55 protein-coding genes (1 of these 55 cut by a window edge) are annotated in these 55834 nt (G+C 60.5%); 31 read left to right on the top strand and 24 right to left on the bottom strand.

Annotation, left to right across the window (positions count from 1 at the left end):
* Window positions 1-105: 105 nt before the first annotated feature.
* The 5 genes from ACCC96_RS17505 to pedF all read right to left on the bottom strand — a co-directional run bounded on the left by ACCC96_RS17505 (window position 106) and on the right by pedF (window position 5107).
* Window positions 106-1881: a PQQ-dependent methanol/ethanol family dehydrogenase gene (locus ACCC96_RS17505; protein WP_413696420.1), complete on the bottom strand. Its 1776-nt coding sequence runs from the start codon at window positions 1879-1881 to the stop codon at window positions 106-108.
* 185 nt (window positions 1882-2066) lie between these two features.
* Window positions 2067-3002 (bottom strand): quinoprotein relay system zinc metallohydrolase 1, encoded by a 936-nt coding sequence (locus ACCC96_RS17510; protein WP_413696421.1) that lies wholly within the window; start codon window positions 3000-3002, stop codon window positions 2067-2069.
* 15 nt (window positions 3003-3017) lie between these two features.
* A complete protein-coding gene (locus ACCC96_RS17515) occupies window positions 3018-3767 on the bottom strand; it encodes a quinoprotein dehydrogenase-associated SoxYZ-like carrier (protein WP_413696422.1) in 750 nt (249 codons plus the stop codon).
* Complete coding sequence (locus tag ACCC96_RS17520) at window positions 3764-4642, bottom strand: substrate-binding periplasmic protein (protein ID WP_413696423.1); 879 nt, start codon at window positions 4640-4642, stop codon at window positions 3764-3766. The genes ACCC96_RS17515 and ACCC96_RS17520 overlap by 4 nt, the downstream gene beginning before the upstream one ends.
* Before the next feature lie 3 nt (window positions 4643-4645).
* On the bottom strand, window positions 4646-5107 hold the full coding sequence (gene pedF, locus ACCC96_RS17525) for a cytochrome c-550 PedF (RefSeq protein ID WP_007937645.1): 462 nt from the start codon (window positions 5105-5107) through the stop codon (window positions 4646-4648).
* A 252-nt stretch (window positions 5108-5359) separates the two neighbouring features.
* Between pedF and ACCC96_RS17530 the strand changes: the two genes are divergently transcribed.
* The 6 genes from ACCC96_RS17530 to ACCC96_RS17555 all read left to right on the top strand — a co-directional run bounded on the left by ACCC96_RS17530 (window position 5360) and on the right by ACCC96_RS17555 (window position 10507).
* Window positions 5360-6544: an ABC transporter substrate-binding protein gene (locus tag ACCC96_RS17530; protein ID WP_413696424.1), complete on the top strand. Its 1185-nt coding sequence runs from the start codon at window positions 5360-5362 to the stop codon at window positions 6542-6544.
* Between the two features lie 33 nt (window positions 6545-6577).
* On the top strand, window positions 6578-7537 hold the full coding sequence (locus ACCC96_RS17535; protein ID WP_413696425.1) for a YVTN family beta-propeller repeat protein: 960 nt from the start codon (window positions 6578-6580) through the stop codon (window positions 7535-7537).
* Window positions 7534-8277, top strand: coding sequence for an ABC transporter ATP-binding protein (locus ACCC96_RS17540; protein WP_413696426.1), 744 nt, complete (start codon window positions 7534-7536; stop codon window positions 8275-8277). The genes ACCC96_RS17535 and ACCC96_RS17540 overlap by 4 nt, the downstream gene beginning before the upstream one ends.
* Window positions 8274-9065, top strand: a complete 792-nt coding sequence (locus ACCC96_RS17545; protein ID WP_096480057.1) for an ABC transporter permease — start codon at window positions 8274-8276, stop codon at window positions 9063-9065. Before ACCC96_RS17540 ends, ACCC96_RS17545 begins: the two co-directional genes overlap by 4 nt.
* Window positions 9066-9226: 161 nt before the next feature.
* Window positions 9227-9784, top strand: coding sequence for a PQQ-dependent catabolism-associated CXXCW motif protein (locus ACCC96_RS17550; protein WP_258668759.1), 558 nt, complete (start codon window positions 9227-9229; stop codon window positions 9782-9784).
* Between the two features lie 57 nt (window positions 9785-9841).
* Window positions 9842-10507 (top strand): response regulator, encoded by a 666-nt coding sequence (locus tag ACCC96_RS17555; protein ID WP_413696427.1) that lies wholly within the window; start codon window positions 9842-9844, stop codon window positions 10505-10507.
* A 150-nt stretch (window positions 10508-10657) separates the two neighbouring features.
* Here the strand turns inward: ACCC96_RS17555 and nahK are convergent, their stop codons facing one another.
* From nahK to ACCC96_RS17580, 5 genes are all read right to left on the bottom strand, one after another.
* Window positions 10658-13255 carry a hybrid sensor histidine kinase/response regulator NahK/ErcS' gene (nahK, locus tag ACCC96_RS17560; protein WP_413696507.1) on the bottom strand — a complete coding sequence of 866 codons (2598 nt, stop codon included), beginning with the start codon at window positions 13253-13255 and terminating at the stop codon, window positions 10658-10660.
* Window positions 13224-14387, bottom strand: coding sequence for a nitric oxide-sensing protein NosP (gene nosP / locus ACCC96_RS17565; protein WP_413696428.1), 1164 nt, complete (start codon window positions 14385-14387; stop codon window positions 13224-13226). The genes nahK and nosP overlap by 32 nt, the downstream gene beginning before the upstream one ends.
* Window positions 14388-14704: 317 nt before the next feature.
* Window positions 14705-15889 carry a porin gene (locus ACCC96_RS17570; RefSeq protein WP_230172475.1) on the bottom strand — a complete coding sequence of 395 codons (1185 nt, stop codon included), beginning with the start codon at window positions 15887-15889 and terminating at the stop codon, window positions 14705-14707.
* Window positions 15890-16097: 208 nt separating this feature from the next.
* Window positions 16098-16904, bottom strand: a complete 807-nt coding sequence (locus ACCC96_RS17575; protein WP_413696429.1) for a sulfite exporter TauE/SafE family protein — start codon at window positions 16902-16904, stop codon at window positions 16098-16100.
* Window positions 16905-16946: 42 nt separating this feature from the next.
* Window positions 16947-17282 carry an ArsR/SmtB family transcription factor gene (locus ACCC96_RS17580; RefSeq protein ID WP_026331709.1) on the bottom strand — a complete coding sequence of 112 codons (336 nt, stop codon included), beginning with the start codon at window positions 17280-17282 and terminating at the stop codon, window positions 16947-16949.
* Between the two features lie 103 nt (window positions 17283-17385).
* Between ACCC96_RS17580 and ACCC96_RS17585 the strand changes: the two genes are divergently transcribed.
* A complete protein-coding gene (locus tag ACCC96_RS17585; RefSeq protein WP_413696430.1) occupies window positions 17386-18249 on the top strand; it encodes an MBL fold metallo-hydrolase in 864 nt (287 codons plus the stop codon).
* Between the two features lie 114 nt (window positions 18250-18363).
* On the opposite strand, the gene bkdR is transcribed toward ACCC96_RS17585, so the two are convergent.
* A complete protein-coding gene (bkdR, locus tag ACCC96_RS17590) occupies window positions 18364-18852 on the bottom strand; it encodes a Bkd operon transcriptional regulator BkdR (protein WP_017339472.1) in 489 nt (162 codons plus the stop codon).
* Window positions 18853-19037: 185 nt separating this feature from the next.
* Between bkdR and ACCC96_RS17595 the strand changes: the two genes are divergently transcribed.
* The 6 genes from ACCC96_RS17595 to ACCC96_RS17620 all read left to right on the top strand — a co-directional run bounded on the left by ACCC96_RS17595 (window position 19038) and on the right by ACCC96_RS17620 (window position 25811).
* Window positions 19038-20273, top strand: coding sequence for a 3-methyl-2-oxobutanoate dehydrogenase (2-methylpropanoyl-transferring) subunit alpha (locus ACCC96_RS17595; protein ID WP_018929723.1), 1236 nt, complete (start codon window positions 19038-19040; stop codon window positions 20271-20273).
* Between the two features lies 1 nt (window position 20274).
* A complete protein-coding gene (locus ACCC96_RS17600; RefSeq protein ID WP_019648882.1) occupies window positions 20275-21333 on the top strand; it encodes an alpha-ketoacid dehydrogenase subunit beta in 1059 nt (352 codons plus the stop codon).
* Window positions 21334-22608, top strand: coding sequence for a dihydrolipoamide acetyltransferase family protein (locus ACCC96_RS17605; RefSeq protein ID WP_258668767.1), 1275 nt, complete (start codon window positions 21334-21336; stop codon window positions 22606-22608).
* Between the two features lie 7 nt (window positions 22609-22615).
* Window positions 22616-23998 carry a dihydrolipoyl dehydrogenase gene (gene lpdA / locus ACCC96_RS17610; RefSeq protein WP_413696431.1) on the top strand — a complete coding sequence of 461 codons (1383 nt, stop codon included), beginning with the start codon at window positions 22616-22618 and terminating at the stop codon, window positions 23996-23998.
* A 316-nt stretch (window positions 23999-24314) separates the two neighbouring features.
* Window positions 24315-25334 carry a branched-chain amino acid aminotransferase gene (locus ACCC96_RS17615; RefSeq protein ID WP_018929727.1) on the top strand — a complete coding sequence of 340 codons (1020 nt, stop codon included), beginning with the start codon at window positions 24315-24317 and terminating at the stop codon, window positions 25332-25334.
* A 135-nt stretch (window positions 25335-25469) separates the two neighbouring features.
* A complete protein-coding gene (locus tag ACCC96_RS17620) occupies window positions 25470-25811 on the top strand; it encodes a hypothetical protein (RefSeq protein WP_413696432.1) in 342 nt (113 codons plus the stop codon).
* On the opposite strand, the gene ACCC96_RS17625 is transcribed toward ACCC96_RS17620, so the two are convergent.
* Window positions 25801-26727 carry a LysR substrate-binding domain-containing protein gene (locus ACCC96_RS17625; RefSeq protein WP_413696433.1) on the bottom strand — a complete coding sequence of 309 codons (927 nt, stop codon included), beginning with the start codon at window positions 26725-26727 and terminating at the stop codon, window positions 25801-25803. The two genes, ACCC96_RS17620 and ACCC96_RS17625, sit on opposite strands and share 11 nt — an antisense overlap.
* 105 nt (window positions 26728-26832) lie before the next feature.
* Between ACCC96_RS17625 and ACCC96_RS17630 the strand changes: the two genes are divergently transcribed.
* Complete coding sequence (locus ACCC96_RS17630; RefSeq protein WP_258668773.1) at window positions 26833-27441, top strand: LysE family translocator; 609 nt, start codon at window positions 26833-26835, stop codon at window positions 27439-27441.
* Here the strand turns inward: ACCC96_RS17630 and ACCC96_RS17635 are convergent.
* Window positions 27438-28202, bottom strand: a complete 765-nt coding sequence (locus ACCC96_RS17635) for an ArsR/SmtB family transcription factor (protein WP_413696434.1) — start codon at window positions 28200-28202, stop codon at window positions 27438-27440. The two genes, ACCC96_RS17630 and ACCC96_RS17635, sit on opposite strands and share 4 nt — an antisense overlap.
* An 81-nt stretch (window positions 28203-28283) precedes the next feature.
* On the opposite strand from ACCC96_RS17635, the gene ACCC96_RS17640 reads away from it, so the two are divergent.
* Window positions 28284-29387: a cytochrome P450 gene (locus tag ACCC96_RS17640; RefSeq protein ID WP_413696435.1), complete on the top strand. Its 1104-nt coding sequence runs from the start codon at window positions 28284-28286 to the stop codon at window positions 29385-29387.
* A gap of 8 nt (window positions 29388-29395) precedes the next feature.
* Here ACCC96_RS17640 and dmeF read toward each other — a convergent pair whose 3' ends face one another.
* Window positions 29396-30322: a CDF family Co(II)/Ni(II) efflux transporter DmeF gene (gene dmeF, locus ACCC96_RS17645; protein WP_413696436.1), complete on the bottom strand. Its 927-nt coding sequence runs from the start codon at window positions 30320-30322 to the stop codon at window positions 29396-29398.
* An 11-nt stretch (window positions 30323-30333) separates the two neighbouring features.
* Window positions 30334-30609: a metal/formaldehyde-sensitive transcriptional repressor gene (locus tag ACCC96_RS17650; protein ID WP_019648873.1), complete on the bottom strand. Its 276-nt coding sequence runs from the start codon at window positions 30607-30609 to the stop codon at window positions 30334-30336.
* Window positions 30610-30860: 251 nt separating this feature from the next.
* Here ACCC96_RS17650 and ACCC96_RS17655 point away from each other — a divergent pair, with 251 nt between their 5' ends.
* The gene (locus ACCC96_RS17655) at window positions 30861-31196 is read left to right on the top strand and encodes a hypothetical protein (protein WP_413696437.1); all 336 of its coding nucleotides are present in this window, start codon (window positions 30861-30863) and stop codon (window positions 31194-31196) included.
* 248 nt (window positions 31197-31444) lie between these two features.
* Here the strand turns inward: ACCC96_RS17655 and ACCC96_RS17660 are convergent, their stop codons facing one another.
* The gene (locus ACCC96_RS17660; RefSeq protein ID WP_018929733.1) at window positions 31445-31783 is read right to left on the bottom strand and encodes an FKBP-type peptidyl-prolyl cis-trans isomerase; all 339 of its coding nucleotides are present in this window, start codon (window positions 31781-31783) and stop codon (window positions 31445-31447) included.
* A 96-nt stretch (window positions 31784-31879) separates the two neighbouring features.
* Window positions 31880-32344 (bottom strand): hypothetical protein, encoded by a 465-nt coding sequence (locus ACCC96_RS17665; protein ID WP_019648870.1) that lies wholly within the window; start codon window positions 32342-32344, stop codon window positions 31880-31882.
* 815 nt (window positions 32345-33159) lie between these two features.
* On the opposite strand from ACCC96_RS17665, the gene ACCC96_RS17670 reads away from it, so the two are divergent.
* The 4 genes from ACCC96_RS17670 (at window position 33160) to ACCC96_RS17685 (ending at window position 37179) form a co-directional block, all read left to right on the top strand.
* Complete coding sequence (locus tag ACCC96_RS17670; protein ID WP_413696438.1) at window positions 33160-33621, top strand: hypothetical protein; 462 nt, start codon at window positions 33160-33162, stop codon at window positions 33619-33621.
* Window positions 33622-33832: 211 nt separating this feature from the next.
* Complete coding sequence (locus ACCC96_RS17675; RefSeq protein ID WP_413696439.1) at window positions 33833-34906, top strand: diguanylate cyclase domain-containing protein; 1074 nt, start codon at window positions 33833-33835, stop codon at window positions 34904-34906.
* A gap of 171 nt (window positions 34907-35077) precedes the next feature.
* Entirely contained in the window at window positions 35078-36370 is a 1293-nt protein-coding gene (locus ACCC96_RS17680; protein ID WP_413696440.1) for an MFS transporter, read from the top strand.
* A gap of 32 nt (window positions 36371-36402) precedes the next feature.
* Window positions 36403-37179, top strand: a complete 777-nt coding sequence (locus tag ACCC96_RS17685) for a substrate-binding domain-containing protein (protein ID WP_413696441.1) — start codon at window positions 36403-36405, stop codon at window positions 37177-37179.
* Here ACCC96_RS17685 and ACCC96_RS17690 read toward each other — a convergent pair.
* A complete protein-coding gene (locus ACCC96_RS17690; protein ID WP_413696442.1) occupies window positions 37169-38083 on the bottom strand; it encodes a LysR family transcriptional regulator in 915 nt (304 codons plus the stop codon). The genes ACCC96_RS17685 and ACCC96_RS17690 overlap by 11 nt on opposite strands.
* A 193-nt stretch (window positions 38084-38276) precedes the next feature.
* Between ACCC96_RS17690 and ACCC96_RS17695 the strand changes: the two genes are divergently transcribed.
* Window positions 38277-40085, top strand: a complete 1809-nt coding sequence (locus tag ACCC96_RS17695) for a monovalent cation:proton antiporter-2 (CPA2) family protein (RefSeq protein ID WP_019648866.1) — start codon at window positions 38277-38279, stop codon at window positions 40083-40085.
* A gap of 83 nt (window positions 40086-40168) precedes the next feature.
* On the opposite strand, the gene ACCC96_RS17700 is transcribed toward ACCC96_RS17695, so the two are convergent.
* Entirely contained in the window at window positions 40169-40741 is a 573-nt protein-coding gene (locus tag ACCC96_RS17700; RefSeq protein ID WP_413696443.1) for a cytochrome b, read from the bottom strand.
* Between the two features lie 331 nt (window positions 40742-41072).
* On the opposite strand from ACCC96_RS17700, the gene ACCC96_RS17705 reads away from it, so the two are divergent.
* Window positions 41073-41735: a response regulator gene (locus tag ACCC96_RS17705; protein WP_413696444.1), complete on the top strand. Its 663-nt coding sequence runs from the start codon at window positions 41073-41075 to the stop codon at window positions 41733-41735.
* On the top strand, window positions 41732-43108 hold the full coding sequence (locus ACCC96_RS17710) for an ATP-binding protein (RefSeq protein ID WP_413696445.1): 1377 nt from the start codon (window positions 41732-41734) through the stop codon (window positions 43106-43108). Before ACCC96_RS17705 ends, ACCC96_RS17710 begins: the two co-directional genes overlap by 4 nt.
* Window positions 43109-43343: 235 nt before the next feature.
* On the opposite strand, the gene ACCC96_RS17715 is transcribed toward ACCC96_RS17710, so the two are convergent.
* Window positions 43344-44240 (bottom strand): LysR family transcriptional regulator, encoded by an 897-nt coding sequence (locus ACCC96_RS17715; protein ID WP_018929748.1) that lies wholly within the window; start codon window positions 44238-44240, stop codon window positions 43344-43346.
* A gap of 133 nt (window positions 44241-44373) precedes the next feature.
* Between ACCC96_RS17715 and ACCC96_RS17720 the strand changes: the two genes are divergently transcribed.
* Window positions 44374-46020, top strand: a complete 1647-nt coding sequence (locus tag ACCC96_RS17720; RefSeq protein ID WP_413696446.1) for a GMC family oxidoreductase — start codon at window positions 44374-44376, stop codon at window positions 46018-46020.
* Window positions 46021-46246: 226 nt separating this feature from the next.
* Window positions 46247-47869 (top strand): MFS transporter, encoded by a 1623-nt coding sequence (locus ACCC96_RS17725; RefSeq protein ID WP_258612254.1) that lies wholly within the window; start codon window positions 46247-46249, stop codon window positions 47867-47869.
* 66 nt (window positions 47870-47935) lie between these two features.
* Here the strand turns inward: ACCC96_RS17725 and ACCC96_RS17730 are convergent, their stop codons facing one another.
* Window positions 47936-48298 (bottom strand): DUF427 domain-containing protein, encoded by a 363-nt coding sequence (locus ACCC96_RS17730; protein WP_413696447.1) that lies wholly within the window; start codon window positions 48296-48298, stop codon window positions 47936-47938.
* Window positions 48299-48529: 231 nt separating this feature from the next.
* Between ACCC96_RS17730 and ACCC96_RS17735 the strand changes: the two genes are divergently transcribed.
* From ACCC96_RS17735 to ACCC96_RS17750, 4 genes are all read left to right on the top strand, one after another.
* Window positions 48530-50479 (top strand): DNA topoisomerase III, encoded by a 1950-nt coding sequence (locus ACCC96_RS17735; RefSeq protein ID WP_413696448.1) that lies wholly within the window; start codon window positions 48530-48532, stop codon window positions 50477-50479.
* 62 nt (window positions 50480-50541) lie between these two features.
* Window positions 50542-51081, top strand: a complete 540-nt coding sequence (locus ACCC96_RS17740; RefSeq protein WP_413696449.1) for a GNAT family N-acetyltransferase — start codon at window positions 50542-50544, stop codon at window positions 51079-51081.
* A 571-nt stretch (window positions 51082-51652) separates the two neighbouring features.
* A complete protein-coding gene (locus ACCC96_RS17745; RefSeq protein WP_413696450.1) occupies window positions 51653-51982 on the top strand; it encodes a hypothetical protein in 330 nt (109 codons plus the stop codon).
* Between the two features lie 152 nt (window positions 51983-52134).
* Entirely contained in the window at window positions 52135-52437 is a 303-nt protein-coding gene (locus ACCC96_RS17750; protein ID WP_413696451.1) for a hypothetical protein, read from the top strand.
* Between the two features lies 1 nt (window position 52438).
* On the opposite strand, the gene cynR is transcribed toward ACCC96_RS17750, so the two are convergent.
* Window positions 52439-53323 (bottom strand): transcriptional regulator CynR, encoded by an 885-nt coding sequence (gene cynR / locus ACCC96_RS17755; RefSeq protein WP_413696452.1) that lies wholly within the window; start codon window positions 53321-53323, stop codon window positions 52439-52441.
* A 118-nt stretch (window positions 53324-53441) separates the two neighbouring features.
* Between cynR and cynS the strand changes: the two genes are divergently transcribed.
* The gene (cynS, locus tag ACCC96_RS17760) at window positions 53442-53909 is read left to right on the top strand and encodes a cyanase (RefSeq protein ID WP_305480705.1); all 468 of its coding nucleotides are present in this window, start codon (window positions 53442-53444) and stop codon (window positions 53907-53909) included.
* Window positions 53910-54115: 206 nt separating this feature from the next.
* Complete coding sequence (locus ACCC96_RS17765; protein WP_018929758.1) at window positions 54116-54775, top strand: carbonic anhydrase; 660 nt, start codon at window positions 54116-54118, stop codon at window positions 54773-54775.
* Window positions 54776-54893: 118 nt separating this feature from the next.
* Here ACCC96_RS17765 and ACCC96_RS17770 read toward each other — a convergent pair whose 3' ends face one another.
* Window positions 54894-55244, bottom strand: a complete 351-nt coding sequence (locus ACCC96_RS17770; protein WP_413696453.1) for a BON domain-containing protein — start codon at window positions 55242-55244, stop codon at window positions 54894-54896.
* Window positions 55245-55392: 148 nt separating this feature from the next.
* Window positions 55393-55834: the 3' portion of an aldehyde dehydrogenase family protein gene (locus ACCC96_RS17775; RefSeq protein ID WP_413696454.1), read on the bottom strand. Its footprint extends 1061 nt past the window's final position; only the last 442 of its 1503 coding nucleotides appear in the window; the start codon falls outside the window, past its right edge; the stop codon is at window positions 55393-55395.

A 55834-nucleotide genomic window follows, 5' to 3' on the forward strand; every position in this document is an offset into this window, starting at 1 on the left:
GGGGGGGGGCGGGGCGGCGGCCGGCCCCCCCCCCCCCCCCCCCCCCCCCCCCCCCCCCCCCCCCCCACAGGTCATTCATCGCCACTCAGTTTGTGGTTGCCAGGGTTAGTGCTTGGCAACCAGATCCTTCGGCAGCTTGAAGGTCCACAGCATGCCGCCCTGGTTGAAGTCCTTGACGCGCTTGGCCACTTCCCCGCCCCACAGCGGTACCGCGCCGCCCCAGCCGGAGAGCACCGAAACGTATTGTTCGCCGTCCATTTCCCAGGTGATGGGCGAGCCGAGCACACCGGAGCCGGTCTGGAATTCCCAGACTTTCTCGCCGGTCTTGGCATTGAACGCCTGCAGGAAGCCTTCAGGCGTGCCGGTGAATACCAGGTTGCCCTTGGTGGTCAGCACCCCGCCCCACAGCGGCGCGAAGTTCTTGTGGCGCCAGACTTCCTTGCCGGTTTTCGGGTCGATGGCGCGCAGCACGCCGATGTAATCTTCGTTCAATGGTTTGATGGTGAAACCGGCGCCGAGGAACGCCGCGCCTTTCTTGTAGGCGATGCCTTCGTTCCAGATGTCCATGCCCCACTCGTTGGACGGCACATAGAACAGGCCGGTGTCGCGGTTGTAGGCCATCGGCATCCAGTTTTTCGCGCCGAGGAACGCCGGCGCTACAAACACCGAGCTGCCTTTGGCCTCGGAACCCGGCGCACCCGGACGGCTGGCCTCGTTGTAGATCGGCCGGCCGTTTTTATCCAGGCCGCTGGCCCAGGTGATCTTGTCCACGAACGGGAAGCCGCGGATGAATTTGCCGTTGGTGCGATCCAGCACGTAGAAGAAACCGTTACGGTCCGCGGTGGCTGCGGCTTTGATTTCCTTGCCGCCTTCGTTGTAGTTGAACGACACCAATTCGTTCACACCGTCATAGTCCCAGCCATCGTGCGGGGTGCTCTGGAAGTGCCATTTGATCGTGCCGTCGTCCGGGTTCAGCGCCAGGCGCGAGGACGAGTAAAGGTTGTCGCCCGGACGCAGGTGCGAGTTCCACGGTGCCGGGTTGCCGGTGCCGAACAGCAGCAGATTGGTTTCCGGGTCGTAGTAGCCGCCCAGCCACGGTGCCGCGCCGCCGGTTTTCCACAGATCGCCCGGCCAGGTCTTGCCCGCTTCGCCGCCGGAGATGCCGTTCTCTACGGCCTTGCCGTCTTTGTAGACGTAACCCATGTGGCCTTCGACCGTTGGCCGGGTCCACAGCAGATCACCGTTTTTCGGGTCGTAGGCTTCGATCTTGCCCACCACCCCGAACTCGCCACCCGCCACGCCAGTGATCAGTTTGCCGTTGATCACCAGAGGCGCGGCGCTGATGGAGTAGCCTTCCTTGTGGTCGGCGACTTTCTTGCTCCATACCACTTTGCCGGTGTCTTTATTCAGGGCCACGAGCTTGGCGTCGAGGGTGCCGAAGATCACCAGGTCGCCATACAGCGCCACGCCACGGTTGATCACGTCACAGCACGGACGGATGTCATCCGGCAGGCGCGCGTCGTATTGCCAGAGCTTGCGCCCGGTGCGCGCATCCACCGCGAACACCCGTGAGTAGGAGCCGGTCATGTACATCACGCCGTCCTTGATCATCGGCTGCGCTTGCTGACCGCGCTGTTTTTCACCGCCGAACGAAAAGGCCCAGACCGGGCGCAGGTCTTTCACGTTGTCGACATTGAGGGTTTCCAGCGGGCTGTAGCGCTGACCCTGGACGCCCAGGCCATTGGTGACGACCTGTTCCGGATTCTTCGGATCCTGGAGGATGTCTTGATCGGAGACTGCGGCCATTGCCTGGCCGGACAACAGCATGGCACTGAGCAGCACGCTCAAGACGAAGGGTTGGCGACGTGCGGGTTGGGTCATGACGGCTACCTCTGCGGTTTTTGTTATACCCGGGAAATTTTCCCGGTCTGGTGCAGATTCTTGGGCGCCGCCGCCCTTGCAACAATTGCCCGCAATGCGGAGATTTCTAGTTCCTTGGTAGCGGGTCGGAGGAGATGGACACTGGATGATGATCGTTCCCACGCAGAGCGTGGGAACGATCAGAGTCAGCGCGTGCCGGAATCGACTCGGCTCATCTGCGCGCGCTCATAGCGCGGGTACAAATGGCTGACGCTACGGATCAGTTCATAGCGGCTCAGGCTGATCCCGGCGAAACGTTCAGGGATGGGGCTGCGGATCATCTCGGCCATGTCGCTGCCGTTCGCCGCACCATCGCGCATGAGTTGATCGAGCCAGGAGAGGTAATCGCGCATCTGCTCGAACGGTTTGCTGTCCGTTGCCACGGGGCCATGACCGGGGACGATCAGCGTCCACGGCAGGCCCTGAAGCGTGGCGATATCCGCCAGCCACACCGACAACCCCGGGCTGTTCGGCGTGGTCAGGGCCCGTTGATAAAACACCAGATCCCCGGCAAACAGCACGCCGGTTTTCTGGTCGAGAATAGCCAGATCCGCGCCGGTGTGCCCACCCAGACTCAGCAGCCGCAGATCGTGGTTCCCAAAACTTTGCACGCCAGGCCTCAGCGTCTGCGTCGGCAACACCACTTCGGTGCCGCGCATCCAGTCACCCACCAGCCGATACATGTTCTCGGCCATCGCATCACCCTGTTGATGCAACAGCTCGGTGGTGCCGGCCAGTGCGCCGATCGGCACGTCGGTGAAGGCCTGACTGCCCAGCACATGGTCGGGATGGTGATGGGTCAGCAACACCTGGATCACCGGCTTATCGGTGGTTGCGGCAATCGCTTGGCGCAGGGCCTCGCCGTAGCGCTTCGATGGCCCGGTATCGATCACCACCACCCCTTGCCCGGTGACGATGAACGCGGTGTTGACGATGTTGCCGCCGTTGTTCTTGGCGAAATTGTCGGTGCTGCCCTCCAGCAGCCAGGTGTCTTCGGCAATCTGTCGGGGCTTGAGTGCGTAATCGGGATCGGCCAGGGTCGGCAGGCTCACACAGATGAACAACAACAGCATCCAGCGCATCACACGCTCCTTGGGTCAGGGTATGGCCGCATCGAATTGATTGCCGCTGTTGTCGCGCAGTATCAGACGCGTCTGCCCGGCACCTTCGATGTCGAAAGCCAGGTTGGGGTTTTCGCTGACCGCCGGGAACAGCTCCAGACGCGCCAGTACCCGGTCGTCTGAGTCCCGCAGCTCGGCCTGGTTGAGGAAAAATTCCGGGATGCCGCTGACCATGCCGTTGTCCATCGGATGCGCCACTTGCAAACGCACGCGACTGAACTCACCACGGGGATAACGACCGCCAAGCACTTCGCCGATGTGTTCTTCCCAGCCCGGCTGGGTGCGCACCACGCTCGGCGCCGTGCAACCGCCGCCCGCCGCATCGATCAAGGTCGAACCGACATGCCACAGCCCGTCGCGGGTCAACACTGCCGCACGCAACGGCGTGGCCTGTTCAACGCGGATGCGGATCGACAGCCAGGGCAGCACACCGGTCAAAGGCTCGAAGTCGACGATTTTCGGCAGCGGATTGAGTTCGGCCCAGGCAAGGATTCGCACCACTTCGCCCTTGAACGCCCGAGCGTCGATTTCCAGCGGCACTTGCCGGGCGTCTTCGGCGAACGGCGGTGCCAGCAGCTTGACCCGCTCGTCGAACACGAACGGTGCGTCGCCAAGCATCTGCTTGTGATAGAACGCCCACATCACCGACGGCACCGGATCGACCTCAATCGCCTGCGCGGCCAAGGGCAACCAACAGGCCAACAGCCAACGCGCGCGCCAGTTCATTGTTGATACATCTCGGGCACGTCATAGCGCAGGCCGTAATGGGCATAAATGCTTTTGACCGTGCCCTCGCGAATCAACGCCTCCAGCGCCTCTTCCACGGCATAGGCCAGTTGCCGGTTGCTTTCATGCACCGCCATGCCGATCTCCCAGCGTTGCTTGCCCATGTTCGGGTAGGCGTTTTCCGCCAGCGCCACTTGCGGGTCGGCGGCCTGATGAACTTGCCAGTCGATCTCGCCGCGCATCGCCATCACCGCGTCGACTTCACCCGCCTTCATCGCGGTAAACGCCTGGGGCACGCCGGGGTAATGGTGGGTCTTGGCGGCTAGCATGCCGTTGAACACCGAGGTCAGGTAAAACGACGGCACACTGTCGACTTCGACGCCGATCGGGTGCTGCTGGAACACCGCGACGCTGGCCACCGAGTCCAGTCGGCGACGGTCATACGCCACTTGCCATTGTTCGGTCTGGTACGGCCCGAACATCACCACATGGCCGTTCTCCAGTTCGCCCAGCTCATTGCGCTTCTGTGAGTAATCGCGGTCGTAGGGCACGCGCATCATCAGGTCGGCCAGTTGCTGATTGTGCAGCTGACTGGCCCGCCAGATGTAATCGCGCAGGTCGTCGTCGAGCTTCTCCCCGGCGGGTGCCCAGATCAGTTTCAGGCGTACCCCCATGGCCTTGGCCAAGGCTTGGGCGAGTTCGACATCGACCCCGCGAGGCTGGCCGGCGTCCTCGAAACTGTAGGGCGCGAAGTCCTTGTAGACCGCGACTTTCAGCTCGGCGGCGGCGATCATTTCGTCATAGGTCCGGACCTGTGCCTGCGCTGCCTGGCAGCACAACCACACAGCGCTGATCAACACCGCGAGCAGGCGCATGGGTCACTCCTCGACGTGCACGCTGTCCAGGTAGGTGCGTACCGCCCACAAGGCTTCCTGGCTCAAGTAGTCGGCCATCTTCGGCATGTACACCCGGCCATCACGCACGGCACCATTACGCACCCGTTCGACGAACCACTCATCACCAGCCTCGCCGACATCGAGCATGCGCAAGTCAGGGGCAATGCCGCCGGACTTGGCTTCGAGGCCATGACAGGCCGCGCAATTCTGGTTGTAGGCCGAAGAACCGATCTCCAACGCTTTATCGTGCTCCGGGGAGGAACGGTACGGGTTCACCGCCGCCCAACCATCGGCATTGACCTGCACGCCGGCATCCTTGATCGGGGTCAGTCCCTTGGTTTCGACGGCCTGGGGTACCACGTTGCCGTGGGCCCAGACGGAACCTGCGCTGATGAAGCCGGCCAGCAGTCCGGCAACGAGCAAGGCGTTGCGTTTTGTTGTCATTGTTATGCCCTCAAGATTGCACGCAAAACCTCTTTACAGAGGCTATGGCAGCCATCTTAGGAATCCCGTCGCGCCGACCCTATGCTGCTTTGGTGGCCGCGGCCTACTTCCTTGGTAGTAGGGCTTGTGGTGAACCACCCAGGTACGTTTCGCACGCCGTTACTACCTTGGTACTGGCCCATCGATACTTTCTGCATATTTCCCCACCCGTCCAGGGTTCCTATGCTGGCGCTACCTGTGAAGGAGTGCCTTATGTGCCAGCTCGCCCCTTATGCCTTGATCTACCTGCTGGCGATTGCCTGCGCCGCCGGGCTGGCGACCCAGAGTCAGGCGGCGGATGCACCGTTGCAAGTGCGGATCGGCTATCTGGGGTATCGCCCCGATCCCGGGCCGTTGCTGTCAAACGTCATTCCCGAGCCAACCGATGCCGGCCTGCGGGGCGCGGAACTGGCGATCATCGACAGCAACAGTACCGGGCGTTTCCTCAATCACAGCTACAGCCTGGTCAGCGCCAGCGTCGACAATCCGGATGCGCTGATCGACGCGGCCAATGCCCAACACGAACAAGGCCTGCGCCTGTTTGTGGTGAATGCGCCGGCAGAAAACCTGCGCCGACTCAGTGCCGTGCTACCCGACAGCCTGCTGTTCAATGCCGGCAGCCCCGATGACAGCCTGCGCACTACCGATTGCCTGCCGAACGTGCTGCACAGCCTGCCGAGCCGGGCGATGCTGGCCGATGCGCTGGCGCAATTTCTGGTGTTGCGCAAATGGCAACGGGCGCTGCTGATCGTCGGCCCGACCGCCGACGATCAAGCCTATGCCGCCGCCCTGCGCCGGGCGGCGAAACGCTTCGGTCTGCAACTGGTGGCGGAGAAAGCCTGGAGCTTCGATAACGATCAACGGCGCAGCGCTCAGGCCGACATGCCGCTGTTCACCCAAACCGCCGAGTACGACGTGGTGCTGGTCGCCGATGAACGCGGCGACTTCGGCGAATACGTGCCCTACCAGACCTGGTACCCACGGCCGGTCGCCGGCACCCAGGGCCTGACCCCGGTGGGCTGGCACAAGACCGTGGAAACCTATGGCGCCGCGCAGTTGCAAAAACGCTTTGAAGCCCTGGCCGGGCGCTGGATGAACGATCGGGATTTCGCCGCGTGGATGGCGGTGCGCAGCATCGCCAGCGCGGTGGGCAAACTGCGCCAGGTCGATGCCATGGCGATTCGTACGCTCGAAATCAGCGAGCAATTGCCGCTGGACGGCTTCAAGGGCCGCAAGCTCAGTTACCGGCCGTGGAACGGTCAGTTGCGCCAGCCGATCCCCATCGTGCAACCCAGGGCGCTGGTCAGCACCTCGCCGCAAGACGGTTTCCTGCACCCCTTCAACGAAATGGACAGCCTGGGTTACGACAAAGCCGAGGTCAGCTGCCGCTTCCCCTGAAAGCCCTACCACCACAACAACAAGGAATCTGCCATGCGCCGCACCCTGCTTTCATGCGCTCTACTGCTCGCCGCCGGGCATGCGGCGGCCAGCACTGCCTGGGTCTCCAACGAAAAGGACAACAGCCTGAGCCTGATCGACATGCAGACCCTGCAGGTCACCGAAACCCTGCCCGTCGGCCAGCGCCCGCGCGGCCTGTTGCTGTCCCACGACAACAAGCTGCTGTACATCTGCGCCAGTGATTCGGACCGGGTCCAGGTGATGGACGTCGCCACGCGCAAGATCATCAAGGAACTGCCCTCGGGCAAAGACCCTGAACAATTCGCCCTGCACCCTAATAATCGCTGGTTGTATGTTTCCAACGAAGACGATGCGCTGGTAACCGTGATCGACACCGATACCTCCAAAGTGCTCGGGCAGATCAACGTTGGCGTCGAGCCCGAAGGCATGGCCGTCAGCCCCGATGGCAAATGGGCGGTGAACACCAGCGAAACCACCAACATGCTGCACTGGATCGACACCGGCACCCAGACCCTGGCCGACAACACCCTGGTGGATCAACGACCGCGTTTCGTCGAATTCAATCCCGATGGCTCGCAGCTCTGGGCCTCGGCGGAAATCGGCGGCACGGTGACGATTCTCGATGTCGCCAGCCGCAAGATCCTCAAGACCCTGAGCTTTCAGATCAAAGGCGTGCACCCGGACAAAGTCCAGCCTGTCGGCATCAAACTCAGCGCCGACGGCAAGTATGGCTTCGTCGCCCTCGGCCCGGCCAACCATGTGGCGGTGATCGACGCCAAGACCTTCGAAATCGTTGATTACCTGCTGGTGGGCCGACGGGTCTGGCAGATGGCGTTCACCCCGGATCAACGACAATTGCTGGCCACCAATGGCGTCAGTGGCGATGTGTCGGTGATCGATGTCGACACCCTCAAAGTCAGCAAATCGGTGAAGGTCGGGCGCTATCCATGGGGCGTGGTGGTGACACCATGAACGCCCTTGAGGTCAGCGACCTGAGTTTCGCCTACGGCCCGCGCGAGGCCTTGCGCCAGGTGAGTTTCAGCCTGGCACCGGGGCGTTTTGCGGCGCTGCTTGGGCCGAATGGCGCGGGCAAATCAACCCTGATTGCCCTGCTCACCCGTCTCTATGATCTGCAACGCGGTGATATCCGGGTCGGCGGCTGCTCGTTGCGCGACGCCGCACGCCCGGCGCTCAAGCAATTAGGGGTGGTGTTTCAGCAAAGCACGCTGGATCTGGACCTCAGCGTCGAGCAGAACCTGCGTTATCACGCCGCGCTGCATGGTCTGTCCCGACGCCAGACCGGGCTGCGGGTCGACGCGGAGCTGGCGCGTCAGGCCCTGACCGAGCGCCGTCGCGAGCGGGTCCGCGAACTCAATGGAGGCCATCGTCGGCGGGTGGAAATCGCCCGCGCGTTGCTGCACGAACCACGCCTGTTGTTGCTTGACGAGGCCAGCGTCGGCCTCGACCCGGCCAGTCGCCTGGCGCTCAACCAGCACATCCGCAGCTTGTGCCGCGAGCAAACCATCAGCGTGCTCTGGACCACTCATTTGCTGGATGAAGTGCAACCCAGCGACGACTTGCTGATCCTGCATCAAGGCCGTTTGGTGGCCAGCGGACAAGCTGATGCGCTGAGCCTGGAACATGGCGGCGACCTCGATTCGGCCTTCGCTCGCCTGACCACCTCGGTCTCTTCAGAGGCAGTCATCCGATGAACGCTTACTGGCAATGTTTCAGCGGTATCGTGCTGCGCGAATGGCTGCGCTTCGTGTTGCAGCGCACGCGGTTTCTCAGTGCGCTGGTGCGGCCGTTGCTGTGGCTGCTGGTGTTCGCTGCCGGGTTCCGCGCGGCACTGGGCATCGCCATCATCGAGCCCTACGACACCTACATTCCCTATGAGGTTTACATCATCCCGGGCCTTGCCTGCATGATCCTGCTGTTCAACGGCATGCAAGGTTCGCTGTCGATGGTGTATGACCGGGAGATGGGCAGCATGCGCGTGCTGCTGACCAGCCCCCTGCCCCGGACCTTTCTGCTGTGCAGCAAATTACTGGCGACGTCGCTGATTTCGTTGTTGCAGGTGTACGCCTTCCTCGCGATTGCCTGGCTGTACGGCGTGCAACCGCCGGCCATGGGCCTGTTGCTGGCGTTGCCGGCGTTGCTGCTGGTGGCGTTGATGCTCAGTGCGCTGGGCCTGTTGCTGTCCAACGCCATCCGACAACTGGAGAACTTTGCCGGGGTGATGAATTTCGTGATCTTCCCGCTGTTTTTCCTGTCGTCGGCGCTGTATCCGCTGTGGAAAATGCGCGACTCCAGCGAGTGGCTGTATTGGCTGTGCGCCTTGAACCCGTTCACCCATGCGGTGGAGCTGGTGCGATTCGCGCTGTACGAACGCTTCAACCCGTTGGCGCTGGCGGTGTGCGCGGGGCTGACGCTGGTGTTCGCCCTGCTCGCCGTGCTCACCTTCAACCCGCAACACGCCGCCTTACGCAAAACCGGCTGACAACACTATCCGGATCGTTCCCACGCTCTGCGTGGGAACGATCAGCACCCGGCAAACCAGGGCAAATTACTACTTTGGTACTGGTTTACCTGTCTATCGTCGCATTCACAACGCACCGCTACTGGCATGTAATGGGTCCATAACTATAAGGACTGACCCCCATGCCGCGTGCCCGACGTGTTCTGTTGCGCCCTTCTCTCGCTGCGCTGTCGCTGAGCCTGTTGCTTGGCACCGCGCAGGCCGAAACAGCGCTGTTCTCCGCCGACGGTTATCGCATCGGCCTGTACCGCAGCCCGACCCCGACTCAGCTCCAGGGCGCGAACATCATCGACACGCCCGCCCTGCAAGACCTGCTCAAGCAGACGCCCCGGCCGGTGCTGATCGATGTCTACCGTCGGCAATGGCTACAGGGCCGTTTCATCGAAGACCAGCCCCACGAAAACCTGCCCGGCAGCCATTGGTTGGCCAATACCGGTGACGGCGATCTGACGCCCGACTGGCAAGACTATTTTGCGCGTAACCTGAACACATTGACCGCTGGCGATCACACGCAACCGTTGGTCTTTTACTGCCGCTCCGATTGCTGGTTGAGCTGGAACGCGGTAAAACGCGCTGCTTCCATGGGCTATAAAACACTGTATTGGTACCGCGACGGACTGGATGCCTGGCAAGCGGCGAATCTGCCCGTGACGCAGGCGAAGCCCGAGCCTTTTCCCTGACTTGAGCACTTGCGTGTTGTTGCCACACCCTGAAAAAAAATAATGAGGTGAAAGGCCATGTACAAAATTCTGATTGCCGACGATCACCCGCTGTTTCGCGAAGCCATTCATAACGTCATCAGCGACGGTTTCCCCGGCAGCGAGGTCATGGAAACCGCCGACCTCGACAGCGCCCTGGCCCTGACCCAGGAACACGACGACCTGGACCTGATCCTGCTCGACCTGAACATGCCCGGCATGCACGGCCTCAATGGCCTGATCAACCTGCGCAACGAGGCGCCGACCATTCCGGTGGTGATCGTCTCGGCCGAACAGGACAAGCAGATCGTGCTGCAAGCCATCACCTATGGCGCGGTGGGGTTCATCACCAAGTCCTCGCCACGGGTGCAGATGACCGAAGCCATCCAGCAGATTCTCAATGGCAATGTGTACCTGCCGCCGGACATCATCCGCACGCAAAAAAACGGCGCCAGCCGGCGCATGAGCGAGACCCCGAGCTTCCCGCCGGAGCTGCTCCAGGCGCTGACCCGCAAACAGCTGCTGGTGCTTGAACGCATGACCAAGGGCGAGTCGAACAAACAGATCGCCTACACCCTGGAAATCGCCGAAACCACGGTCAAGGCCCACGTCTCGGCGATCTTGCGCAAACTCAATGTGCACAACCGGGTGCAGGCAATATTGAGTGCCGGGGATATTGATTTCGGGTCGTATTTGCGGCGGTAACCGCCTCAACCCGGTCTGAAAGCTGACCTGTGGCGAGGGAGCTTGCTCCCGCTCGGCTGCGAAGCAGTCGTCAATCCAGGCGACTCGGTGGTTTGTAAAGGGCCGCTTCGCGCCCCAGCGGGAGCAAGCTCCCTCGCCACAGGTTAGGTGTTATCTGGATGGGCCGAGCAAATGACTCATCGCCGTCTTGAGCTTCATCGGCCGCACTGGTTTGTGCATCAGGGTGTGGCCCAGTTCGCGGATCTGTTGTTTGAGCTCATTGCTGTAGTTGGCGGTAATCATCATCGCCGGGATCGCCGAGGCGCGACGGGCGTTGATGCGGGCCACGGCGTCGACACCGTTCTGCTCGTCATCCAGGTGATAGTCGGCGATCAGCAGGTCGGCTTCGGCGTGATAGTTGTCCACTTGCCGCGCCAGGTCCTCCTCCGACAGCGCCGTGACCACCCGGCAACCCCAACCTTCAAGCAAAGTGCGCATCCCGGCACAAATCGCCGCGTCGTTGTCCAGCACCCACACCCGAGCACCGCGCAGGCGCTCGAGCATCGGTTCACTCATCAGCAAACTCGGCAACGCCTTCGGCGCCGTGGCACTCAACGGCACTTCGACGGAAAACATCGAGCCCTTGCCCGGCCATGACCGCACGTGAATCCGGTGGCCGAGAATACGCGCGATCTTCTCGACAATCGCCAGGCCCAGCCCCAAGCCGCGATCTTGATCGGGGCGCTGTACGTCACCGCGTTTGAACTCCTGAAAAATCTCCTCCAGACGGTTCTCGGCAATGCCCATGCCGCTGTCCCAGACTTCAATCGTCAGCCGCTGGTGATGACGCCGACAACCGAGCACCACCCGCCCGCTGTAGGTATAGCGAATGGCGTTGCTCAGCAGGTTGCGCAGAATCCGCGCGAGCAACTGAATGTCGCTGCGCACCAGCGCCGAACACGGGATGAAATGCAGTTCGAGGCCTTCGCTGCGGGCCACTTGGGTGTATTCGGCGGCGAGGTTTTCCAGCAATTCGCTGAGGGCGAACGGCGCAATGTCGGCCTTGATCACCCCGGCATCCAGTTTGGAGATGTCCACCAGTGTGCCCAGCAGGTTTTCCACGTCTTCCAGGGAATTGCTGACATTGCGCACCAGATTTTCGTTGGCCACTGGCTCCCGGCGCTCCAGCAACGCGCTGGTAAACAATCGCGCGGCGTTGAGCGGTTGCAGCAGGTCGTGGCTGACGGCGGCGAGAAATTTGGTCTTCGACAGGTTGGCCTGCTCGGCCTCGAGCTTGGCCTCGCGCAAGCGTGATTCCACGCGGCGGCGCTCGTCGATTTCGCGCAGCAATTGGTCATTGAGGGTGGTCAGTTCGGTGGTGCGTTCACGCACCCGCAACTCAAGGTTCTGATAGGCCTGATGCAGCGCCTCGGCGGTGCGGCGACGCTCGGTGATGTCGCGGATCAACACGAAAATCCCCACCACTTCCCCGCTGGCCAGGCGATTGGGCACGTAGGAGCGCAGCATGTAGCGCTCCTGATTGTTGATGTTGGTTTCGGCAAACTCAAACGTCACGCTTTCGCCGGCCAGGGCACGGGCTACATAGGCCTCAAGGCGCTGATAGTGCTGCTCGCTGTGCACTTCGCGCAGGCTCTGCCCGAGCATTACGCCCCGGGGCCAGCAGTACCATTCTTCGTAGACTTTGTTGGTGAATTCATAGACCAGATCGGCATTCAGGTAGGCGATCAGCGCCGGCACATGGTCGGTGATCAAGCGAATCCAGCGCTCGCTTTCGCTGAGGGCTTCGGCGTGCTGGTAGCGTTCGGTGATGTCAGTGAAGGTGTTGACGAAGCCGCCGGTGGGCAACGGATGGGTGCGGATTTCCAGGACCCGGCCATCGTAGAGGCGTTGCTCGCATTCCTGCATGTATCGCCCGTTGGCATCGCGACTGGCCGGGGTCAGCAGGTTCAATTCGCTGTCGGCGATCACTTCGGCGAACGGCCGATGAGCCGCCACCGGGGCCAGGCCGCTGAGTTCCAGGAAACGCCGGTTCCACAACTCCAGAATGCCCTCGGCGTTGACCATCGCCACCCCTTGGGACAGGTTGTCGACCGCCCGCTGCAACAGATGCGACTTTTGCGCCACGGCCTGCTCGCGGCGCAAGGTTTCGCTGAGTTTGACGTCGGTAATGTCGGTGAACAGGATCACCCGCCCGCCTTCCTGGGTCGGCCGCTCGCTGACTTGCAGCCAGCGGCCATTGTGCAGGCGATAGAGCAGGCTTTCGTCGACATGCGACCGGGGTTCTTCACTGAACAGCCCGGTAGAAGTCATCAACCGTTTGACCTCACTCAGGCGCATGCCCGCGTTGATCCGTACTCGGCTGTTACCCCAAAACGCCTTGAAACGGCTGTTGGACAGCACGATCCGCTGCTCGGCGTCGAACAGCACAAAGGCGTCGGAAATGCTTTCGATGGCGTCGATCAAGTGTTGATGGGCGGTTTCGGCCCGTAGCCGCGCTTCGCTGAGCAAATGGTTGCCAGCCTTGAGTTCGGCCATGGCCTGGTTCAGGGCGTCGGTGCGCTCACGCACCTGTTCGGCCAGCACCACCGAATGCTGGAACGCCGCATACGGGTCGTTGCCCCGGGTGATTCCGGACTCGATGCGTTCGATCAGCGCGTCATTGATGCGCTGCAATTTCTGGTTTTCGTGCCGCAGGCTGGCGATTTGCGCCTGAAGGTCAGCGCTGTCCAGGGGCGCGTCCTCGGGCAATGGCAACCCCGGTGAAGGTCTGGTTGATGTGCATGCCATTGAACTGTTCTCCGTAGGTGTTGAAACCCATCACCCGCTGGTCCCGCAAAAACGCGCCGATTTGCTCGAGACTGCCGGCGTCTTCCAGTTCCAGGCGCCGGAGAAAACAGTCGCAGCCGATGGTCAGCAACAAGTCCCCGAGACGCTCGCGCAAGCCCTCGAACAGGCCTTGTAGATTCGGCAGCATCGGGCCGGGCTGCATGACGGTGAGGACGATGCCGTTTTCCACCGCACAGTAGAAACTCAGGCTCAGGTCTGGATGAACCTGCTGGATCGCCCGCACGTAATACTGATCGTTGATCCGCACCGCCAACGGGTGTGCGGCAAAGGTCCGGTAATCGAGGTCGGCCACCGCCACGCCGATATGCCGGGCGTACTCCTCGGCGGCCGGTTCGGCGTTGAGCTCGAATACCCGGCGCGAAGTGCTGTCGGCAGCGGTGACCACCAGTTTTTCGGCCCTGGGCAGGATGTGGTGGGTGGTGAAGACTTCGAAGTCCAGCCAGGTATTGACCAGCACCACCACCGCCGCGCCGCTGTGAAACTCGCCGCCGAAATAAACATGGGTGTGGGTCAGGTAATTGTCGTCGCCAGCCGAACCGCCGAAATGCGGAATATCGCCCAAAGCCGCGCTCAAGGCAGCGAGCACCATTTCTTCACGACTGGACAAGCCATCGAGCAGGGTCAGGGCAAAGCTGTTGCCCTTGATCGGCGCCAGGGTATTGCTGCGACAACCGCTGACCAGGCGCTCGACCATTTGCTGGGCATCGATCAGGCTGAAGTGCTCCATCTCGTCGATCAGTTCGATGGCGATGGAAAAGTGCCGATGATCGAAACCCACCGCCGTCACGCAGCTGCGGCCATAGCCTTGGGGGGTGATTTCGCCGGCACTGGTGCAGCCCACCAGCCGAATGCCGCCGAAGCTCTGCTGCAACGCCTGCCCCAGCGCCTGCAAGTCGTACTCGGCGGAACAGAAGAACAGCACGAAGCCCAAATGCGGGTGCAAGAGTTGTCGCGCCAGATCCTGCGCCGCTTGCTGGGCATCGATGGCCTGGGACATGGCACTGACCACACCGTCGCTCTGAACCTGCTGCATCGTCGCCCCCCGCCTGTATGAGCTTCGAGTGTACGAAGCCTGCGGGTGGTGACGAATGCTACTTGGGTAGCGGGTGGGTGGTTCGATGGGATGAGAATGGTGGTCTGATTAATGGCGGACTAGCGCAATTGTGGCGAGGGAGCTTGCTCCCGCTGGACTGCGAAGCAGTCCCCGAATACTGGCCGATGCGCGACCAGGATCGGGGCCGCTTCGCGACCCAACGGGGGCAAGCCCCCTCGCCACAGCAAGCTCCCTCTCCACAGCAAGCTCCCTCTCCACAGAAAGCGCTCTCGCCACAAGGAGTGGTTAGTCAGCCCCTACCAGGTCAACACCGCCCCCACCGCAAAGGTATCGGTGTTCTCATTCTGGGCGCTGGTGTCGTGGCCGTTGATTTCGAACTGGTTGTACTCGGCCACCAGCTTGAGGTTGTCGTTGACGTCATGGAACAGCGCAACGCCGCGAGTCTCATAATCAGCGCCGCTGCCGACCACGCCGTTACCGTCGTCCTTGGTCTTGCCGTAAGACAAGGCCAGGCGGTTTTTGCCCAGTTTGTAGGAGCCCTGCAACAGGTAACCGTTGCTGTCGACATTACGCAGGGTCGGTTCACCGGCATTGTTGGTGAAGAACGGGTTAATGCCTTTGGCCTGGAAACCGGAGCCGGTCAGCGACAGCCCGCCCATCTTCGCCTGCACACCGTAACCGACACCTTTGGAGGTGACGGACTCGACGTTGGAGTCGGTGTTGTCCGAGGTCTGGTAGCTGCCGTTGAGCCAGCTGTAAATCTTCGCTCCGCCGAGGTCGAACTGATAGGTGATCTCGCTCTCGGTACGCGGGTTCTTCTGGTAGGCCTTGCCGGTTGCGCTGCTGTCGTTGGTGTCGACCGGGTCCATGATCCCCACCGCGACCCGCAAGCCGTCCATCATTGGGGTGCGATAGGTAATCTGCGACGTCGGGAACGGGTACGGATAGCCGCTGCCGATATTGCCGAACGACACCCCGCCGCCGTCCACCAGGCCCAACGTATCGCTGACCTGACCGTAGCCGGCGAGCAGTTCGTCGAGCAGGATGTTGGAGCGGGCAAACAGGCCGAAGTCCTTGCCAATCAGCACCTCGCCCCACTCCGGGTTGGCCACCGTGCCGTAGAACTGCCGCACGTCGATGGCGGTGTCGGTGCCGTTGGTTTCGCTGTCGTTGATGGTCACCCAGAACGAGGCCCGGGCGCCGAGCTTGAGGTCATCGACCTGCTTGCCCATGTTGAAACCCAGATAGTTAGGTAAAAAGCCCATCTTCACCCGCGCCTGGCGCCGGTCGTACTGATCGCCGGCCCGGTCCACGTTGCTGTTGACGTAGAAGGCATTGATGTAGCCATCGGTGGAGAATGTTGTCTGGTCCTTGTCGTACAGCATGATCTCGGCCTGGGCCATTGAGCTCAGGCCCAGGGATGACAGACTAACGATGAAAGCCGGCAAGAAACGATGCTTGAAATTCTTATTGTTGTGCATGACGCGCTCCGCTACGGGGACTTGATGTCGGAGGCGATTATCGAAAGCGGACAGGCGGCGTCATACGCTGCCTTGGGGGCGGTTGTCAGGTGCTTTGGGGTGGCCGGTAGCGCGCGGCAAATTCGGTGTAAGACCGCCCGTCGGCCAGGCCCGGAACTTAGGACGTAAGCCTGTGGACCCGACTGGCGTCCACAGGAACTGGTGGCCGCTAGGCGAGCGCTCTAAACAGCATGTAAACGGCGATCACCACACAGACGCTGGCAAAGCCCATCTGCAGCCCCCGGGCCGGCACCCGCGCGCAGAGTTTTCGACCGAGGATCATCCCGACAATGCTGGCGACAATGAACGACACGCCCAAACCATCGATCCGCACCCCGGCGTGAAACGCGCCAATCACCCCGATCACCGAGATCAGGCTGATCACCATCAACGACGTGGCGACGATCCCGCGCATCTGCACATCGGTCAGTTGTTTGAACGCAGGCACTATCAGAAAACCGCCACCGACCCCGAGCAGCCCCGAGACCACACCGGTCACCGCGCCGAGTGCGGCGAGGGTCGCGGTGCATTTGGCGGTCCAGGAAAAACGCCCGGTCTGCTGATCGAGCATGCAGTTTTTCTGGCCCCAGTTGGCGTGGCCGTGATCGCTCGGGCCGGCGTCGAGCTTTTCCGGGCGCAGCATCCGCCAAGCCACCATGACCATCAGCAGGCTGAACAGAATCATCAGGATCTTTTCCGGTAACTGATGCGCGAAGTAGATGCCCACCGGCGAAAACACCGCGCCGAGCAAAGCAATCAACAACGCCGCGCGATAGCGCACCAGGCCATGGCGCAAACCGTCGATCGCACCAACCGCCGCCGCACTGCCCACCGCGAACAACGCGACGGGCGCCGCTTGGGTCATGCTCAGACCCAGCCCGAGTACCAAAGCCGGCACCGCAAGAATACCGCCACCGGCTCCGGTCAAGCCGAGCACCAGGCCCATGACCAGGCCAAAAAAACTTGCCAACAACATAGAGTTTTCTCTTCAGTCGTTCCTGTCGACACGGCGCCGGGTTCAGCCCCAGCTTTTCAGCACCGCTCCGCAGTACAGCCCGGACAGCGTCTTCATCACCTGAATCACTTCGTGACTGGCTAAACCATAGAATATGTACTTGCCTTCACGACGGGTCGCGACCAATCCCTCGTCGCGCAGGATGCCCAGCTGTTGGGACAGTGTGGGCTGGCGCACGCCGGTCATTTTCTCCAGCTCGCCGACGTTGCGCTCGCCCTGGGTCAGCTGGCAGAGAATCAGTAAGCGGTCCTCGTTGGCCAGGGCCTTGAGCAGTGCGCACGCCTTGGAGGCCGAGGCCCGGAGCTGGGCGACTTCACATTCGGTCAGACTGGATTGCATTTGCAGGATGCCTTCAACGTCACTTAAGCTGCGGACATTATGTTTAAACATAAAGTGTTGCAACCGGTTATTTCCCTCCTGCCCTTTGCCCAGGTTCCTGCCCATGTCTGCGCTGATTGAAGCCTTCCTCGACCCCGCATCCAAGACCTACAGCTACGTGATCTACGAGCACGATGGCGGGCAATGCGCGATTGTCGACCCGGTGCTCGATTACAACGCCGCCGCCGGGCGCACTTCGACCGTCCAGGCCGACAAGATTATCGACTTCGTTCGCCAACACCAGTTGCAGGTGCAATGGCTGCTGGAAACCCATGCGCATGCCGACCACCTGTCGGCCGCGCCGTACCTGCGTCAGGAACTGGGGGGCAAGATTGCGATTGGTCAGTCGATCAGCCAGGTTCAGGGCGTGTTCAAGACACTGTTCAATCTTGAACCGGGATTCAGGGTCGACGGTTCGCAGTTCGATCACCTGTTCGCGCCGGACGAGTCATTCCGCATCGGCAACCTCAAGGCCACGGCCCTGCATGTGCCAGGGCATACTCCGGCAGACATGGCTTATTTGATCGACGGCGATGTGATTCTGGTGGGCGACACGTTGTTCATGCCGGACGTCGGCACCGCGCGCTGCGACTTCCCCGGCGGCAACGCCAATCAGATGTTTGCCTCGATCCGTAAGCTGCTGGCCTTCCCCGCCAGCGTGCGCCTCTTCGTCTGCCACGATTACCCGCCCGAGGGCCGTGCCCCGCAATGCCAGAGTACGGTTGGCGAGCAGCGCAAAAGCAATATCCATATTCACGACGGCGTCGACGAAGCCTCCTTCGTCACGATGCGCACCCAGCGTGACGCCGGTTTGTGCATGCCGACGCTGTTGCTGCCGGCGATTCAGGTGAATGTGCGGGCAGGGAATCTGCCGCCGGCGGAAGATAATGGCGTGACCTACCTGAAAATCCCGATTAATAAGCTGTAAATCAAGATCAAAAGATCGCAGCCTTCGGCAGCTCCTACGGGGTCGGGTGCATCCGCAAGATCACGGTGCACACGGTCAATGTAGGAGCTGGCGAAGCCTGCGATCTTTTGATCTTCAATTGGCCAGGGTCAGGCCATTCGCCGGCAACGGCAGCGCCGTTTTGTACCTGACCTGCTTGAGCGCAAAGCTCGAACGAATGTTCGCCACCCCCGGCACCTTGGTCAGAAAGTCCATCATGAAGCGCTCCAGCGACTGGATGGTCGGCACCAACACGCGGATCAAATAGTCCGGGTCGCCGGCCATCAAATAGCACTCCATCACTTCAGGGCGATCCGAAATCGCCTCTTCGAAATGCTGCAACGCCTCTTCCACCTGCTTCTCCAGGCTGACGTGAATGAACACATTCACATGCAGCCCCAGCAAGTCGGCATCCAGCAACGTCACCTGCTCGCGAATCAGCCCTAATTCTTCCATCGCCTTGACCCGATTGAAGCACGGCGTGGGCGACAGGTTCACAGAGCGCGCGAGGTCGGCGTTGGTGATGCGCGCGTTCTCCTGAAGGCTGTTGAGAATGCCGATGTCGGTACGGTCCAGTTTGCGCATGAGACAAAACCACCTGTTTTTTATGTTTATGCAGATTTTTTATCCTCAAATGACCTTCAGTGCAACGAAACACAGAGAAATATTCTTCTTGGCCCGGCCTATGATTGTTGTAGGACAAGAATTCTTTTACCGAAGAATGACTGCCAGCTCACTACAAGAAATTCACAAGATCGAGCGTAGAAGCCATGAACCAAGCGTACGAACCGCTGCGCCTGCACGTTCCCGAACCTTCGGGCCGCCCCGGCTGCAAAACCGACTTCTCCTACCTGCATCTGACCGATGCCGGCACGGTGCGCAAACCCCCAATCGACGTAGAACCGGCCGATACCGCTGATCTGGCCAAAGGCTTGATTCGCGTGCTCGACGACCAGGGCAATGCCCTTGGCCCATGGGCTGAAGGCGTACCCGTCGAGATCCTGCGTAAAGGCATGCGCGCCATGCTCAAGACGCGGATCTACGACAACCGCATGGTGGTCGCCCAGCGCCAGAAAAAAATGTCGTTCTACATGCAGAGCCTCGGCGAAGAAGCCATCGGCAGCGCTCAGGCCCTGGCCCTGAACATCGACGATATGTGCTTCCCCACCTACCGTCAGCAAAGCATCCTGATGGCCCGCGAAGTGCCGCTGGTGGACCTGATCTGCCAACTGCTGTCCAACGAGCGCGATCCGCTCAAGGGCCGTCAGCTGCCAATCATGTACTCGGTCAAGGAAGCCGGTTTCTTCACCATTTCCGGCAACCTCGCCACCCAATTCGTCCAGGCGGTGGGCTGGGGCATGGCTTCGGCGATCAAGGGCGACACCAAAATCGCCTCGGCGTGGATCGGCGACGGTGCCACTGCTGAATCGGACTTCCACACCGCCCTCACCTTCGCCCATGTGTACCGTGCGCCGGTGATCCTCAACGTGGTCAACAACCAGTGGGCGATCTCGACGTTCCAGGCGATTGCCGGCGGTGAAGCCACTACCTTTGCCGGACGCGGCGTCGGTTGCGGCATCGCCTCCCTGCGGGTCGATGGCAACGATTTCTACGCGGTCTACGCTGCATCCGCCTGGGCTGCCGAACGCGCGCGGCGCAACCTCGGTCCGACCATGATCGAATGGGTCACCTACCGTGCCGGCCCGCACTCGACCTCCGATGATCCTTCCAAATACCGTCCTGCCGACGACTGGAGTCACTTCCCGTTGGGTGACCCGATTGCACGCCTCAAGCAGCACCTGATCAAAATCGGTCAGTGGTCCGAAGAGGAACACGCCGCCGTCAGCGCCGAACTGGAAGCCGAAGTGATCGCCGCGCAGAAAGAAGCCGAGCAGTACGGCACCCTCGCCGGCGGTCAGATTCCGAGCGCCGCGACCATGTTCGAAGACGTCTACAAAGAGATGCCGGAGCACTTGAAGCGCCAGCGTCAGGAGTTGGGGATCTGACATGAACGATCACAACAATAATATTCAGTTGGAAACCGCCATGACCACGACCACCATGACCATGATCCAGGCCCTGCGCTCGGCCATGGATGTGATGCTTGAGCGTGACGACAACGTCGTGGTGTTCGGCCAGGACGTGGGCTATTTCGGTGGTGTGTTCCGTTGCACCGAAGGCCTGCAGACCAAGTACGGCACCTCCCGCGTATTCGATGCGCCGATTTCCGAAAGCGGCATAGTCGGCGTCGCCGTGGGCATGGGTGCTTACGGTTTGCGGCCGGTGGCCGAGATCCAGTTCGCCGACTACGTGTACCCGGCGTCGGACCAGATCATTTCCGAAGCGGCGCGCTTGCGTTATCGCTCGGCCGGCGAGTTCACCGCGCCGATGACCCTGCGCATGCCCTGCGGCGGCGGCATCTATGGCGGCCAGACTCACAGCCAGAGCATCGAGGCGATGTTCACCCAAGTCTGCGGCTTGCGCACCGTCATGCCATCCAACCCTTACGACGCCAAAGGCCTGCTGATCGCCTCCATCGAAAACGATGACCCGGTGATCTTCCTCGAGCCAAAACGTCTGTACAACGGCCCGTTCGACGGTCACCACGAGCGCCCGGTGACCCCATGGTCGAAGCACCCGGCCGCGCAAGTGCCGGACGGTTACTACACCGTGCCGCTGGATGTTGCCGCCATCACCCGTCCGGGCAAGGATGTGACCATCCTGACCTACGGCACCACGGTTTATGTGTCGCAAGTCGCCGCTGAAGAAACCGGCATCGACGCCGAAGTCATCGACCTGCGCAGCCTGTGGCCGCTGGATCTGGAAACCATCGTCAAGTCGGTGAAGAAAACCGGACGCTGCGTAGTTGTTCACGAAGCGACCCGTACCTGCGGATTCGGCGCCGAGCTGGTCGCGCTGGTGCAAGAGCATTGCTTCCACTACCTGGAAGCGCCAATCGAGCGCGTGACCGGTTGGGACACCCCCTACCCGCACGCGCAAGAGTGGGCGTATTTCCCTGGCCCGTCCCGTGTGGGCGCGGCTTTGCATCGGGTTATGGAGGTCTGAATGGGCACGCACGTTATTAAAATGCCGGACATTGGCGAAGGCATTGCAGAAGTTGAATTGTCTCAGTGGCACGTCAAGGTCGGCGACATGGTCGTCGAAGATCAGGTGCTGGCCGATGTCATGACCGACAAGGCGATGGTCGACATCCCCTCGCCGGTGAACGGCAAGGTGATTGCACTGGGCGGACAGCCAGGCGAAGTCATGGCGGTCGGCAGCGTGTTGATCAGCATTGAAGTCGAAGGCGCGGGCAACGTTAAGGAATCGACTGCGCCAGCGGCTGTTATTAAAGAAGCACCTGTGGCGGCGCCGAAAGTTGAAGCCGTCGTAGAAAGCACACCGGCTGCAGCGGCCCCGCGTCCGGCTGCCGCTTGCCAAGGACCGATGGTCGCGCGTGAAGCCGATGAACGTCCGCTGGCCTCCCCGGCCGTGCGCAAGCATGCGCTGGACCTCGGCATTCAATTGCGTCTGGTGCGTGGCAGCGGCCCTGCCGGGCGGATTCTGCACGAAGACCTCGAGGCTTATCTGGCTCAGGGTCAGTCGAACGCATCGACCGCCAGCTCCGCTTACGCCCAGCGTAACGACGAACAGCAAATCCCGGTGATCGGCATGCGCCGCAAGATCGCCCAACGCATGCAGGACGCCACCCAGCGTGCCGCCCACTTCAGTTACGTCGAAGAAATCGACGTCACGGCCGTCGAAGAGCTACGCGCACACCTGAACGAAAAACACGGTGCGACCCGCGGCAAACTGACGTTGCTACCGTTCCTGGTGCGCGCCTTGGTCGTGGCCCTGCGCGACTTCCCGCAGATCAACGCCCGTTACGACGACGAGGCCCAGGTCATCACCCGCCTCGGCGCGGTGCATGTGGGCGTCGCCACGCAAGCCGACATCGGTTTGATGGTGCCGGTGGTGCGTCACGCCGAAGCCCGCAGCCTGTGGGACAACGCCGCGGAGATCTCCCGTTTGGCCACGGCTGCACGCACTGGCAAGGCCAGCCGCGATGAGCTGTCCGGCTCGACCATCACCCTGACCAGCCTCGGCGCCCTGGGCGGCATCGTCAGCACGCCGGTGCTGAACCTGCCAGAAGTGGCGATCGTCGGCGTGAACAAAATCGTCGAACGACCAATGGTGATCAAAGGCCAGATCGTGATCCGCAAGATGATGAACCTCTCCAGCTCCTTCGATCACCGCGTGGTCGATGGCATGGACGCGGCGCAATTCATCCAGGCCGTTCGTGGCTTGCTCGAACAACCCGCTACCCTGTTTGTGGAGTAAGTCAGGCATGCAAACTTTAAACACCACGCTGCTGATCATTGGCGGCGGCCCTGGCGGTTACGTGACAGCGATCCGTGCCGGTCAGTTGGGCATTTCGACCATTCTGGTGGAAGGCCAATCGTTGGGCGGCACCTGCCTGAACATCGGCTGCATTCCGTCCAAGGCGTTGATCCACGTCGCCGAACAGTTCCATCAGACACAGCACCACAGCCAATACTCGGCGCTGGGCATCAGCGTATCGGCGCCGACCCTGGACATCGGCAAAAGCGTCGAGTGGAAGGACGGCATCGTCGATCGCCTGACCACTGGCGTCTCGGCACTATTAAAGAAGCACAAGGTCCAGGTCATCCACGGCTGGGCGAAAGTGATCGACGGCAAAACCGTTGAAGTCGGCGACACGCGGATTCAATGCGAGCACCTGGTGCTGGCCACCGGTTCGACAAGCGTCAACTTGCCAATGCTGCCGATTGGCGGGCCGATCATCTCCTCCACCGAAGCCCTGGCGCCGACCAGCGTGCCGAAACGGCTGGTCGTGGTCGGTGGCGGTTACATTGGCCTGGAACTGGGGATTGCTTATCGCAAGCTCGGCGCCGAGGTCAGCGTGGTCGAGGCGCAGGATCGTATTCTGCCGGCCTACGATGCCGAACTGACCCATCCGGTGCACGAAGCACTCAAACAACTCGACGTGAAGCTTTACTTGAAACACAGCGTTGAAGACTTTGATTCACAAATAAATTCTCTACAAGTTCGTGACCCGAACGGCGACATCCTGAATCTTGCAACCGATCAGGTGCTGGTGGCCGTCGGTCGCAAACCCAACACCCAGGGCTGGAACCTCGAAGCCTTGAACCTGGACATGAACGGTTCGGCGATCAAGATCGACAACCGTTGCCAGACCAGCATGCGCAACGTCTACGCCATCGGCGACCTCAGCGGCGAACCGATGCTCGCCCACCGGGCCATGGCTCAGGGCGAGATGGTTGCCGAACTGATCAGCGGCAAGCACCGCGAGTTCAACCCGACCGCCATCGCCGCCGTGTGTTTCACCGACCCGGAACTGGTGGTGGTCGGCAAGACCCCGGACGAGGCCAAGGCTGCGGGGCTGGACTGCATCGTGTCGAGCTTCCCGTTCGCCGCCAATGGCCGGGCGATGACGCTGGAGTCGAAAAGCGGCTTCGTACGGGTCGTGGCGCGGCGTGACAATCATCTGATTGTTGGCTGGCAGGCGGTGGGTGTGGGTGTTTCGGAGTTGTCGACGGCGTTCGGCCAAAGCCTGGAAATGGGCGCGCGGCTGGAAGACATCGCCGGCACCATCCACGCGCATCCGACGCTCGGCGAGGCGGTGCAGGAAGCGGCGTTGCGTGCGTTGGGGCACGCGCTGCATCTGTAACCGCTCAACTGTGGCGAGGGAGCTTGCTCCCGCTGGGCTGCGAAGCGGCCCCAACCGCGTCACTGCGATCTGCCTGATGCACCGCAGTGTCCGGTTTTACCAGTGCTGCGCACCGGAACGGGAGCAAGCTCCCTCGCCACAGGGTTTCGAATGATGAAAGATCGGCGGCAAGTTTCATGAGCAGGCTAAGAAATCTGCCAATCACCCGATAGTCCGGGCTGCGATTTAGGCCCGGAATGAAGTATTGTTGTCCCCATCCAGAAAAATGTCAGAAGCCTTGAACCGTTTCGACGGTTGTTAAGTGATAGAGGGTGTCATGGGTAACGAAAGCATCAATTGGGACAAGCTGGGTTTTGACTACATCAAGACAGACAAGCGCTATCTGTCGCACTGGCGTAATGGCGAGTGGGACAAAGGCACCCTGACCGAAGACAACGTGCTGCACATCAGCGAAGGCTCTACTGCCCTTCACTATGGCCAGCAGTGCTTCGAAGGCCTGAAGGCCTACCGTTGCAAGGACGGTTCGATCAACCTGTTCCGCCCGGACCAGAACGCCGCCCGCATGCAACGCAGCTGCGCGCGTCTGCTGATGCCGCAAGTGTCCACCGAACAGTTCATCGAAGCGTGCAAGGACGTGGTCCGCGCCAACGAGCGTTTCATCCCGCCTTACGGCACCGGCGGCGCGCTGTACCTGCGCCCGTTCGTGATCGGCGTGGGTGACAACATCGGCGTGCGTACCGCCCCCGAGTTCATCTTCTCGATCTTCTGCATCCCGGTCGGCGCCTACTTCAAGGGCGGCCTGACCCCACACAACTTCCAGATCTCCAGCTACGACCGTGCCGCCCCACAAGGCACCGGCGCGGCCAAGGTCGGTGGCAACTACGCCGCCAGCCTGATGCCTGGCTCCCAGGCCAAGAAGGCGCACTTCGCCGACGCCATCTACCTGGACCCGATGACCCACACCAAAATCGAAGAAGTCGGCTCGGCCAACTTCTTCGGGATCACCCACGACAACAAGTTCGTCACCCCGAATTCCCCTTCGGTGTTGCCGGGCATCACCCGTCTGTCGTTGATCGAACTGGCCAAGACCCGTCTGGGCCTGGAAGTGGTTGAAGGTGACGTGTTCATCGACAAGCTGTCCGACTTCAAGGAAGCCGGTGCTTGCGGTACTGCCGCGGTGATCACCCCGATCGGCGGCATCAGCTACAACGACAAGCTGCACGTGTTCCACAGCGAAACCGAAGTCGGCCCGGTCACCCAGAAGCTCTACAAAGAGCTGACCGGTGTACAGACCGGCGACATCGAGGCGCCAGCGGGCTGGATCGTCAAGGTTTGATCTGAGGCGACTGTCCGTTTGAGCACAAAAGCCCGGCCATCACATTGAAGGCCGGGCTTTTTTTCGCCCGCGTTTCGTGCAAAACGCCACTAGACTTGCCACGTGCAACCGCCATCAACAGGTGCCACCAAAACCATGGGAAAACTCTGGCGAAAATATCTGGCCTTGCTGGACACCGACTTCACCTCGCAAGTGTTCGACAACATCAAGAACCTGCTGGTGTGCGCCTTGCTGTTCGCGGCGGGCACCAACGCGTTGCATGGCGGCCATCACGTGTTCATGGGATTGTTCGCTTCAAGCCTCGCCGGTTGGGGGTTGATTGCAACGTCAGCGCTGCTGATGTTGCTCAATATCAGCGACGGAATACGCCGGCTGTCCAGGTTGCAGTATCACACCTCGTTTCAGATCATTCTGTTTCTGGTTTACCTGGTGCTGGCGGTGCGGGTGGTGGAGATCGTCTGGGATTTCAGGGCGTAGCGGTCACGGCACGAGGTGTTTGCCAACTCAGCTCATCCTGAGCGATTCGGGCGAACAACCACTCCACAAAGATCCGTGTGTGCGCCGTCACGTCCGGCGCAACACCGTAGTAATAACGCGGCAACGGCATGCGCAACTCGGGCAGCGGGCAGATCAGGCGTCCGCTCGAGATGTGGGTGCCCAGCAAAGAGGTCGGGCACAGGGCAATGCCCTGTCCATCCACGGCGGCCTGAAGCACCAGGTGCATATGATCAAACTGTCGGGTTACCTGAGTGGCTGACTGGCCTTGACCAAAGTGCATGGCCCAATTGTGCCAGTCTTCGCGGCGTGCCTTGGCAGTCAGCAACGTATGCCGACTCAGGGACGTGAGGTCTTCAAGTGGCAGGCGCTCGATCAGCGATGGCGCCGCGACCAGCAACAGTTCGTCTTCGAACAGCGCTCGCGCCTCAATCGCCGGAGCCCAATCGTCACGACCACGGCGAATGACGATATCGAACCCGTCGCGTGCCTGATCGGGTGCCTGGGTCTGGGTGATCACCTGCGGCTTGATGCCGGGGTACTGCGCAACGAAATCCGCCAGCCTGGGCGTCAGCCAAAGCATGGCGAAGGACGGACGCACATTGATCTTCACGGTAGGCAGCGAGGCATGCTGCTTGAGCGCAGTGGCGGCATTGGCGATCTGCGACAGCCCGGCGCTGACCTGCTCATAGAAGCGCTGTCCGGCTGGCGTGAGCACCGATTGACGGATACGCCGCTCGAACAGCAGCACACCCAGGTACTCCTCGAGCAATTTGATGTGCCGGCTGACGGCGCTGTGACTGACATGCAGCTCTTCGGCCGCCAGGCTGAAGCTCTGATGACGAGCAGCAACGGCGAAGGCGCGAACAGCATTAAGAGGCGGTAATGGATTGATCATGCGTCTAATTTAGTCACCTATGCGCTGTAATTAAAGCGTTTGTCACGCCCTCCTCGCCACGCCAATCTGCCAGCACGCAACCAATGCCACCTGACGGAGCAAGCCTTGAACAGTTATGGACTCTTTGTACTCTTCGCCACCCTGACCATTTTGAGCCCGGGACCTGGTGTGGTCCTGACCCTGTCCAACGCGGTGCGTCACGGCTGGAGGGGGGCCGTGCCGGGCATTCTGGGAATCGCGTCGGGGGCGTTTGTGGTCGCTGCCATCAGCGCCACCAGTGTTGGCCTGATACTCAGCACCTCCGCGAATGCCTTTACCGCATTGAAATACGCAGGGGCTGCCTATTTGTTGTACCTGGGCTACAAAAGCTGGCGCTCGGATCGTTTCAGCACGCTGCCTGAAACGCGCCCCTCAAGCCCGGGTTATCGCTTCCTTGAAGCGGCTTCGATGCAGCTTCTGAACCCCAAGGCGGTGTTTTTCTTTTTGGCAGTGTTCCCGCAATTCATCGACACTTCGGCGCACTTCTACAGCCAGTTCATCAAGCTGGTCGCCTCCTACGGCGTACTGGTGATCCTGGTGCATGGCAGCTATGCCTTGCTCGCCAACGCCGCCAAAGGCTGGTTGTCGAGCTCGAAGGGTTCCTGGCTGGCCGCGAAAGTCTCGGGCGTGACCTTCGCCGGCTTTGGAGTACTCATGGCCTCGACCAGTCGCTAAGTCGCAGGACTGGCGATCGCGCGGCGCCTGTTCTCGGTGGACGTGACTGGCGCTATCGTTCCCTGAACCGGCAGTTCAACGGCGAACCGGCGACTGAGTTCCTTGCGCCCCACCGCTGTCAACGCCAGCGCACGACTGTCCAGGTCCTGCGTCACCCATTGACGTTTGATCGCCGTTTGCAACAACGCCGCGCCCAAGGCACCGCCCAGGTGCGGCCGGCGCATGCTCCAGTCCAGGCACGGGCAGGCGAAGCGGCGGCGCAAGGTGCCGAGGTCTTTGACGTCGATGCCCAATCCTTCGAACAACGCTTCACCACTGTCGCTCAATCGATAAGCCTGCTCATCGGTGTCCAGCAACCATCCCGCGTCGATCATCCGGTCATGCAGCACCACCGCCAACGTGCCGGCCATGTGGTCGTAACAGGTGCGGGCGAATTGCAGGCGGTCCGGGGTGCGCGGGTTGAACGTCGGCGCGGCGTTCTGGCCGATCACCATCAGTGCTTCGAGTGCCTGGGCCACACGTTTGTCCGCGAGGCTGTAATAGCGATGACGACCCTGAACGTGCAAACGCACCAGCGCCAACTCCTTGAGTTTTGCCAAGTGCGCGCTGGCAGTCGAGGCGCTGACTTCGGCAACCGCCGCCAGCTCGGTGCTGGTGCGGGCGTGGCCGTCCATCAGCGAGCAGAGGATTTTCGTCCGTGCAGGCTCTGCAATCGCTGCGGCCACTTGAGAGACGCCGACGTCATGTTGTTCTGCGTTCATATTTCGCTCCCGGACGAATCAAGGCCCTTTCGGACTGGAGATAGTAGCAACACTTTTCAACCATCGATAAGGCTGCGACCCATGGACCCGATCATCGCTGCGACTCACGCCGACCCTTACCCCTATTACGCGCAACTGCGTGCCGAGGGTGGGTTGGTTTTTCATCAGGGACTGAAACTGTGGGTGGCCAGCAGCGCCCGAACTGTCGCCGCCGTGCTCGCACATCCGGACTGCCATGTGCGGCCGGCGCATGAGCCGGTGCCCAAGGCGATTGCTCAGGGCATCGCCGGTAAAGTGTTCGGTCAGTTGATGCGAATGAATGAGGGTGAGCGGCAGCGTTGTCCGAGGGCGGCGATTGAGCCGGGGCTGGCGCTGATTGATGTGAACGAGGTCAACGAACGGGTAGCCGCTCGGTTGATTACCCCTGGCGCCGATGGGTTGTACACGGCGATGTTTCGCGGGCCGGTCTGTGTAGTGGCGGCGTTGCTGGGCTTTTCTCCGGCTCAGGGCCGGGCCATCAGCGAGCTGACCGCTGACTTCGTCGCCTGCCTGTCACCCCTCAGCGACCAGGCCCAACTGGACGCTGCCCATGTTGCGGCAGAACAGCTGAAGGGATATTTCATCGAGCTTCTGGCTGATCCGAACAATCGAAGCACCCTGCTCGCCGGTATCAGGCAGCGCTTCGCCACCTCGACCGACCCGGAAACCTTGATCGCCAACCTGATCGGCCTGTTCTCCCAGACCTGTGAAGCCACCGCCGGGCTGATCGGCAATGCGCTACTGGCATTAAATCGCAACCCGCAGCTCGATTTGACTCAGATTGGTGAGCTAATCGCCGAAGTGCAGCGCTTCGATCCTTCGGTGCAAAACACCCGCCGCTTCGTCGCAGCGCCCTGCGAAATCGACGGCGTGAACCTGAACCCCGGCGACGTGATTCTGGTGCTGCTGGCCTCGGCCAATCGTGATCCGCAGCTTAATGACGATCCCGATACGTTCCTGCTCGAGCGCCCAAACCGCCGCACCTTCACCTTCGGCGCCGGCCGTCATCAATGCCCGGGGCAGGCGCTGGCCTTGAGTATCGCCCGCGCGACGATGGTTGAGATCCTGGCGATGAAACCTGCTTTGGGTCGGTTGACCTGGCACTACCGCCCTTCCCTTAACGGGCGCATTCCGCTCTTTGCCTGAAAGACACCTCAAACGTTGCGATATTCGACCGTCAGGTGAGACAACTCATGAACCGGCGCCAGACGTTCGCGGATGGCGTCGGCACTGACGCTCGCCGCAGCCACGACACTGACAATCGCCGCCCGCGCCTGGGGCCCGACTTGCCAGACGTGAAGGTCGCTGATGCGAACATCGTCCGTCGACTCGAGCAGCTCACGAATTTCGGCAGCGACGTGCTCATCAGTGGTATCGAGCAACACCGCGGCGCTATCGCGCATCAATCCATAGGCCCATTTCGCGATAACAAGGGCTCCGACGACGCCTATCACCGGGTCCAGCCAGACCCAACCCAAATAGCGCCCGGCCAACAATGCCGCGATAGCCAGTACCGAAGTCAATGCGTCGGCCAGCACATGGACATACGCCGAACGCAGGTTGTTGTCGTGATGATGGTGACCGTGGTTATGGTTGTGATGATCATGGCCGTGATCCCCATGGTTGCCCGCCAGCAGCAATGCACTGACGACATTCACCACCAGCCCCACCACCGCAATCACCGTCGCTTCGGTGAAGGCCACGGTGATAGGTTGAAACAGCCGCAAGATCGATTCGCCGGCGATGCCGATCGACACCAGGCCCAGCACCATGGCAGAAGCAAACGCCGCCAAGTCCCCGACCTTGCCGGTACCGAAGCTGAAGCGCGAATTGTTGGCGTGTCGCCTGGCAAAACTGTAGGCCGCCGCAGCTATGCCCAAGGCCACGGCGTGGGTCGCCATATGAAAACCGTCCGCCAGTAACGCCATGGAGCCGGTGATATAACCGGCGGCAATCTCGCCAATCATCATCACGAACGTCAGCGCCACCACCCACAGCGTGCGGCGCGCATTTTCATCGTGGGCGGCGCCCAGAAACAGGTGATCGTGGGTAAAACGCGAAGCCTCAGGTGTCAGTGTCATGGGGCGGGCCTCTATTTCGAGTAACGGCGGATGGCTTGCAACAAGTCTTCCACGCCTTCGGCGCGCGCTTCGTCGCTGAGGCCGGGACGCGCCACATGTTCACGGGCATGGGCGTCGATGAACTGGTCCATCAATCCGTTGACCGCACCGCGAATTGCCGCGACCAGGTGCAGGGTTTTGGCGCACTCGGCATCGGACTCCAACGCCCGCTCCACCGCCTGGACCTGACCGGCAATGCGCCGGACGCGATTGAGCAAATCGTCTTTGTGTTCGTGGATGTGCGACATACCTATACCCCCTACCCCTATTTAGGCGGGCATGGTTACCGATATTGCCGGGGCTGGCAAGTCAGGGAGCGATCAAAAACAACGGCCAGAGTTTCAGACCCGTCCTACATCTATCCAATGCCCGTTGATATAGCGTCCACATCGCTTTCAAAAGATGAAACAAGGACGCTCATGGCTCGAAAAACAGACATACCTGCTCTGATCAAGGCAGGAAAAACCGATCATAAAGGCAACATTCAGGGAGTTAAAAAGTGAGCCTCCGCTACCAAGATCCAACAATGAGCCACGAGGAAGCGACGAGACTTCTAGCTAGCAACGTAGAAACCAGCGTTGTTGCTGCATTGATTTCTATTGGCCTGAATGAACAAGACAAGACCTGGGCTCGGAACACCTGTCTGAAGTACCTCGAGAGTGAGTCCGAATCAGTTGCAGCATCTGCCATCACCGCGCTCGGTCACATAGCCCGCAGACATGTTGATCTGGACGTGGGTGCTGTCATCCCGGCCCTTGAGAAGGTGAAGGAAAAATTTCCCTCCCTGGAAGGGATTGTGGCGGACACCCTTGATGATATTGAGGCATTCACCTGATTCGCCGTTTAGGCAAAAGAACATTTTTTCCGCGAACCGAACACTGAATTGTGGCGAGGGAGCTTGCTCCCGCTCGGGTGCGCAGCAGCCGCAAAACTGGCGAGTGGAGATTCCCTGACACGCCGCATGTGCAGGTTTCAGGGTCGCTGCGCAACCCAACGGGGGCAAGCCCCCTCGCCACAGATAGCAAAAACCCCGCTCTCTCCTCTCAGAGACAGCGGGGTTGATCATTTCAACTCACACGCCCATCAATCATCCCGCGTCAGCACTTCCAGCAATTCAATCTCGAAAATCAGATTCGAATTCGGCGTAATCGCCCCCATCGAGCGCTCGCCGTAGGCCAGGTGCGCCGGCACCAGCAGCTTGCGCTTACCGCCGACCTGCATGCCCATGATTCCCTGGTCCCAGCCCTTGATCACCCGCCCCGTGCCAATCACGCACTGAAACGGTTTGCCCCGGCTGTAGGAAGAATCGAATTCAGTGCCGTCTTCCAGCCAACCGCGATATTGGGTGGTGATCAGCGCGCCTTTGACGGCAGCTTTGCCGTCGCCCACTTCAAGGTCGATTACCTGCAACTCATCATTCATTACATTCACTCTATCTGTGCGCTTGCCCGAGCGGGCTTGATGGGCGCCGTTTTCCCAGAAATGCGGGCTATTGGCAAGCCGGGTCGATTAATCCGTTCACTCCTTGGGTTGGCCAAAAGGAATGCCGTTAAAGGTGTGGGTGCAACAAGGGCAGAAAGGGGTCATGTACTCAGCCGTCAGTTCAGGATTGACGATCTGCAGACAGCCCTGATCATCGACATACAAACCGCTGAAATAGCTCGACTCCCCCAGTCGCACCTGCTCCTGCCTGTCCTTTTCATGCAGGGCAACCATCCAGAACACCGGCTCAGGTCGATCCAGGCGAGCCACCGCTTCGCTAAAAACCTCATCCCATTGCCGGCCGACGCGGGACAGCAGGAACCGGAACAATGGTGTGTAATCGAATCCATGCCGACGAGTGCCATGCATCGAACCGCGTGACGACTCACTGTGGGTTTCGGCTTTGGTATGGCGCTGATGCCTGTACTCACCCGAGTAATCATTCAGCCGAACACCCCAGGTACGAGTGTTGATCTTGCGGTAGAGGGGTTTCTTTTCCAACGAGTCGCTCCTGACATCCAGTCACTCAAACACCCTATGCGTTTTACTCGAACGGTGGACAATATCAATCAGCCCGCCGTGGCTGATTGTTTCAGACGGTTTGAAGTGGCAATGGCGTAATAGTGAGATCGCCATCGCGAGCCTGCTCGCGATAACGGTGTGTCAGCCAACAACGTCGTACGTTCATGGCTGACGCGTCTCGTCGCAGCCTTTATCCTGTGCGCCCCCGCCGTATCGAGTTTTTGGAGTTTCCCGTGCCCCACGAAGGCAACCTTTTACAAGCCGCTGTCGTCTTTTTGTTCGCGGCGGTGCTGACCGTCCCCTTGGCTAAGCGCCTGCAATTGGGGCGGTGGGAACGATCATGAAACTGCGCCGATCCCAATGTAGGAGCTGCCGAAGGCTGCGATCTCTTGATCTTTAATGATTCAACTGCCGCCAAAGATCAAAAGATCGCAGCCTTCGGCAGCTACGCCAACCGGATACACCCGTGGAATTGAAGGCGTACACCAATCTGATCTGCCCCCAAAATGTTGGACGGTCTATTGCCACACGCCCATCAATCATCCCGCGTCAGCACTTCCAGCAATTCACCGCTTTCCAGAAATGCAGGCCATTGGCAACCATTTCGCTCTGCATCCGGCAGTGGTCGTGAACTGGGCACTATACGAAAACTGCCTGATCGCCACTCGGCGACTTTTCGTACAGACCCAAATTTACACAACAGGACTTATGTAACCCGACAATACGCCGATACCGTGCAGCGGCACGGAAGCACCGAAGCAGCACTTACTCCATAGAAGGCAGGAGCCTGAACAATGTTTGAACACATCTGGCGCAGCATCCATTCCCCGGGCTACTTCCCCAACGTACTGGAGTGGATGATCAATATTCTCCTCAACCCGTTCATGGTGATTATGTGCCTGATGGTCGGAGCGCTGGCCGGTAAATGGTGGAGAGCCATCCCCTACGGCAGCCTCATTTGTTATGTGGTGTTCCTGAGCCGGTCGTCATTCTATCGGTGGGGAAGCATTTTCCCCGAAGCCGGCCTGCCTGCGCTGTTGATTGATGGCGCACTGCTGGCCCTCCTCGGCTTCTATCTGAAAGGCGTACTCAAAACCCGCTCAGAAGCAAAACCCGAAGGCCATTGGTTGCGCTGGCTTTATCAAAGCCTGAAGGTCGTCATGCTGACAGTCATGGTGATGTTCTGGGTACTCGTCGTGCTGTTTGTCGTGACCTTCACCGTCTCGGTCACGACCCAACCGTCAGTGGCGCGCTGACCCACCTCCTGCTTGCCAGGGTCTGTACGAAAAGTCGCCGAGTGTCGATCAGGCAAAAACAGGCGAAGAAACGGAGTTTACGGGTTGTAAATGAGCATTCCGAGCCTGTTTTTAACGCAGCATGATCGACACGCAGGCAGTTTTTCGTACAGCGCCTTAATATACCCGCCATCTCCCCCACGGTTCGATACGCCATGAGCGCAATTCCTCAATGAGTCAGCTCTGGACCGACGTCACCATCGGCTCACTTACCCTTGCCCTGATCGTCGCGCTGATCTGGCGCGATCGTTCGCTGCAAAAGCAGTTGACCGAGTGCCGTGCGCTGATCGACAGCCTCACCGAGGGACAAAACATCCACCAGGAAGGCGACGCCGAACGCTTCAAACGCAGCCAATACTTCGCCCGCATCGGCACCTGGGACTGGGAGGTCGATACCGACAAGCTCTATTGGTCAGATGCGATCTACGGCATGTTCGGGTTCAAGATCGGCGAGGTGACGCCCTCCTACGCACTGTTCTGTTCCTGCGTACACCCGGACGACCGGGTCAAGGTCCGCACCGGTGAACTGCGTTGCCTTGAAACCGGCGAAAACCACGACGAGGAATACCGCGTGGTCTGGCCGGATGGCAGCATCCGCTGGCTGCGGGAAACCGGCAATGTGGTCAAGAATGAGCATGACGCAACGATCAAGATGATGGGTGTGGTACGCGACATCACCGAAGAAAAAGCCTCCGCCAGTTACCTGCAACACCTGGCCCATTACGACCCGTTGACCGGCCTGCCCAATCGCCTGGTGCTCGAAGAACGCCTGTCCGATGCCCTGGAACAGGCCCGCCTCAGCACCACGCGGGTGGCACTGGTGTTTGTCGACCTCAATGGGTTCAAGGCGATCAACGACCACTATGGCCATGCGGCCGGCGACCGCGTGCTGATCACCACCGCGACACGCCTGAAGAGAATCCTGCGCTCAACCGACACCGTCGCCCGAATCGGCGGCGACGAATTCGTGGTCATCCTCCAGGGCCTTCCCCAAGGCAACAGCCTGCAAGACGAAGCCCGCAGCATCTGCCAGAAAATCTTCATCGAACTCGCACCGCCAGTGACCATCGGCAACGACCAGCGCCACATCGGCAGCAGTCTCGGCGTGGCGGTGTTCCCGGACCATGCGCCGAGCATGGACCGGTTGATTCACATTGCCGATCTGGCGATGTATGAGGCCAAGCGCAGTGGGAATAATCAGTATCGGTTGGGGAACATCAGCCCGATACGCGTTCACAGCGAATAGCCTTGGGCAAACGCCGCGTCTCTGGGTCGGTAGTATTGATCCGCTTCATGCATCAATACATACCAACTATGCAATTAACATATCGATGCCCCTGCTCCACTATCCACCCCAATAAGAACCGTGCACCGCGTCCAGGCAGTGCACGTCATAAAAGCGGTGGAGTACACGTCAATGACAGCATCAATCCATTCCGGTCGCTCCCGGACCAGTGCGATTTTCCGAGTGACCTCGGGCAACTTCCTCGAGCAATTCGATTTCTTCCTTTTCGGCTTCTATGCCACGCAGATCGCTGCCGTATTTTTCCCTGCCAGCAGCGAGTTTGCGTCCCTGATGATGACGTTCGCGGTGTTCGGCGCCGGCTTCCTGATGCGTCCGTTGGGCGCCGTGATACTGGGCGCTTACATCGATGATGTGGGGCGCCGCAAGGGGCTGATCGTCACCCTGTCGATCATGGCCAGCGGTACGATTCTGATTGTGCTGGTGCCCGGATACGAAACCATCGGGCTGTTCGCCCCGGCCATCGTGCTGATCGGCCGATTGTTGCAAGGCTTCTCGGCCGGTGCGGAACTGGGCGGTGTATCGGTGTACCTCGCGGAGATCGCCACTCCCGGCAACAAAGGTTTCTTCACCAGTTGGCAATCAGCGAGCCAGCAGGTGGCGATCATCATCGCGGCGGCTTTGGGCTATGGTCTGAACCAATGGATGGCGCCGACGATGATTGCCGATTGGGGATGGCGGATTCCGTTTTTCGTCGGCTGCATGATCGTGCCTTTCATCTTCTTCCTGCGCCGTAACCTAGAAGAAACCGAAGAGTTCGCCGCCCGCAAACATCGGCCAAGCATGGGCGACGTGTTCCGCACCCTGGGACAGAACTGGGTCATCGTGTTCGCCGGGATGATGATGGTCGCCCTGACCACTACTGCGTTCTATCTGATCACCGTGTACGCGCCGACCTTCGGCAAAACCGTGCTGCACCTGAATACCTCCGATGCGCTGTTGGTGACCTTGCTGGTGGGCGTTTCGAATTTTTTCTGGTTGCCGATTGGCGGTGCGCTTTCGGATCGCATCGGTCGTCGCCCGGTACTGATCGCCATGGCGTTGCTGACGTTGGCCACGGCCTACCCGGCGCTGACTTATCTGGTGCAAGCACCGAGCTTCATCAACATGCTGTTGGTGCTGCTGTGGCTGTCGTTCATTTATGGCTTGTACAACGGCGCGATGATCGCCGCGCTGACGGAAATCATGCCGGTCGAGGTTCGGGTCGCAGGTTTCTCTTTGGCTTATAGCTTGGCGACGGCGGTGTTCGGCGGTTTCACACCGGCCATATCGACCTTCCTGATCCAGTACACCGGCGATAAGGCCGCACCCGGTTACTGGATGAGTTTCGCCGCGTTCTGTGCCCTGTGCGCGACGCTGTTTCTCTATCGCCGTGCCTCTGGCCGTCTGCAACCGGCCGTGTCGTGAACCACCCAACCTCTAACTGCGAGAGCTATTTGATGAAAAGGTTTTTCAACTTCACCGCCCTGGCCCTGGTGGCCAGTCTCGGTCTGAGTTCGATCGCCCAGGCTGAAGAAATCCGTGTAATGACCTCCGGTGGTTTCACTGCGGCCTACAAAATCCTCGGTCCGAAATTCGCCGAGTCTAGCGGCAACACCCTGGACACCGCCCTCGGTCCATCCATGGGAAAAGCCCCGGAAGCGATTCCCAATCGTCTGGCCCGCGGTGAGAAAGCCGACGTGGTCATCATGGTCGGCTATGCCCTCGACGACCTGATCAAGCAAGGCAAAGTCGATCCCGCTTCACGGGTCGAACTGGCGGATTCGCGGATCGGCATGGTGGTGCGTGAAGGTGCGCCGAAGCCGGACATCAGCTCGGTGGAAGGCCTGAAAAAAGCCTTGCTCGACGCCAAGTCAGTCGCCTACTCCGACAGTGCCAGCGGCGTGTATATCGAGGATCAACTGTTCAAGCGTCTGGGCATCGAAAACCAGCTCAAACCCAAATCGAAGATGATCCCGAAAATCCCGGTGGGCTCGGTGGTTGCCACCGGCGATTATCAACTGGGCTTCCAGCAGGTCAGCGAATTGCTACCAGTGCCTGGGGTGAGTTTTGTGGCGAAAATTCCGGAATCGGTGCAATCGGTCACCCGTTTCGCCGCCGGTATTCCGGTCGATGCGCAACACCCGGCCGAGGCCAAGGCGCTGCTTGAGTACCTGGCCTCCACCGCAGCCCAGCCGGACGTAAAAGCTACGGGGCTGGACTCAGTCAGCCACTGACCGAAGGTTGCTGGATTTTCATTTCCACCACCAGGCGCTCCAACGCCAATGCCGCCGGGGTTAACGTACGACCCCGGCGCTTGATCAAACCAACACTGCGCATTACCTGCGGATCGGTCAACGGTACCCGCGTCAGGATCGGATGATCCGCCGCCGGCATCGCCATTAACGGCACGGCAGCCACACCCAACCCGGCCTCCACCAGACCGATCATGGTTGTCACATGGCGGGTTTCGCAGATGCTCGGCCGCTGCGGCACCACGCCAGTCAGCGCTTGATCCAGCAAAAAGCGATTGCCCGAAGTCTTGTCCAGCGAGATGTAATCCTGCTGATAAAACTCATCCCACGTCACGCTGCTGCGTCCCGCAAAGGGGTGATCTCGTCTGCACGCCACCACATAACCTTCCTGCACCAGCGGCTCGAAATCGACTTCGGCCTCCAGGGTGCCCATGAAGCTCAGGCCAAAGTCCGCTTCACCGTTGACCACGGCACTCAATACCTCGTGAGCGCTGGAATCGAGCACCTTGACCTTGATCCGCGGAAATTGCCGATGGTAGTGGGCGATCACGCGCGGCATGAAGTAGTACGCCGCCGACGGCACACAGGCGACGGTGACATGCCCGAGCCGGGTCGAGGCGACTTCGCTGATGCCCAGTAGCGCCACGTCAAGGTCATCCAGCAGGCGCTCGACGCTGGGCATGAAACCACGCCCGGCCTGAGTCAGGCTGACTCGGCGAGTCGTGCGCTCGAACAATTTGACGCCCAGAGCGTCTTCGAGCTTTTCGATCCGCCGGCTGAGGGCTGGTTGGGAGATGCGTACGGTGTCCGCGGCCTTGCGAAAGCTGCCCTGCTCCACCACAGCGCGAAAGGCTTGCAGATCGTTAAGGTCGAAGTTGATGGCCATGGTACGCACTCGGGAACGAACAGTTTGATCAGCTTATCCTATGAATGTCACTAATTGATGCTAAATGTAACGACATCTTGGGTGCCTGCAAAACTGCCATCGCAAGGCCCAAACATTTTCGTTCATGGCTGACGCATCCGGCTCCAGCCTTTATCCTGTGCGCCCCCGCCGTATCGAGTTTTTGGAGTTTCCCATGCCCCACGAAGGCAACCTGTTACAAGCCGCTGTTGTTTTTTTATTCGCGGCGGTGCTCACCGTCCCCTTGGCCAAGCGCCTGCAACTGGGGGCGGTGCTCGGCTATCTGTTTGCCGGGGTAATCATCGGGCCGTCGGTGCTGGGCTTGATCGGTAATCCACAAAGCGTCAGCCACATCTCCGAACTCGGGGTGGTGTTGTTGCTGTTCATCATCGGCCTTGAGCTATCGCCGCGACGTTTGTGGGTGATGCGCAAATCGGTGTTCGGCGTGGGCCTGGCGCAGGTACTGTTGACCGGTTCGGTGATTGGCGTGCTGGCGTTGTTCGTGTTCGGCCAGTCCCTGAACAGCGCCATTGTGTTGGGCCTGGGCCTGGCGTTGTCGTCGACCGCGTTTGGCTTGCAAAGCCTGGCCGAGCGCAAGGAGCTGACCAGCCCCCATGGGCGGTTGGCATTCGCGATTTTGCTGTTCCAGGACATCGCCGCGATCCCGTTGATCGCGATGGTGCCGTTGTTGGCCGGCGGTGATCACACCAGCAGCGCGGCCGAAGATTTGAACCATGGCTTGCGGGTGCTGGGCAGCATCGCGGTGGTGGTGATCGGCGGGCGTTATCTGTTGCGCCCGGTGTTTCGCGTAGTGGCCAAGACCGGTCTGCCGGAGGTGTCCACTGCCACCGCCTTGCTGGTGGTGATCGGCACGGCGTGGCTGATGGACCTGGTCGGCGTGTCCATGGCACTCGGCGCGTTCCTCGCCGGTTTGCTGCTGGCGGACTCCGAATACCGTCACGAACTGGAAGCGCAGATCGAACCGTTCAAGGGTCTGCTGCTGGGGTTGTTTTTCATCAGCGTCGGCATGGGCGCCAATTTGAGTCTGCTGCTCAGTGCGCCGGTCGTGGTGCTGGGGCTGACCGTGCTGCTGATCGCCATCAAGCTGCCGCTGCTGTTTGTCGTCGGTCGACTGGCCGGGGGGTTGGGCAAGGTCAATGCGATTCGTTTGGGGATCGTGCTGGCGGCCGGTGGTGAGTTTGCCTTCGTGGTGTTCAAGATCGGTCGGGACCAGGGCTTGTTCGAACCGCGCCTGTACGACTTGCTGGTGCTGACCATCACCCTGTCGATGGCGCTGACGCCGCTGTTGCTGCTGGCCTGCGCACGGCTGGTCAAACCCAAGGTGCAACCGGTGGAGGTACCGCAGAAGTTCCGTGAAATCGACGCCGACACGCCCCGCGTGGTCATCGCGGGCATGGGTCGTATGGGTCAGATCGTGGCACGGATTCTACGGGCGCAGAACATCAAGTTCATCGCCCTCGACACCTCGGTGGAAACCATCGAACTGTCCCGCAGCTTCGGCGGTGTGCCAGTGTTCTACGGCGACCCGATGCGCCCGGAAATCCTCAGCGCGGCCAAGGTCGAGCAAGCGGAGTTCTTTGTGATCGCCACCGATGATCCGGACACCAACATCAAGACGGCCGAGGTGGTGCACAAGCTTTATCCGCACATCAAGATCATCGCCCGCGCCCGTAACCGTCAGCATGTGCACCGCTTGGTGGATGTCGGGGCGCAGGCAGTGCGGGAAACCTATTACTCCAGCCTGGAAATGACCCGGCGCACCTTGGTAGGACTGGGGCTGACCCAAGCCCAGGCGGATGCACGGATCAAACGCTTTACTCATCACGACGAACAGGTGCTGGAGGCTCAGCACGCGGTGTATGACGATGCGGCCAAGGTGATGCAAACCGCACAGGAAGCGCGAGCGGAACTGGCGAAGTTGTTTGAGTCGGATCAGCTGGAAGAGCAAGCGGGCAAGGTTTGAGGTAACGGTGATGGCTTCATCGCGAGCAGGCTCGCGATGAACGATAACGCAGTGTTCGAGGCAACCCGAACGCCCAGGGAAACTTATCGCTGACGCTCGTTGACACCCGCACCAAAGCCCTTGGGCAGCATACGCGTGAGCGTGTTGTCGCGAACCCAGTAGTGATGGACCAACCCCGCCGCCGCGTGCAAACCGATCAGCCAGTAGCCGGCACTGCCGAGCCACTCATGCCAATGTTTGAATTGCTTGGCCAGCACGGGATCAACCGCCACGGGCGCCGGCAGGAAGAAATCGAAATACGGCATTGGCTTGCCACCGGCGGCCAGCATCAACCAGGCCAATAGCGGTGTTGCAATCATCAGCACATACAGCGCCAGGTGCATGAGGTGCGAGACGCCGGTCTGCCAGGTTGACAGGGCCGGGGTAATCGGTGGCCGGGGCGTGAGGCGCCCGAGCAGGCGGATCCAGACCAACGCAAAAATGCTCAATCCGAATAAGCCGTGAAGCCCCAGGAAAAGGCCCCTCAAATCATTTCCACGGGGCAGTAGTCCTTTGATCTCGATGCAGCCATAAACGCCGACGAACAGCGCCAGCATCAGCCAGTGCAAGGTGATCGAGAGTTTTCCATACCGGTGTACTGCTGAATCTCGGGTCATACAGAGCCTCTTGAAGATCGGTGGCGGCTGCCGACTCATTTCGTGCAGCCTGGATCCGGTTTCGTCGAACCGACCGGCGCCACCCTGCCTGTCCAGTCTTAAGACAATCTGAAGATAACCTTCAGACTTCGTTAAGAATCGCCTTCGATACTCCCCCCGGGGTGATCACCTTTACCGTCAAAAGCGCTATGGTGAAGCTCGGGATGCACTGCAAAAAGCCCTGCACGCCGCGCCCCGTCCTGGCCGGGAAAGCGCCGACGCCGGGCGTCGCAAAGAGATCGAAGCATTACTGGGTGACGTGAACAAGAAACTCGACTGACAGGAGTCCCGTGTGCGCTTATTACTGATCGAGGATGACGTGGCCCTTGGCGAGGGCATTCATCAGGCCCTGGGCCGTGAGGGTTACACCGTCGACTGGCTGCAGGACGGCAGCAACGCCTTGCATTCACTGCTCAGCGAAACCTTCGATGTGGCGGTGCTCGACCTCGGCCTGCCGCGCATGGACGGTCTGGAAGTGTTGCGCCGCTTGCGTGCCAGCGGCTCGAACCTGCCGGTGCTGATCCTCACCGCCCGGGACGCCACCGAAGACCGCATCGCCGGGCTGGATGCCGGCGCCGACGATTACCTGATCAAGCCCTTCGACCTGGCCGAACTCAAGGCTCGCCTGCGGGCTTTGTTGCGCCGCAGTGCCGGTCGCGCCCAAGTGCTGATCGAACACGCCGGCATCAGTCTGAACCCCGGCACCCAGCAAGTCAGTTATCTGGGTGAGCCGGTGGCGCTGACGCCCAAGGAATATCAACTGCTCCATGAATTGCTCTCGCCTCCGGGCCGGGTCATGACCCGCGATCACCTGATGCAACTGCTTTACGGCTGGAACGAAGAAGCCGAAAGCAACACCCTGGAAGTGCACATCCATCACTTGCGCAAGAAGTTCTCCACCGACCTGATCCGCACCATTCGTGGAGTGGGTTATCTGGTGGAGGAGCGTCGATGACTTCAATCCGGCGGCGTACCCTGACGCTGATCATCGGCCTGATGCTGACGGGGTTGGCAATCCTCAGCGTGTTCAACCTGCACGACAGCAATCACGAAATCGCCGAAGTCTACGACGCCCAACTGGCGCAGAACGCCCGGCTGCTGCAGGGTGTGATGCGCATGCCGCTGGCCAGCCATGAACACGCCGAACTGTATCAAGCGTTCAACAAGGCCTTGAGTGAAGCGGTGCCGGGCGTTGATGGTCACCCCTATGAAGGCAAAATTGCCTTTCAGGTGTGGAATAGCAAAGGCGAAGTGCTGGTGCACACCGCCAGCGCCCCCTCCTTCACCGTGCCGCCGACGACACATGGTTTCAGCGATGTGGTGGATTTGAGCAGCCGTCATTGGCGGGTGTTCGTGCTCGAAGACAAACAGAATGACCTGCGCATCTGGGTCGGTGAACGGGACGACGTGCGTGCAGACCTGGTCGACCGGATCGTGCGTCACACCCTGTGGCCCAATGTGCTGGGCAGCCTGATGCTGGCGGCCATGGTCTGGCTGGCCATTGGCTGGGGGCTCAAACCCCTGGCCGATATGGCGGCAACGTTGCGGGCACGGCACAGCGGTTCTCTGGAGCCGTTGCAACTGACCCCGTTGCCCAGCGAACTGGAACCGATGCAAGCGGCGCTCAATCGGATGCTCGCGCAAATTCAAGAGGTGCTGGGTCGTGAGCGACGCTTCATCGCCGACGCCGCCCACGAATTACGCACGCCACTGGCCGTGTTGCGGGTGCATGCGCAAAACCTGCTGGAAGCCGGCACGGAACAGGAGCGTCGTGAGTCCCTGGCGTTTCTGATTGCCGGGGTCGACCGCGCCAGCCGTCTGGTCAATCAATTGCTGACCATGGCCCGTCTCGAACCCAAGGCCGTGACGCCGGTGCTGCACAGCATCGACCTGAGTGAAACCGTGCGCGCCAGCCTGGCCCAGCTCACACCCTGGCTGCTGAGCAGGAACCTGGAATTGGCTTTCGACGCCGAGGACCGGCCTTTCAAAGTCCTCGCCGACGCCGGCACCATCGACATCGCCCTGAACAACCTGGTCACCAACGCGGCGAATTTTTCGCCGGAGAATGGCGTCATCACCGTGCAACTGAGTCAGGACGACGGGTTCTACAATTTGAGCGTCCAGGACCAGGGACCGGGCATCGACGAAGCGGATCGCGCACGATTGTTCGAACGCTTTTACAGCCGTGGAAACACCGGCGGCGCGGGCCTGGGGCTGGCCATCGTCAACACCATCGCGACGCAGCTGGGTGGGCGGATTACCCTGGTCAACCCACCGGAAGGTGGGTTGCGGGCGACGCTGTCGATTCCTGTTGACCAGCACCATTGAACACTCTGTGGCGAGGGAGCTTGCTCCCGCTGGGCTACGTAGCGGCCCCAAAATCTGAACAATCGCCGATTTTTGTGAGTGCTACGCACTCAAGCGGGAGCAAGCTCCCTCGCCACAGGTTTCTCACTGACTCAAGATTCCATTACCCGAGCGAGGCTAGCCCGCGAAGAACGATAACGCGGTGTGCCAGACCTGACGCCTTCGCAGGCAAGTCGGATCGCCGCACCGCTCGCTCCTACAAAGGAATGGAGCCTCGCAGCAGAGCCTGCTCACGCTCACACAACTCCACCACGTAATCCCACAACACCCGCAGCCGCACCGACTTGTGCAGCTCGCGCCGGGTACTGATCCAATAACTGCGCTGGATGCTTTCGTCCGGTAGCAACGGCACCAGTTCAGGATCGGCGCTGGCCATGTAGCACGGCAGCACCGCGATGCCGAGGCCCGAGCGCGCGGCCTGTTGTTGAGCGATGACGCTGGTGCTGTGAAACACCACCTGGGGGTTGCGGCAGAAGCTGTTGAGGAACATCAGTTCCTGGCTGAACAGCAAGTCGTCGACGTAACCGATCCACGCATGGCGGCCGAGGTCTTCACGGCTGCGCAGGGGTGGCGAGCGGTCCAGATAGGCCTGGCTGGCGTAGAGCGCCAGTCGATAGTCGGTGAGTTTGCGGGTGACCAGCATGTCGGCGGCCGGGCGTTCGAGGTGAATGCTGATCTCCGCTTCACGGTTGAGGATGCTGACGAAGCGCGGCACCGCCACCAGTTCCACTTCCAGCCCAGGATAGCGTTCGAACAAGCCGTTCATGCGGCTGGCGAGGAACATGATGCCCAGCCCCTCCGTCACCCCGACGCGGATCTTGCCCAGCGGCGCGGTGGATTGGGTGATTTCTTCCTGAGCCAGCAACGCGACGTTTTCCATGGCCTCGGCGTGCTTGAGCAGCGCTTCGCCGGCCGGGGTCAATTCGTAGCCTTGGGCATGCTGGACGAACAGCGCGGTGCCGAGGCTTTTTTCGATGGCCTCGATGTGCCGGGCCACGGTGGCGTGGGTGGTGTTCAAGCGGCGGGCGGCGGTCAGCAAGCGGCCGCTGCGCTGCAATTCGAGAAAAAACCGCAGGTCATTCCAGTCGAACATGAACCATCCTTGACGTTATGCCGTTAATAACGCTGTTTAAAAACGCACAGCAGCTGCGCAAAAACTAACATTCTTTTAACGAAAGCTAACAACTAGGATGACCGACAACAAGAACAACAATACGAGGTCAGGGATGCAGACTTCCCTTGATGAATACGACTACATCGTGGTCGGCGCCGGGCCGGCCGGGTGTTTGCTGGCCAATCGATTGTCGGCCAACCCGCAGCACCGCGTGTTGCTGCTCGAAGCCGGCGGCCGCGACAACTATCCGTGGATTCATATCCCCGTGGGTTACCTGTTCTGCATCGGCAACCCGCGCACCGACTGGTGTTTCAAGACCGAGTCGCAACCGGGCCTGCAAGGCCGCGCCCTGAGCTACCCGCGCGGCAAGGTGCTCGGCGGCTGTTCCTCGATCAACGGCATGATCTACATGCGCGGCCAGGCTGGTGACTACGATAGCTGGGCGGCCGAGGGTAATTCCGGCTGGGGCTGGCAAGACGTGCTGCCACTGTTTAAACAGAGCGAAAACCATTTTGCCGGCGATTCGGAGTTTCACGGCGCCGCTGGCGAATGGCGGATCGAGCGGCAACGTCTGTCGTGGCCGATTCTCGATGCCTTCCGCACTGCTGCCGAACAAAGCGGCATTGCCAGCATCGATGACTTCAACCAGGGCGACAACGAAGGCTGCGGCTATTTCCAGGTCAACCAGAAAGCCGGGGTGCGCTGGAACGCGGCCAAGGCGTTTCTCAAACCGGTCCGCCACCGCACCAACCTCACGGTGCTGACTGATGTTGAAGTCGACCGCGTGCTGTTGGAAAACGGCCGTGCCTCGGCGATCAGCGCCCGTTGGCAAGATAAGGCGAAAACCTTCAAGGCGCGCAAGGAAATCATCCTGTGTGCCGGCTCCGTCGGTTCACCGGGCATCCTCCAGCGTTCCGGCATCGGCCCTCGCCCGCTGCTGCAACAACTCGGTATCGGCGTTGCCCATGAACTGCCCGGCGTGGGCGGCAACCTGCAGGACCACCTGCAACTGCGGCTGATCTACAAACTGGAAAACGCCCGCACCCTGAACCAGATCGCCGGCACGCTGTGGGGCAAGATGGGCATGGGCCTGCGTTATCTGTATGACCGCAGCGGCCCATTGTCCATGGCCCCAAGCCAACTCGGCGCCTTCGCCCGTTCGGGACCCGAGCAGACCTCGGCGAACCTCGAATACCACGTGCAACCCCTGTCGCTGGAGCGCTTTGGCGAACCGCTGCACGCCTTCCCCGCCTTCACCGCGTCGGTCTGCGATCTACGCCCGCAAAGCCGTGGGCGCATAGACATTCGCTCCGCCGACCCGCGGGAAGCGCCACTGATTCAGCCCAATTACCTGAGCCACCCGGAAGACTTGCGTGTGGCAGCCGACGCGATCCGCCTGACTCGCCGCATCGTTTCCGCCCCCGCCCTGCAAGCGTTCAAACCGGTGGAATACCTGCCCGGCGACAGCTTGCAGAGCGAACAGCAATTGCACGAAGCCGCCGCCCGGATCGGCACCACCATTTTCCACCCGGTGGGCACCTGCCGGATGGGCAACGACGCGGACGCAGTAGTCGACGCTGAACTGCGCGTGCATGGCATCCCCGGCCTGCGCATCGCCGACGCTTCGATCATGCCGCGTATCACCTCGGGCAACACCTGCTCGCCGACATTAATGATCGCCGAGAAAGCGGCGCAGCTGATCCTCAACCCCAACACAAGGAGCGTGCCCCCCGAAAAACAACAGGTCACACCGGCCTGAAGCAACACGCAATCCCTGTAGGAGCTGCCGAAGGCTGCGATCTTTTGGCGCCCTTTAAAGCGCTGAAAGATCAAAAGATCGCAGCCTTCGCCAGCTCCTACAGTAGTGAGCGTGTTACGGAAAAGAAATCGATGCAGGTAGCGTCGAATTGACAGTAGCGGCACCCGCCCACAAGGCTGGCGCCGACAGTGGAACAACAAAAACAATCACTGTGAGGGATACCGATATGTCAGAACATGTTCAGCCCCTGGAAGCCGTCCGCAGCGCGGGCACCAGTCAGGAAACCCAGAAAGTCATCTTCGCCTCGTCCCTGGGGACGGTGTTCGAGTGGTACGACTTTTTCCTCTACGGCGCCCTCGCGGCGGTCATCAGCAAACAGTTCTTTGCCGGGGTCAACGACACCACGGCGTTCATCTTCGCGCTGATGGCCTTCGCCGCCGGCTTCATCGTGCGCCCGTTCGGTGCGTTGGTGTTCGGACGCTTGGGGGACATGATCGGGCGTAAATACACGTTCCTCGCGACCATCGTCCTCATGGGCCTGGCGACCTTCTGCGTCGGCTTGCTGCCGACCTACGCGAGCATCGGTATCGCCGCGCCGATAATCCTCGTGGTGCTGCGCATGCTCCAGGGCCTGGCGCTGGGCGGTGAGTACGGCGGCGCTGCCACTTACGTCGCCGAACACGCACCGATCGGCAAGCGCGGCTTCCACACCAGCTGGATTCAATCCACCGCCACCCTCGGCTTGCTGCTGTCGCTGCTGGTGGTGCTGGGCTGCCGTTACTTCACCGGCGACCAGTTCGAAGTCTGGGGCTGGCGTATTCCGTTTCTGTTTTCGATCGTGCTGCTGGGCATTTCCACCTGGATTCGCCTGAGCCTGCACGAGTCGCCTGCGTTCGTGAAAATGAAAGAGGAAGGCAAACTCTGCAAGTCGCCGCTGCGCGATTCCTTCGGCAAATGGGAAAACCTTAAAGTAGTGTTGATCGCCCTGTTCAGCATCAACGCCGGGCAAGCGGTGACCTTCTATGCCGCGCAGTTCTACGTGCTGTTCTTCCTCACGCAGTTCCTGAAAATGGACCCGGCCCTGGCCAACAGCCTGCTGATTGTCAGCGTGATCATTGGCGCGCCGTTCTTCATCTTTTTTGGCTGGCTGTCGGACAAGGTCGGACGCAAACCGGTGCTGATGATCGGCCTGCTGCTGGCGACTGCACTGTACTTTCCGATCTTCAAGTCCATCGCCCACTACGCCAACCCGGCCATCGACCAGGCCAGCCGTCAGGCACCGATCACCGTGCTGGCCGACCCGGCCACCTGCACCTTCCAGTTCGACCCGGTGGGCAAGGCGAAATTTGATAGCCCGTGCGACAAGGTCAAAACCTTCCTGGTCAAACAGGGCCTGCCGTACAACAGCGAAGCGGCCCCGACCGGCAGCGGTGTGCAGGTGAGCGTCGGTGACGTGAAGCTCGACGGCTTTGACGAAGCGGCCCTGCGTGGCGCAGTGACCCTGGCTGGGTATCCGTCAAAAGCCGACATCCAGCTGATCAATAAACCGATGATCGTGGCGTTGATCGTCGCGCTGATCATCATCTCCGCCATGTGCTACGGCCCGCTGGCGGCGCTGATGGTTGAACTGTTCCCAACCCGTATTCGCTATACCTCGATGTCCCTGCCCTATCACATCGGTAACGGCTGGTTCGGTGGCTTTCTGCCGACGGTGTCGTTTGCCCTGGTGGTGTACACCGGGGATATTTTCTACGGGCTGTGGTACCCGGTGGTGATTACCGCGGTGAGCCTGGTGGTGGGGATGATGTGTTTGCGGGAGACGAAGAACGTGGATCTCGATAAAAACTGAGAGCTAATAGGAGATCAGTTTGTGGCTAGGGAGTAAGCCCCCTCGCCACAAACTGCTTTTTGCACATCAGGTCTTGAGCACCTCAAACGTCACTTCGTCAGGATAGAACGCCACATACCCGCCAATCTGCGCAACCGACACCTTGGGGTGCTCATAACTCCATACCGCGTTGGCACTTTCATGCCCGGGGATTTGCAGGCTGTAATAGCTGGCATCGCCCTTGTACGGGCAATAGCTGGTGTGGTCGGTGCGGGCAAAATACTGATCGGCGATGTCCTCCCGCGGGATGTAGTACACCGGAGGATAATTGGTCTCATGCATGACCAGCGCCCGAGTGGACGACGCCACTTGAATGCCATGGAACTTCACCACCACGCAGCCGGGTTGGGGGACGATGGAGATGGGACTACCGGCACCTGGGACTTTCATGAAGTAGGTTCCTCTGTTGCTGTTGTGCGGTTTCCGCGCCCCAACAGGTATACCCCATGTTCCGCTATCACGAGTACTTCGCAGCCGAACGGAGCGTGCTTCAGTCGCTGGATTGACCGCTGTCATCAACCGCAACAGCTCAAGCTGTACATCCATACAGATAAAGATTGCTCCATCGCTCATCACCCGCCATTCTGTGCACCTCTCGAACACTGATCGACGATGGTGGTTATGCGGCTGTACCTCTGTGAAAAACCTTCCCAGGCCAAAGATATCGCGGCCGTGCTCGGCGCCAGGCGTCGGGGCGACGGCTGCTGGCTGGGAACGGACGTCACAGTGACCTGGTGCATCGGCCACCTGCTGGAAACCGCGCCGCCGGATGCCTACGACGCGCGTTACAAGCGTTGGGTGCTGGCGGATCTGCCGATCATTCCCGAAAAATGGAAAATGACCGTCAAGCCGCGCACGGCCAGTCAGTACAAGGCGGTCAAGCGCCTGCTCGGCGAAGCGAGTGAACTGGTGATTGCCACCGACGCCGACCGTGAGGGCGAGATGATCGCCCGGGAACTGGTGGAGCATTGCCGTTATCGCGGGCCGATCCAGCGGCTGTGGTTGTCGGCGCTGGACGATGCCTCGATCCGCAAGGCGCTGGCGGCGCTCAAGCCGGGGGCCGAGACGTTCAGCCTCTATCATTCGGCGCTGGGGCGCTCCCGGGCCGACTGGTTGATCGGGATGAACATGAGTCGGCTGTTCACCCTGCTGGGGCGTCAGTCCGGCTATCAGGGCGTGTTGCCGGTCGGTCGGGTGCAGACGCCGACTTTGCGGCTGGTGGTGGATCGCGACCGCAGCATTGCCGATTTCGTCCCGGTGGCCTACTGGGCTATCGATGTGCAACTTCTGCACGATGGCACGGCATTCATGGCCCAGTGGCGTGCGGCGTCCGATGCTTGTGACGATCAGGATCGCTGCCTGAACCAGGCGCTGGCCCAGCAGGTGGCGGCGGCCATTGGCAACGCGGCGAGCGCTCGGGTGATCAAGCTACGTACCGAGCGCATGCGTGAAGTCGCGCCGCTGCCGTTCGACCTCGGCACCTTGCAGGAAGTCTGCTCGAAAAAACTCGGGCTCGGCGCTCAGGAAACCCTCGATATCGCCCAGGCCCTGTATGAAACCCATAAAGTCATCACCTACCCGCGCAGCGACTGCGGCTACCTGCCCCTGAGTCAACACAGCGAAGCGCCGGGCATTCTTGCCGCGCTCAGGCAAGCCGACCCGGCCCTGAACGCCTTGCACGATTATCTGGAGCCGCAACGCCGCTCGCGGGCCTGGAACGATGCCAAGGTCAGCGCGCACCACGGCATCATTCCGACCGCCGCGGCGAAGAATCTCGACCGACTGGTGGGCAAGCAACGGGCGGTCTACACCCTGATTCGTGCGCGTTACCTGGCGCAATTCCTGCCCAATCATGAATACGACCGGACCCAGGCCGACTTCGACTGTGCCGGTGAAGCCTTGCGCGCCGTGGGCAAGCAGATTGTCGAGCCCGGCTGGAAACGCGCCCTGCCCGAAGCCCTCGCGCCCGCCAAGGGCCGCGAAGCACCGGCACCGCAAACACTGCCGACACTGGCCGAAGGGCGTGACTGCGCGGTGGCCGACGTGAAGCTAAAGGACCTCTGGACCCAGCCGCCCAAGCCATTCACCGAAGGCGATCTGATCAAGGCAATGAAGAACGTTGCCAAACTGGTGGAAGATCCGCTGCTCAAGCAAAAGCTCAAGGACACCACCGGCATCGGCACCGAAGCTACACGCGCCTCGATCATCCAGGGCCTGCTGGATCGCGGTTATCTGATCAAGAACGGCAAGGCCCTGGCCGCGACGCCGGCGGCTTTCAGCCTGATCGATGCGGTGCCGCGCGCGATTGCCGATCCCGGCACCACGGCGATCTGGGAACAGGCGCTGGACATGGTGCAGAGCGGTGAAATGAGCCTGGAAGAATTCGTCACCAAACAGGCCGCGTGGATGAGCAAGCAAGTGGCGCGCTGCGCCGGCCTGAACCTGACCATCAGCGGGCCGGCAAGCCCGGCTGGGTGTGGCGCTACGCCATGGAAAAACAAACGCAAACCCGCCAAACGCAAGCCTTCGACCGGCGCCAAGCGCGCGGCGAAACCGGCGGGCAAGGTTTGAGGTCTGCGAATCGAAATAGTCTAGTGTTCTTCAATGTCAGTTAAGAGACGGAAGGCACGACCATGACGACAATCAGGAGTCAGCCCTCGATAGAACTGCACGCCGCCCAGCGCGACGAACTGGAAACCATCGAAAACCTGATGCAGTTCTACATGTACGATTTCAGCGAATGGCTGCCGCTGAAGCTTGGGGAGCATGGCTTCTTCAACATCCAGCCCAAACTGGACTACTGGCGCAACCCGGCTACCCGGCCGTTTCTGATCAAGGTCGACGGCGAGCTGGCGGGGTTCGTGACCGTGGATAACGAAACCCATATCGTCGGCGCCGAGTACAACATCGGCTACTTTTTTGTCAGTCGACGCTTTCGTGGCCAAGGTGTCGCGAAGTTTGTCGTCTCTGCCCTCTTGAGCCGCTTCCCCGGTCAATGGCAGATTTTCCACATCGATGCCAACCAGCCTGCGCGGCTGTTCTGGGCCAGGGTGATGCCCGATCTCACGGGCGGAGCATTCACCGTGCATCAGCTGCCGATCGACGGTTATCCCTGCACCGTTTACCGCTTTACAAGATCGCAGCCTTCGGCAGCCCCTACCCCGGCACCGTAGGAGCTGCCGAAGGCTGCGATCTTGGCGACTTCAACGACGGCACGCCCCTTTAAGCGCTAGCCACGCTGACTTTCTAATTCCAAAACCACTTTGTCCGACAATATGTAGTGAACAAAAATATTCACTACAAAACCGTTGACGCCTCCGATTTGCCCTTGCATGATGCAGACGTCTCCCCGATCGGGAGTACAGGCAACACGTTTGAGCAAGTTCGTCTGACCGCCGAGCTGTTTTTCCCGGATACACGCTGCCCACAAGGCAGATTGAAGAAGCTGACCTGGCCTGAACGTCCAGTACAAGGGCGAGAAGCGCTGGCGATCAATCCTCATGAAGCTTGTGGCCGACCCTGAAAACGTCGGCAGTGGCCTCCAGGTTTTCGCTGCTTCTCTTCGTTGTGACGCTATTGCGTAGCAGTTATTCAACACGACTACATGCAACAGATGCGCGACCCCGTCGTATTGACGGTCGACCGCTGACGTCCTGGTTTCGGTGCCAGGGATCAACTAACCGATGGGCTACCTGTATTAGCGAATCAACTTTGAAAGATCACCAAATGGTCAAGGGGCTTACTATGAATCTGAACAATCAACCTACTATCGATGAACTGGCTCGCTTGTTCGCTGCGCAAAAAGACAGCCAAGACAGCCATATTCTGTGGATCAGCAAATCGGGCCAGGTCCATATCGACTGCCTGTCGCCCCATGCCCACGAAGAAGAGTTCGACAAGAACAACCAGAACCTGCTGGCCCGCATGAAGATGTACCGTCGCGGCCAGGGCTATGTCGGCAAGAAAGCCGCGGCCGACAAGGACTTCATCGGCAACGTGCTGCAAACGCTGAAACAGGCGTGGGCCTCGCTGCAGAACCAGAATGAAGTCCGGGTGATTGATCGGTTGTACTGATCTCTCCCAAACACAAGAAGGCCCCGCTCGTTTTATCGAGCGGGGCCTTTTTTTGTTTGTCGTGCCTGCACCTCTAACTTCGCACCGGGTCAAAAGAACAGGGCTATGGTTAACAGTGCGCTGGACATCGGTTTATCCGCTGGAGGTCTGCGATGAAAACAACCCTGACATTCATGCTATTGGCATTGGCAAGTGCAGCTTATGGAAACAGTGTTCCCGGCGTTCCCGCCTTCGATGTGGACTGCCCCGGGAAAATCATGGTCCACGCCGACCAGGATGGTCCGGTGATGATCAACAGCAAAGAAGCCCAGACCAAAATGATCAATGATCGCCTTTTCGAGGCCAAGGGGCCGGATGTGACGATCTCGATCAACATCGCGGATGACGACACGGTAGCCGTGACCTATACCAGCAAGAAAGGCGGCAATGGCATCTGCCAGTCGGTGGATGATTGATTCACACACTGGTGCTGCCGGCCATCACCAGGTTCGCGAACGCCACAGACGCGGCACTGTGATAGTTGTTCTTCCTGCGCAGCAACGCCGCGTCGCGCCGGGGTGCCTCGCCCTGTAATTCAATCCGGCGCAATGCCCGTTCTGCCGTGGCGATGGGCTCCGGGAGAATGGTGGCCATTGGCGTGTGGCGAATGACTTCCAGCAACGTACTCACCGAGTTCACCTCGATCGCCACCTTGGGTGTGATGTGCTGTTGCCGAAAATACTCGTCGATCGAGGATCGGGTGATGAAGTCCGGCGTCAGCAACGCGAATTCCAGTTGCGCCACCTCCTTGGGTGATAGCGGGTTCTGCCGTTCGTACAACGGATGACGGTGCCCGACCATCACGCCCAGAGTCTCGACAAACGCCGGCACGCACTCGATATCCGGGCTCCTCACCGGGGTGAAGGCAATGGCAATGTCCAGCGAGTCATCAAGCAACCCCGCCTCGATGTCATCCATCGATAACTCGAAAATCTGCAGATGGATGTTCGGAAACTTCGCCGCGTAATCGCGCACCAGCGGCCCCACCAGATACGCCATGAACGTTGGCGTCATGGCCAGTCGCAAGGTGCCGCGAGACAAGTCCTTCACGTCATGCAGCGCGCGTTTGCCCGCTTCCAGTTCCACCAGCACCCGCCGGGCACATTCGATATAGGCCTGCCCCGCGTCGGTCGCTCTGACCGTGCGCGAGGTACGGTCGAACAGGCTGACACCCAGGGTTTCCTCCAGCTGCCGGATCTGCTGGGACAACGTTGGTTGGGAGACGTGCAACGCCTCGGCGGCGCGGGTGAAGCCGCCGTGGTCGGCGACCGCCAGCAGGTAGCGCAAATGTCGGAGCAGCATGGGGCTCATCATCTATAGGCAGGACTTATGCAAAGCATTGTATATCGATCTTGGACGCTATGAATCAATCAACCGAAGATGACTCCACTTTCCAGCCACAACCGATAGGAGTCACACCATGCAACAGTCCCACGCTTACCAGGACACTAGTCTGGCCCTGACCACTTCGATCCTCGATGCCAAGGCGCGCAAGAATCTGTCCTGGCAGGATCTGACCGACGGCACCGGCCTGGGTCTGGCCTACGTCACCGCCGCCCTGCTCGGCCAGCATCCTCTGCCAGAAGCCGCCGCCAGAGTGATCGGCGAAAAACTCGAGCTGGACGCCGACACCGTGGCCCGCCTGCAAATCATCCCGCTGCGCGGCAGTCTGTCGGGTGTTCCGACCGACCCGACCATCTACCGCTTCTACGAAATGATCCAGATCTACGGCACCACGCTCAAAGCCCTGGTTCACGAGCAGTTCGGCGACGGCATCATCAGTGCGATCAACTTCAAGCTGGACCTGAAAAAGGTCGAAGACCCGGAAGGCGGCTCCCGCGCCGTGATTACCCTGGACGGCAAGTTCCTGCCGCTGCGCCCGTTCTAAGTAACTGGCCACCTTTAGCAAGCGATACCCCGTAGCAGCTGCCGAGCCTGCGAGGCTGCGTTCGGCTGCGAAGCAGTCGTGAAATCAAGCAGCGCGGTCTTTCAGGTAGACCGTGTGCACCGGGTTTACGACGGCTCCACCGCCGAACGCAGCCTCGCAGGCTCGGCAGCTGCTACGCCCCCTCATTCATTGCAAGGAAGTCCGCCATGAAAGCGCTCATCGAAGGTTTATTGAAGTTTCAGAAAGAAGCGTTTCCGCAACGTACCGACCTGTTCAAACACCTGGCCACCACCCAGCATCCCGGCACCTTGTTCATCACCTGTTCCGACAGCCGCGTGGTGCCGGAACTGCTGACCCAGCAAGAGCCCGGCGAACTGTTCGTGGTACGCAATGCCGGCAATATCGTACCCTCTTACAGCCCGCATCCGGGCGGCGTGTCGGCCACGGTGGAATATGCGGTCGCGGTATTGGGCGTGACGGACATCGTAATCTGCGGGCATTCGGACTGTGGCGCCATGACCGCCATTGCCCAGTGCAAATGCATGGATCACCTGCCCGCTGTCAGCGGCTGGTTGCAGCACGCCGAGTCGGCCAAGGTGATCAACGAAGCCCGCCCTCATGCCAGCGACGCGGCCAAGGTCAGTTCGATGGTGCGGGAAAACGTGATCGCCCAACTGGCGAATATCCAGACCCACCCGAGCGTGCGCCTGGCCCTGGAAAAAGGCCTGTTGAACCTGCATGGCTGGGTCTATGACATCGAAACCGGCTCGGTCGATGCCCTGGATGCCGGCAGTCACAGCTTTGTGTCGCTGGCCGAACACCCAGGCACTTGCGCCGTGCACGGCAAAACGGTCGAAGCCGCCTGAAGGTGTCGACCGCACAAGCTGCGCCAGGCTTCGCGCAGCGTTATAAAGTGGACAGGCGCGCTACTGCGCCCGTCCTCGATTCCCGACCGGGAAGGTGCCACTCACACGATCGCCCCTGTTATTTGTCGTCCGTCTTGGCTGACGATTGTGGCCGACGTTCAGGTGTGTCTTCAGCGTTTGGCGCTTCTGGAAAACTGCCTGGCGTGAACACGTGAGTGAGCAATTCGCTGGCATCGATGTTGACGACACCTGGAACTGTGCGGGCCAAAGCAACAGCCTGCTCGCACTGTCTATGGGTATTGACGCGACCGCTCAATGCCACCGCACCCGCATGGGTTCTGACATGGACATTCAGGCCAAGGGTGGTATCGGCCAATGCCAGGGCCGACTTCACCCGGGTGGTAATCCACGTGTCGTGAACGACCGTTTCCAGACCATGGGAGTAATCTTGGAAGTCATGAAGTTTCATGGCGCAATCCTCTCACACGTAATCAGATGCGCTGTCCGTCCCCGCGCAGACACGGACACACAATAAGTATAGTGCGTACCGTTGCCTGCGGCCGGCGGCTCCTGATGAGCGACGAAAATCCGTGGGAGCGTAGCTTAACTTACCGCTCTCAGCGTTTGACCGACAGATCCACCTGGGTCATGCGGCTGCGGATCGTGAACACGCCATCACCCGAGAGAATCGCGCTGCGCGCAAACAGGCGGCCACTTTCCCAGTTCGAAAGCCCCAGCTCCGGCTTGTTCAGTGCGTACTGTCCGTCGACCCAGCGGGTGATCCCGTTGCCGACAAAAGGCGCGTTGACCGCGTTGTAGAAACGCGCCTGCGCCTGCGCATCTTCACTGATCAGCGACACGGTGAATTGCGGGCTGTAGCGGTTGAACAAGGCGATGGCCTGATCCAGATCGTCGACGATCTTCAGGCTGACTTCCGGGGTTTCTTCCCATTCCCACTCGCGGCCCAATTGGTCCTCAGGCAGCGGTTCGGCCTGTGCTTCGGTCTGATAGCCTTCGGCGCGGTACACCTCGACGCTCGCGGTGCGCCAATCGCTCGGC

The sequence above is a fragment of the Pseudomonas sp. Pseusp11 genome (genome assembly GCF_047304405.1).
Classification (GTDB): domain Bacteria; phylum Pseudomonadota; class Gammaproteobacteria; order Pseudomonadales; family Pseudomonadaceae; genus Aquipseudomonas.

Bases quoted from the DNA above. Each gene is read 5' to 3' on its own strand.
- ACCC96_RS17765 (WP_018929758.1), top strand. From the start codon at position 54,116: ATGAAAGCGCTCATCGAAGGTTTATTGAAGTTTCAGAAAGAAGCGTTT.
- ACCC96_RS17710 (WP_413696445.1), top strand. From the start codon at position 41,732: ATGACTTCAATCCGGCGGCGTACCCTGACGCTGATCATCGGCCTGATG.
- ACCC96_RS17555 (WP_413696427.1), top strand. From the start codon at position 9,842: ATGTACAAAATTCTGATTGCCGACGATCACCCGCTGTTTCGCGAAGCC.
- ACCC96_RS17580 (WP_026331709.1), bottom strand. From the start codon at position 17,282: ATGCAATCCAGTCTGACCGAATGTGAAGTCGCCCAGCTCCGGGCCTCG.
- ACCC96_RS17685 (WP_413696441.1), top strand. From the start codon at position 36,403: ATGAAAAGGTTTTTCAACTTCACCGCCCTGGCCCTGGTGGCCAGTCTC.
- ACCC96_RS17570 (WP_230172475.1), bottom strand. From the start codon at position 15,889: ATGCACAACAATAAGAATTTCAAGCATCGTTTCTTGCCGGCTTTCATC.
- ACCC96_RS17540 (WP_413696426.1), top strand. From the start codon at position 7,534: ATGAACGCCCTTGAGGTCAGCGACCTGAGTTTCGCCTACGGCCCGCGC.
- ACCC96_RS17520 (WP_413696423.1), bottom strand. From the start codon at position 4,642: ATGCGCCTGCTCGCGGTGTTGATCAGCGCTGTGTGGTTGTGCTGCCAG.
- cynR (WP_413696452.1), bottom strand. From the start codon at position 53,323: ATGCTGCTCCGACATTTGCGCTACCTGCTGGCGGTCGCCGACCACGGC.
- cynS (WP_305480705.1), top strand. From the start codon at position 53,442: ATGCAACAGTCCCACGCTTACCAGGACACTAGTCTGGCCCTGACCACT.
- ACCC96_RS17715 (WP_018929748.1), bottom strand. From the start codon at position 44,240: ATGTTCGACTGGAATGACCTGCGGTTTTTTCTCGAATTGCAGCGCAGC.
- ACCC96_RS17700 (WP_413696443.1), bottom strand. From the start codon at position 40,741: ATGACCCGAGATTCAGCAGTACACCGGTATGGAAAACTCTCGATCACC.
- pedF (WP_007937645.1), bottom strand. From the start codon at position 5,107: ATGACAACAAAACGCAACGCCTTGCTCGTTGCCGGACTGCTGGCCGGC.
- ACCC96_RS17745 (WP_413696450.1), top strand. From the start codon at position 51,653: ATGAATCTGAACAATCAACCTACTATCGATGAACTGGCTCGCTTGTTC.
- ACCC96_RS17750 (WP_413696451.1), top strand. From the start codon at position 52,135: ATGAAAACAACCCTGACATTCATGCTATTGGCATTGGCAAGTGCAGCT.
- ACCC96_RS17595 (WP_018929723.1), top strand. From the start codon at position 19,038: ATGAACCAAGCGTACGAACCGCTGCGCCTGCACGTTCCCGAACCTTCG.
- ACCC96_RS17640 (WP_413696435.1), top strand. From the start codon at position 28,284: ATGGACCCGATCATCGCTGCGACTCACGCCGACCCTTACCCCTATTAC.
- ACCC96_RS17730 (WP_413696447.1), bottom strand. From the start codon at position 48,298: ATGAAAGTCCCAGGTGCCGGTAGTCCCATCTCCATCGTCCCCCAACCC.
- ACCC96_RS17675 (WP_413696439.1), top strand. From the start codon at position 33,833: ATGAGTCAGCTCTGGACCGACGTCACCATCGGCTCACTTACCCTTGCC.
- ACCC96_RS17720 (WP_413696446.1), top strand. From the start codon at position 44,374: ATGCAGACTTCCCTTGATGAATACGACTACATCGTGGTCGGCGCCGGG.
- ACCC96_RS17550 (WP_258668759.1), top strand. From the start codon at position 9,227: ATGCCGCGTGCCCGACGTGTTCTGTTGCGCCCTTCTCTCGCTGCGCTG.
- ACCC96_RS17635 (WP_413696434.1), bottom strand. From the start codon at position 28,202: ATGAACGCAGAACAACATGACGTCGGCGTCTCTCAAGTGGCCGCAGCG.
- ACCC96_RS17505 (WP_413696420.1), bottom strand. From the start codon at position 1,881: ATGACCCAACCCGCACGTCGCCAACCCTTCGTCTTGAGCGTGCTGCTC.
- ACCC96_RS17735 (WP_413696448.1), top strand. From the start codon at position 48,530: ATGCGGCTGTACCTCTGTGAAAAACCTTCCCAGGCCAAAGATATCGCG.
- ACCC96_RS17680 (WP_413696440.1), top strand. From the start codon at position 35,078: ATGACAGCATCAATCCATTCCGGTCGCTCCCGGACCAGTGCGATTTTC.
- ACCC96_RS17535 (WP_413696425.1), top strand. From the start codon at position 6,578: ATGCGCCGCACCCTGCTTTCATGCGCTCTACTGCTCGCCGCCGGGCAT.
- nosP (WP_413696428.1), bottom strand. From the start codon at position 14,387: ATGCAGCAGGTTCAGAGCGACGGTGTGGTCAGTGCCATGTCCCAGGCC.
- ACCC96_RS17530 (WP_413696424.1), top strand. From the start codon at position 5,360: ATGTGCCAGCTCGCCCCTTATGCCTTGATCTACCTGCTGGCGATTGCC.
- bkdR (WP_017339472.1), bottom strand. From the start codon at position 18,852: ATGCGCAAACTGGACCGTACCGACATCGGCATTCTCAACAGCCTTCAG.
- ACCC96_RS17620 (WP_413696432.1), top strand. From the start codon at position 25,470: ATGGGAAAACTCTGGCGAAAATATCTGGCCTTGCTGGACACCGACTTC.
- ACCC96_RS17615 (WP_018929727.1), top strand. From the start codon at position 24,315: ATGGGTAACGAAAGCATCAATTGGGACAAGCTGGGTTTTGACTACATC.
- ACCC96_RS17660 (WP_018929733.1), bottom strand. From the start codon at position 31,783: ATGAATGATGAGTTGCAGGTAATCGACCTTGAAGTGGGCGACGGCAAA.
- ACCC96_RS17740 (WP_413696449.1), top strand. From the start codon at position 50,542: ATGACGACAATCAGGAGTCAGCCCTCGATAGAACTGCACGCCGCCCAG.
- lpdA (WP_413696431.1), top strand. From the start codon at position 22,616: ATGCAAACTTTAAACACCACGCTGCTGATCATTGGCGGCGGCCCTGGC.
- ACCC96_RS17650 (WP_019648873.1), bottom strand. From the start codon at position 30,609: ATGTCGCACATCCACGAACACAAAGACGATTTGCTCAATCGCGTCCGG.
- ACCC96_RS17585 (WP_413696430.1), top strand. From the start codon at position 17,386: ATGTCTGCGCTGATTGAAGCCTTCCTCGACCCCGCATCCAAGACCTAC.
- ACCC96_RS17670 (WP_413696438.1), top strand. From the start codon at position 33,160: ATGTTTGAACACATCTGGCGCAGCATCCATTCCCCGGGCTACTTCCCC.
- ACCC96_RS17770 (WP_413696453.1), bottom strand. From the start codon at position 55,244: ATGAAACTTCATGACTTCCAAGATTACTCCCATGGTCTGGAAACGGTC.
- ACCC96_RS17575 (WP_413696429.1), bottom strand. From the start codon at position 16,904: ATGTTGTTGGCAAGTTTTTTTGGCCTGGTCATGGGCCTGGTGCTCGGC.
- ACCC96_RS17510 (WP_413696421.1), bottom strand. From the start codon at position 3,002: ATGCGCTGGATGCTGTTGTTGTTCATCTGTGTGAGCCTGCCGACCCTG.
- ACCC96_RS17695 (WP_019648866.1), top strand. From the start codon at position 38,277: ATGCCCCACGAAGGCAACCTGTTACAAGCCGCTGTTGTTTTTTTATTC.
- ACCC96_RS17545 (WP_096480057.1), top strand. From the start codon at position 8,274: ATGAACGCTTACTGGCAATGTTTCAGCGGTATCGTGCTGCGCGAATGG.
- ACCC96_RS17690 (WP_413696442.1), bottom strand. From the start codon at position 38,083: ATGGCCATCAACTTCGACCTTAACGATCTGCAAGCCTTTCGCGCTGTG.
- ACCC96_RS17600 (WP_019648882.1), top strand. From the start codon at position 20,275: ATGAACGATCACAACAATAATATTCAGTTGGAAACCGCCATGACCACG.
- dmeF (WP_413696436.1), bottom strand. From the start codon at position 30,322: ATGACACTGACACCTGAGGCTTCGCGTTTTACCCACGATCACCTGTTT.
- ACCC96_RS17515 (WP_413696422.1), bottom strand. From the start codon at position 3,767: ATGAACTGGCGCGCGCGTTGGCTGTTGGCCTGTTGGTTGCCCTTGGCC.
- ACCC96_RS17605 (WP_258668767.1), top strand. From the start codon at position 21,334: ATGGGCACGCACGTTATTAAAATGCCGGACATTGGCGAAGGCATTGCA.
- ACCC96_RS17625 (WP_413696433.1), bottom strand. From the start codon at position 26,727: ATGATCAATCCATTACCGCCTCTTAATGCTGTTCGCGCCTTCGCCGTT.
- ACCC96_RS17725 (WP_258612254.1), top strand. From the start codon at position 46,247: ATGTCAGAACATGTTCAGCCCCTGGAAGCCGTCCGCAGCGCGGGCACC.